The organism is Azospirillum oryzae (genome assembly GCF_900177515.1).
GTDB classification, from domain to species: Bacteria; Pseudomonadota; Alphaproteobacteria; order Azospirillales; family Azospirillaceae; genus Azospirillum; species Azospirillum oryzae_A.
In genome coordinates this window covers 305,172-362,462 of the sequence record NZ_FXAK01000008.1, presented here as the reverse complement: position 1 = coordinate 362,462, position 57,291 = coordinate 305,172, and the positions used below count along the sequence as shown (strand labels likewise).

The window sequence follows — 57,291 nt, the reverse complement described above, 5'->3', positions numbered from 1 at the left end:
AGATCCCGAGCCCCGTCCGCGCCGTCGGCGACGACCCCGCGGTCCTGCCGCTGGAAGAGGTGCAGCCGGGCCATTTCGTCCGCCGGAGCGCATGACCCGGCGCCCTCGTCAACCAACAACAACCATCGATCAAGGAACAGGCGTCATGGCATTGGGTGTGAAGGGGATCAAAACCGCGTTCATGGCGGCGCTGCTGGCGGGGACGGCCTTCATGGCGACGCCCGCGGATGCGGCCGGGAAGCTGACGATCTCGTCGCCTCAGGATCCCGGAAGCTGGGACCCGATCGACACCTTCCTGGTCAACTGGGCCTCGGTCGGCACCAACATCTTCGACGGGCTGACCTACCGCGGCCCGGACCGCAAGCTGGTGCCGGGGCTGGCCGAATCCTGGACCGAGATGGACGGCGGCAAGCGCATCCGCTTCAAGCTGCGCAGCGGCGTCACCTTCCACAACGGCGAGCCGTTCAACGCCGCCGCCGTGAAATTCACCTTCGACCGGCTGCTGGGCGAGGAAGGGGCGAAGGGGCCGCAGCGCTCCAACTACGTCGCCATCGACAGCGTCGAGGTGATCGACGACACCACCGTCGATTTCAAGCTGAAGGCGCCCGACCCTGTCCTGCTGACCAAGCTGGCCGGCTATGGCGCGATGATCGTCCCGCCGAAATACATCCAGGAGAAGGGCGACGCCTTCTTCAACGTCAACCCGGTCGGCACCGGGCCTTTCAAGTTCGTCTCCTATGCCCCCAAGACCGGCATCAAGCTGGAGGCCAACCCCAACTACTGGGGCGGCGCGCCGAAGCTGTCGGAGGTCGAATACCGCTTCATCACCGAACCGGCCACCGCGGTCGCCGAGCTTCAGGCCGGCCGCGTCGACGTCGTCCTGCCGCCGACCATTCCCATCGGCATGGTCCCGGTCATCCAGGCCGACCCGAAGCTGACGGTGCTCAGCATTCCGGGGCCGACGGTGGACGCGCTGCGCTTCAACACCAAGTCCGGCATCACCGCCGATCCGCGGGTGCGCAAGGCGCTGATCATGGCGGTGGACCGCGCCGCCATCGTCAAGTCGATCCTGGCCGGCCAGGCGTCGGAAATCGCCAGCTTCCAGGGCGAGCTGTCCTTCGGCTACGATCCGGCGCTGAAGCCGCTGCCCTTCGATCCCAAAGGCGCGCAGGCCCTGCTGGCCCAGGCCGGGGTGAAGCCGGGCGCCGCGGTGCAGATCGACATCCGCGGCAACGACGCCACGATGAACGAGGTGGCCCAGGCCGTCGCCGCCTATCTGGGCGCGGTCGGCGTCGTCGCGACGATCAAGCCGTACGAGACCAACGTGCTGCTGAACGACATCATCCCGCAGGGCAAGACCGGCGCGATGTTCCAACAGAAATGGGGCGGCTGGACCTTCGACTACGACAACACCGCCTACGCCATGTACCATTCCGGCGAGAAGTGGAACCCGTACGAGCAGGACGCCGATCTGGACAAGCTGCTGGAATCGCAGCGCGCGATCACCGACGTGGCGGAGCGCGAGCGCATCCTGAAGCAGATCGCGCACACCGTCGCCGACAAGGCGCTGGAGATGCCGCTCTACAACTCCAACGCCATCTACGGCGTTGCCAAGCGGGTCAAGAACTTCCCGCCGGCCTCGGACAACCGTCCGAAGCTGACCGAAGTGACGGTGGACTGACCGCCCGTCCGGCGCCGCCCTTTCCCTCGGGGAGCGGCGGCGCCGGATGTGGTTTTGCTCCGTTTTTCCCAGGGTGGCACGTCTTGGCCGGTTTCCTTCTCAAGCGCCTGATCCAGGCGGTCTTCGTCATGGTGGTGGTGACGCTGGTCGTCTCCTTCGCGATCCGCCTGACGGGCGACCCGGCCCTCATGCTCACGCAAGGGGCGGGCAGCATCACCGAACAGGATCTGGAGCGCATCCGCGAGGCGCTGGGGGTCAACCGGCCCTTCCTCGTCCAATATGGCGGCTTCCTGAGCGGGCTGCTGCGGTTCGACTTCGGCAACAGCTTCCTTGGCGGCACCCCGGTGTCGCGGCTGATCGCCGACGCGCTGCCGGCCACGCTGCTGCTGGCGCTGGTGTCGATGGCCGTTTCCATCGCCCTGTCCATCCCGCTCGGCATCCGGGCGGCGACTGCGCGGGGCGGGGTCGCCGATCAGGCGATCCGCATCCTGTCTCTGGTCGGCCTGTCGGTGCCCAATTTCTGGCTGGCGACCATGCTGGTGCTGCTGTTCGCCATCACCTTGGGCTGGCTGCCGCCGAGCGGCATGGAAGGCCCCTCGAACTTCATTCTGCCGGCGGTCACCATGGGCGTCATCCTGACCGCGACCAATGTGCGGCTGGTGCGCAGCGCCATGCTGGAAACCCTGCAGTCGCAGTATGTCATGGTGGCGCGCGCCAAGGGGCTGAGCGAGGGCAAGGTCCTCTACAAGCACGCGCTGCGCAACTGCGCCATCCCGCTGATCACCTATTTCGGCCTGCAGTTCGGCGGCCTCTTGGGCGGCATCGTCGTGGTGGAGCGCGTCTTCAACTGGCCGGGGCTCGGCACGCTGGCCTTCGACGCGGTGGCCGCGCGCGACTACCCGGTGCTCCAGGGCGTCATCACCGTCCTGTCGCTGCTGATCGTCGGCGTCAACCTGCTGGTCGACATTGCCTATGGGCTGGTCGATCCGCGCATCCGGACCTCGTGACCGCCATGGCCGCTGCGCTCTCCTTCCTGCGTTCCCCGCGCTTCCGCAACCTGGAATTCCTGCTCGGCGCCACGCTGACGCTGGTCATCTGCCTCGCCGTGCTCTTCTCCGACCAGCTGTTTCCCGGAGGGGCGGACAAGATGGACCTGATGGCCCGCCTGTCGCCGCCCTTCCGGACTGCGGCGCACCCGCTGGGCACCGATCCGCTCGGGCGCGACGTGCTGGCCCGCGTGGTCGCGGGCGGCAAGATCTCGCTGCTGGTCGGTTTCGTCTCGGTCGCCGGGGCGGCGGTGATCGGCGTGCTGATGGGCCTGATCTCCGGCTATTACCGCGGCATCTGCGACATGGTGGTGATGCGCTTCGCCGACGTGCAGCTGGCGCTGCCCTTCATCCTTCTGGCGATCACCTTCATCGCCATCGTCGGCGGCAGCCTGACCAACACCATCATCCTGCTGATCGTGTCGCAGTGGGTGCAGTACGCCCGCCTCGTCCGCGGCTCCGTCCTGGCACTGCGCGAGCGGGAGTTCATCCAGTCCGCCCGCGCCATCGGGGTCAAGGACTGGCGGATCATCGTCCAGCACCTGCTGCCGAACCTGATCGGCCCGGTGATCGTGCTGCTGACGCTGAACGTCGCCAACAACATCCTGCTGGAAAGCAGCCTGACCTTCCTCGGGCTCGGCATCGATCCGACCATCCCCAGCTGGGGCGGCATGCTGGCCTCGGGGCGCACCTATCTCCAGGTCGCCTGGTGGGTCAGCGTCTTCCCCGGCCTTGCCATTCTTCTGACCGTGCTGGGCCTGAACCTGCTCGGCGACTGGCTGCGCGACAGCCTCGACCCCACCGGGAGAACCTCTCGATGACCGTCCTGTTCGAAGCCTCGTTCGAGCGGACGCTCGATCACCTGTGCGCCCGGCTGAAAGGCGAGATGGCGGAGGCCTGGACCTTCGACGACGCGCAAAGCCGCCGCGCCGCCGAACGGCGCCTCGCGGAGCGTGGCGTGTCCGCCCGAATCCGCAGCGCCTACAAGCCCCTGCTGCATTTCTTCCTGGAAGAGGTGGAGCCCCGCGATCTGGCGGCCGTGACCGTCGCCTATCCGGTCCACCCGCAGGCTCCGGCGAACCGCTTCCTGCTGGAGGCCTACCCGCTGGCCGCCCTGCTGGCGGGGGCGGAGGTGGCGTTCCACCCGCGGACCGATGCCGCGTTCCATTACGACGTGACGCTGACCTTCAAGGACGGCCGGCGGGAGGAGCGGCGGGTGGCCGCGCCCAACCGCGTCCACACCGACATGGCGGGGGAAACCAGCGTCTCGCCGACCGGCTGGCTGCGCCTGGGCGGCGATGGAGAGGGCGAACGGCTGGAAACCGATTACGAGCGGCTGTTCGAGGCCGCCATGTCGGCCATCGCCGGCCACCCCTGGACCGGCGGCGAGCCCTATTTCGAGGAACTGAGCATCCGCGCCGACTATCCGGCGTCGGACGAACCGTTGGGCTTCGCCGACGAGGTCGTGAGCCTGCGCGAGGCCTTGCACGAGGACTTCTACTTCTCCCTGCTGGAGGTGTTCCAGCGCAAGTCCGGCCGCCCGCTCGGCGACCGCGGGCTGAAGCCGGGCCAGATCGCGCCCGACATCAGATTGCCCGACATCCGGCTGAGCGACGGCGCGGTGCGGGTGCGGGTGGAACTGCGCCCCTTGTCGCGCGACGCCGTTACGGCCGCCGACGATCCCCTGGACGCCGCCTCGCTGGACCGGGCCGCCGCTCCGATCGGGGGCGCGGCGATCCGGGCCGGGCTGGAGCGGATCGGCGGCGAGCCGTTCGAGGCGGGGACGCGCAGCGGACGCCGGGTGCTCGCCCGCCATGTGCGGGGCAGCGACGCACCGGTTATGATCAGCGGCGGCCAGCACGCCAACGAGACGACCGGCGTGGTGGGCGCCCTGCGCGCAGCGGACCGGCTGGCGCAGCGTCCGGGCGCGCATTTCACGGTGTCGCCCCTGGAGAACCCGGACGGCTACGCCCTGCATCACCGGCTGCGGGCCGGCAACCCGCGCCACATGCACCATGCGGCGCGCTACACCGCACTCGGCGACGATCTGGAATACCGCAACCCTGTGGAGGCCGGCCCCCATCTCAATGAAAAGGCCATCCGGCTGGAGGCGGAGCGGCGGAGCGGCGCCCGTCTCCACCTGAACCTGCACGGCTACCCATCGCATGAATGGACCCGGCCGCTGTCGGGCTATGTGCCGCGCAACTTCGCCATGTGGACCCTGCCCAAGGGCTTCTTCCTGGTGATGCGCCACCACGCGGGTTGGGAGACGGCGGCGGAGCGCCTGCTCGACCGGGTGACGGCGCATCTTGCCACGATTCCGGGTCTGGCGGCCCGCAACGCCGAACAGATCGCGCTCTACGAGATCCATGCCGGCGAGACCGGGTTCCGCCTCATCAACGGCTTCCCCTGCCTGTCATCGCTGGATGAACGCGGCACGGTGCCGGTGACGTTGATCACCGAATATCCGGACGAAACCATCTATGGCGATTCCTTCATCCAGGGCCACACGGCGCAGATGGAGACGGTGCTTGCCGCCTACGAGGCCTGGCAGGAGCTTATCGTGAGCTGACCGCGCCCTATTTCTTCACCAGCGGGCAGCCGCCCTCCGACAGCGGGCGGAAGGCTTCGGCGCCGGGGATCGTCTTGACCAGCTTGTAGAAGTCCCAGGGTCCCTTCGATTCCTCGGGCTTCTTGACCTCGAAGAACAGCATGTCGTGGACCGCCCGGCCGTCGACGCGGACGCTGCCCTTGCCGAACAGGGGATCGTCGGTCGGCAGGTCCCGCATCTTGGCGGCGACGACGGTGGCGTCGGTGCTGTTCGCCGCCTTGACCGCCTTCAGGTAATGGAGGGCGCCGGCATAGACGCCGGCCTGGTTGCCGGTGGGACGGCGCCCGTCCATCCGGGCGGCGAATCGGTCGGCGAAGGCGCGGGTGCCGGGATTCAGATCCCAATAGAAGGCCTCGGTCAGGTACAGCCCCTGCGCATCCTTCAAGCCGACGGCGGCGACGTCGCTCAGCTGCATCAGCAGGGCGGCCAGCCGCTGGCCGCCGGCGGTGATGCCGAACTCCGTCGCCTGCTTGACCGACCCGATGGTGTCGCCCACCGCGTTGGCAAGCCCGATGACCTGCGCGCCGCTGCCTTGCGCCTGCAACAGGTAGGAGGAGAAGTCGGACGCGTTGGGCGGATGGCGGACGCTGCCGACGACGGTGCCGCCCAGGCTCTTGACCACCGCCGAGGCGTCGCGCTCCAGCGCATGGCCGAAGGCGTAGTCGGCGGTCATGAAGAACCAGCGCTTGCCCCCGCTCTCCGTCACCGCCCGCGCCGTGCCGTTGGCCAGCGCCCAGGTGTCGTAGGTCCACTGGATGGTGTTGGGGGAGCATTTCGGGCCGGTCAGTTCGGTCGTGCCGGGACCGGAGGCGATGAAGACCGCCTTGGAGTTGCGCGTCACCTCGTTCACCGCCAGCGCCACCGACGAGAAGGGCACGTCCAGGATCGCGTCGACATGCTCCTGGTCCAGCCAGCGGCGCGCGGTGGCGGCGCCGATATCGGGCTTGTTCTGGTGGTCGGCGTGGATGACCTCGATGGTGACGCCGGGCAGCTCCTTGGCGAAATCCTCCGCCGCCAGCTCCGCAGCCACCACCGAGCCCTGCCCGGTGCTGTCGGAGGCGAAGCCGCTCATGTCGGTCAGCACCCCCAGCTTCACCCGGTGGTTCGCGATCTCGGCCGATGCCGGGACGGTACCGATCGACAATGCGACGAGGCTGGCCGCGGCCATGCCGGCCAGCGTGTATCCGGTCTTCATCAAGGTCCTCCCCTTTTTCATTTTGATGCTCTACGGCTTTGTCTGCTGCCGTCAGGCGCCGGCGGCCCCGCCGCGCAGGTCCTGCAGGACCGCCTGGGCGATGTCTTGGCGCACGCTGCCACGCTCCACCAGCACGGCGGCGACGCGGTCGATCTCGTCGCCCACCGCGCCGGCCATCATCGCGATGTTCTGGGCATGCAGGGCCATGTGACCCTTCTGGATGCCGGTGGTCGCCAGCGCCTTCAGCGCCGAGAAGTTCTGCGCCAGCCCGACCGCGGCGATGATGCGGGCGAGACGTTCGGCGCTGGTCACGCCGAGGATCTTCAGACAGGCCTGCGCCGTCGGGTGCGCCTTGGTGGCGCCACCGATCAGCCCGACCGCCATCGGCAGTTCGATGGAGCCGCTGAGCTGCCCGTCGGCGGTAACCTCGTAGCGGGTCAGGCTGCCATACTGGCCGCTGCGGGCGGCAAAGGCATGGGCGCCGGCCTCCACCGCGCGGGTGTCGTTGCCGGTCGCCAGCACGACGGCGCTGACGCCGTTCATGATCCCCTTATTGTGGGTCGCGGCGCGATACGGGTCGGCGGCGGCGAAGTGATAGGCGCTGACGATGCCGTCGCGCACCGCCTCGCCGCCGATCTGGTCAAGCGGCCACACCGCATGCGCCCGCGCCAGCCGGCGGTCGGCCAGATTGGACAGGATGCGCAGATACACCCGGCCGCCGGTCCAGGCGGCGATGTGGGGGGCCAGCGCCTCCGCCATGCTGTTGACCGCGTTGGCGCCCATCGCGTCGCGGGTATCGACGATCAGATGGGTCACCAGCATCGGGCCGCCCTGGCTGTCGAGCACGCGCACCTCGACGTCGCGGAAGCCGCCGCCGAAGGACAGCAGCACCGGGTCGCAGCCGTCGCAGATCGCCTTGATCTCCTCGCGCCGCCCGAGGATGCGCAGGCGGGCCGCATGGGGATCGGCCACCTCGACCGCCTGGATCTGCGCGATCATCAGCGTGCCGGACATCGAGGTGGTGAAGCCGCCGGCGTCATAGCATTGCCGGGCGGCATTGCAGACCGCGGCAACGACCGACGACTCCTCCGTCGCCATCGGGATCAGCACGTCCTCGCCGTCGACCCTCATGTTGGTCGCGATCCCCAGCGGGATGTTCATCGACCCGATGACATTCTCGACCAGCCGGTCGGCAAGGCTCAGATCCAGGTTGCCGGTGTCCGACAGCCGCGCGGCGGCAGCGGCATCGAGGCCGGCGAAGTCCGAGACGATGCCCAAGCGCTCCGCAGGCGATTTCTTGTGGAATCCGGAGATGCGGGAACTGCGGGTGGTGTCGGTCATTCCTGAACCCTGTCTTGCGCTTTGCGGATGCATCCCCCTTTGGCGCCGCGCGGCGGCGCACACCGGATGGGACGATTGGGGCGGGATTATTGGTGGTGCCGGAGTGGTGCTGGTCGGGCAGGCGCCGCGGACCGTCCCGCCATCACCATTCGCTCCAATGATGATCAGTGATACAAAGGGACAGCACAAGGGACAGTTTCCCGAAATCTCCGGGACACTGTACCAGCGCATTCATTGGGACACTGCAGCGGTGATGCGATGACAAGGGTGGGCAGCATCGTCGACAGGATCGCCGGCCTGATCGGCGAGGGCCTGTTGAAGCCGGGGGAGCGCCTCCTGTCGGTGCGGGCCGGCGCCGTCGAGCACGGCGTCTCCAAGAACACCATGGCCGAGGCTTACGACCGTCTGGTGGCTCTGGGCCATGTCGAGGCGAAGCAGGGCGCCGGCTATTACGTCGCCCGCGTCCGCCACGCTGTGGCCGGGCAGCAGTCCGCCCATGTCGCCGAAGCGGTAGACTTCGTGTCGCTGCTTCGCGAACAGCTGGTGCAGAGCTATGCCGTGCGGATCGGCGACGGCCGACCGCCGCCCTCCTGGATGGAGCGGTTCGAGGCCAGTGGCAATCCGAGATTCACGGCCGCAAGCCGCGGCCTGACGCCGGACCACGGCTACGGCTCCCCCTGGGGCTTCCTGCCGTTGCGGGAGCGGCTGGCGCTGACGCTCGGCGAACGGTCGATCACGGCGTCGCCGGACCAGATCCTGCTGACCCAGGGCGCCAACCACGCACTCGACCTCGTGGCCCGCCAGATGCTGGAACCGGGGGACACCGTGCTGGTCGACAGCCCCGGCTATTACCCGCTGTTCGGCAAGCTCCGGCTGTCGCGCATCGGCATCGTCGGCGTCCAGCGCCGCCACGACGGCCCCGACCTCGACGACCTCGCCGCCAAGGCCGCCGCCCACAAGCCGAAGCTGTTCTTCACCCAGTCGCTGGCGCACAACCCGACCGGCGGCTCGATCACGCCCGCCGTCGCCCACCGCCTGCTGCGGGTCGCCGAACAGCACGGCCTGTACGTTGTCGAGGACGACCCCTTCGCCGATGTCCTGCCGGCCGCCAGCCCGCGGCTCGCCGCGCTCGACCAGCTGGAGCGGGTCATCTATGTCGGCACCTTCTCGAAAACCCTGTCGGCCAGCCTGCGTGTCGGCTATGTCGCGGCGAAACGCCCGCTGATCGACCGGCTGTGCGACGTCAAGATGCTGACCGTCGTCAGCACCTCCGACTATGTCGAGCGGATGGTCTACGCCTTCATCGCCTCCGGCCAGTATCTCCGGCACCTGCGCCGGCTGAAGACGCTGATCGCCGAGCATACCGAAAAGGCGACGGTCGCCCTGACCCGCATCGGTGTCCGGCTGCCGCCCGCCGCACCCGGCGGATATTACCTGTGGGGCGAGCTTCCCGACCGCATCGACGAGGCGGAACTGGTGCGCCAAGCCGCGGAACAGGGGATTTTCCTGGCGCCCGGCACGTTGTTCCTGCCGACGCGGACGGCGACCACGCCGGCGATGCGGATCAACATCGCCTATGCCGACGATCCCCGCTTCATCGCATTTCTCGGCGACCGCCTGCACGCCGACGGAGCACGGTAACCAGGCGCTCTCAATCGCCGTTCCTGTGGTCGCCATCCCGGCGGCTTTCCTCGACGACCCAGCGGCGGAAGCGGTCGCGGCGCTCATCCGGCTTGCGCCGGCTGGAGACGACGAGGAAATAGCCCCGCTCCGTCTGGACCGGCCGGTCGAGCAGGGCAACCAGATGCCCGTCCCGCATCAACTCGGCGATCAGCGGGCTCCATCCCAGCGCCACCCCCTGGCCCATCAGGGCGGCCTGCAGCACCAGCGGGTAATTGTTGAAGGTCAGGTCCTGGCCGCCGGCCGGCACGGGCAGCCCGTGCAGGGTGAACCAGTCGCTCCACGACAGCCAGGCGGCCGGCCCGACGCATTCCAGATGCAACAGCGGCAGGGTCGCCAGATCGGCGGGGGAAGCGGCGGCCCCGGCCTCGGCGCCGGCGGCGAACGGGGCGCGGCTCGCCCGGAAGGCAGGGCTGCAGACCGGCAGGACCCGTTCGGGAAACAGGAGTTCCGCCTCGCAGCCGGGCCAATGGCCGTGCCCGAAGGTGATGGCGATGTCGGCCGCCTCGCGGCGCAGGTCGATCGCGTTCTGCGTCGTCACGATCCGCACATCCAGCTCGGGCAGAAGCTGGCGCAGGGCGCCGAGACGCGGCAGCAGCCAACCGGAGGCGAAACCGAAATCGGTGGCGACGTTCAGCACGCCCGGCCGTTGCCCGTCACGGATGCGGGTCACCGCATCGCCGATGCCGTCCAGCGCCTCGCGTGTCGCCTCGTAGAGCCGCACGCCGTCCGGCGTCAGCGCGACGCCGCGATGAAGGCGGCGGAACAGCGCCGTCCCCAAATCGGCCTCCAGCCAGCCGATCTGGTGGCTGACGGCCGACTGGGTGCAGGCAAGCTCGCGGGCGGCGGCGCTGAAGCTCAGCAGCCGGCCGGCCGCCTCGAAGAAAAGCAGGGTGCGCAGCGGCGGCAAACGGTCCTTTCCCATGAGCACCCTTCATACCGGCATGATGAGACTGGGGCTTCACGCCCCCTGTTGGCTGCGTCAATCCTATCGTTCTCGAACGATCTGTCCATAAACGGTATGAAGCAGGCGGATATGGCACGGCGCCCCAACATCCTTGTCCTCATGGCCGACCAGATGATCCCGCAGGCGCTCGGCGCCTACGGCAACCCGACGGTGCGGACGCCGCACATCGACCGCCTGGCGGAGGGCGGCGTGGTGTTCGACAGCGCCTACTGCAACAGTCCGCTCTGCGCCCCCTCGCGCTATGTCTTCCTGTCGGGGCGGTTGCCATCGGCCATCGGCGGCTACGACAACGCCGCCGAATTCCCCTCCGCGGTCCCCACTTTCGCCCATTACCTGCGATTGGCCGGCTATAAGACCATTCTGTCCGGCAAGATGCATTTCTGCGGAGCCGACCAGCTTCACGGCTTCGAGGAGCGGCTGACCACCGACATCTATCCGGCCGATTTCGGCTGGACGCCGGACTGGACCCGGCCCGAGGAGCGGCCGAGCTGGTATCACAACATGAGTTCGGTGCGCGACGCCGGTCCCTGCCTGCGCACCAATCAGCTCGACTTCGACGAGGAGGTGGTCTTCACCGCCGAGCGCAAGCTGTACGACATCGCCCGCGGCCGGCGGGAACGGCCCTTCTGCTTCGTGGTGTCGCTGACCCATCCGCACGACCCCTACGCCATCACCGAGCGCTACTGGAACCGCCACACCGACGCGGAGGTGCCGCTGCCGCGCGTCACCCTGGCTCCGGAGGCGATGGACCCGCATTCGCGGCGGCTGCGCCATGTCTGCGCCATGGACGAGATGCCGCTCAGCGAACGCCAAATTCTCAATGCCCGCCGCGCCTATTACGGCTCCGTCGCCTATGTTGACGATCAGATCGGTCGGTTGATGACCGTGCTGGAGGAAACCGGGCTGGCCGAGGACACCGTCGTCGTCCTGCTGTCCGACCATGGCGACATGCTTGGCGAACGCGGGCTGTGGTACAAGATGAGCTTCTTCGAGTCGGCCTGCCGCATCCCGCTGATCATCCGGGCGCCGGGCTGGTTCCAGGCCGGTCGGGTCGCCGCCTCGGTCTCGTCGATGGATCTGCTGCCGACCCTGGTCGATCTCGCCCATGACGGGGCGGCGCCGGGCCTGCCGACGCCCATCGACGGACGCAGCCTGCTGCCGCACCTTCAGCGCAGCGGCGGCCACGACGAGGTGATCGGCGAATATCTGGCCGAAGGCGCCCTGGCCCCGATCGTGATGATCCGGCGCGGCAGCGAAAAATTCATCCATTCGCCGGCCGATCCCGACCAGCTCTACGACCTGTCCGACGACCCGGACGAGCTGGTGAACCGGGCGGAGCAGCCCGCCGCCGGCTCGGCCGAGGCTGACGCCGTACGGCGCTACCGCGCCGAGGTGGAGCAGCGCTGGGACCTGACGCGCCTGCATGAGGAGGTCGTCGCCAGTCAGCAGCGGCGCCTCCTGGTGGCCGACGCGCTGCGCCGGGGGCAGCACCGCTCCTGGGATTTCCAGCCCTTCACCGACGCAGGCACCAGCTATATGCGCAACCATCTGGATCTCGACGATCTGGAAGCCATGGCGCGCTTCCCGCGCCCTGGTACCTCTGTGCAATAGGACGGCGCGACGGCGCGCCGGACGTCGACCATCACCCGACAGGAGGGAAGGCAGCATGCATGTACCCGGGGTTGCAATGGGCGGTTTGTCGGCAGGACGTGCGGCGCTGGCCGGCCTGATGACCGTGATCGGGATCGCCGCCGGCTCGCTGACGGCAGCGGCCGTGTTGTCGGGGGCGGCAGCGGCGGCGGAGCCCGCGAACTGCCAGATGGTGAGGATGGCCGATCCCGGCTGGACCGACATCACCGCGACCAATGCGGTGGCGGGAACGCTGCTGGGCGCGATGGGCTATCAGCAGAAGATCGAGACCGTCGCCGTGCCGATCATTTTCCAGGGGCTGAAGACCGGGCAGATCGATGTCTTCCTCGGCAACTGGATGCCGGCCCAGTCCACCTTCCTCGACAAGCTGATCGCCGAGAAAACGGTCGAGATCGTGCGCCCGAACCTGGAGAACGCCAAATTCACCCTGGCGGTGCCGACCGCGGTGGCCGAAGCCGGCGTGCACAGTTTCGCAGACCTCGCCAAATTCGGCGACCGGTTCGAAAAGAAGATCTACGGGATCGAGCCGGGGGCGCCGGCGAACCAGAACATCCAGCGCATGCTCGACAAGAAGGATTTCGGGCTGGAGGGCTGGACCCTGGTCGAATCGAGCGAGCAGGCCATGCTGGCGCAGGCGATACGCCGGACGCGCAGCAAGGATTGGGTGGTCTTTCTCGGCTGGCAGCCGCACCCGATGAACACCCGGATCGATATGACGTATCTCAGCGGCGGCGACGCCTATTTCGGCCCGAACTATGGCAGCACCACGGTCAACACCCTGTCCCGGCGCGGCTACGGCACCGAATGCCCCAACGTCCACCGCCTGTTCAGCCAGCTCGCCTTCACCGTCGGGATGGAGAACGAGATCATGGCCGCCATCACGGAAGACAAGAAAGCGCCCAAGGACGCGGCGGCCGGCTACCTGAAGGCGCATCCCGACCTGCTCGGCCCCTGGCTGGCCGGCGTGTCGACCCGCGACGGCAAGGACGCCGCCCCGGCCGTGCGCGCGGCGTTGGGCCTGAAGTGACGCAACAGACGACAAGGAGACGAACAGCCATGCTGGCCGCGTTGCGCGCATGGGTCCGGGCCCGCTTCCCATCCTGGTTCCGGCCGGCCTACCGGCCCGAACGCCATTACATGCGTGGTCCCTCCGGCTTGCGATGATCAAGGCTCCGGCGGCCGGCCAAGCAGTTCCGTCAGCTTCAGGAACTGGCCGGCCAACGGGCTTGTCTTGCGCCAGACCATGCCGATGGTCCGGGAGGGTTGCGGATCCTTGAAACGGACGACGGATACCGTGCCTGAACCGGTCTCCACCGCCACCGCCATCTCCGGTATCAGTGTCACGCCCATACCCGCCCTGACCATCTGGACCAGCGTGGAGAACGAATTCGCCTCCAGCGCCTTCCGGGGGGAGGAGGACGGCATGTTGCAGAAGGACAGGGCCTGATTGCGGAAGCAGTGCCCCTCCTCCAGCAAGAGCAGCCGCATCTCCCGCAGCATGTCTCCGGTGGGCACGGGCTTTTCCGCATCCTCGGCCGGGCGGACCAGCAGAAAATCCTCGGTGAACAGCGCCACCTCGGTCAGCGACGGCTCGAACACCGGCAATGCGACGATTGCGGTGTCGAGCCGGCCATCTGCCAGTTCTTCGATCAGTTTGGACGTCTGCGCCTCGCGCACCTCGATCTCGACATGGGGGTGCTCCCGTGTGATCACCCCGATCACGGCCGGCAGCAGATAGGGCGCGATGGTGGGGATCATGCCGATGCGCAACCGGCCGCTGATCCGGTGGCGCGAGATCAGGGCAAGCTCCCCCAGCTGATCGATCGAGCGCAGAATGTCGCGGACGCGCAGCGATGCCTCCTGCCCGAAGGCGGTCAGCCGAATGCTTCTGCCGCCCCTTTCCACGAGCGCCGCACCCAGGGCTTCCTCCAGTTCCTTGATCTGCATCGACAGGGCGGGCTGCGAGACGGCGCAGGCCGCCGCCGCCCGTCCGAAATGGGCGTGGTGTGCCAGCGCATCGAAATAGCGAAGCTGCCTGAGGGTGACGGAGCCGGGAATCATAAGCTCACCTTATCGCAGCAATCATCAAAGACCATTTTACCTGATCGTGCGTTAACCATACAGTTTTATCCACAGAGCATTTGTTGCCGCCACGCGAACCCGTAAGCGATTCAGGAGGAAACGATGGACGCAAGGACCGACGAGAGCGCAGGCAAGTGCCCGTTCAGTGGAGGAAGCCGGGGCCACAGGAACCGCGACTGGTGGCCGAATGCCCTCGATATCGAGATGCTCCATCGGAATTCGGCCTTGTCCGATCCGATGGGCAAGGATTTCGACTATGCCAAGGAATTTCAGTCCCTCGATCTCGATGCGGTCATCAAGGATTTGCATGCCTTGATGACGAATTCGCAGGACTGGTGGCCCGCCGACTTCGGCCATTACGGCGGCCTGATGATCCGCATGGCGTGGCACAGCGCCGGCACCTACCGCATCACCGACGGCCGCGGCGGCGCCGGCACCGGGCAGCAGCGTTTCGCGCCGCTCAATTCCTGGCCGGACAACGCCAACCTCGACAAGGCGCGCCGTCTCCTGTGGCCGATCAAGCAGAAATACGGCCGCAAGCTGTCCTGGGCTGACCTGATGGTCCTGGCCGGCAACGTCGCCCTGGAATCGATGGGCTTCAAGACCTTCGGCTTTGCCGGCGGCCGCGTGGACGCGTGGGAACCGGAGGAGCTTTTCTGGGGTCCGGAAGGAAGCTGGCTCGGCGACGAGCGCTACAGCGGCGAACGCCAGCTCGCGGACCCGCTGGGCGCGGTGCAGATGGGGCTCATCTACGTCAATCCGGAGGGGCCGAACGGCAATCCCGACCCGGTGGCGGCGGCCAAGGACATCCGCGAGACCTTCCGCCGCATGGCCATGAACGACGAGGAGACCGTGGCGCTGATCGCCGGCGGCCACACCTTCGGCAAGACGCATGGGGCGGGCGATCCGTCCTTCCTCGGCCCGGAACCAGAAGCCGGCGCGCTGGAGGACCAGGGACTCGGCTGGAAGAGCAAACACGGCACGGGGTACGGTCCCGACGCCATCACCGGCGGCCCGGAGGTGATCTGGTCCCAGACGCCGACGAAGTGGAGCAATCACTTCTTCGACAACCTGTTCAAGTATGAATGGGAACTGACCAAGAGCCCGGCCGGCGCGTGGCAATGGCAGGCGAAGGACGCCGAGCCTTCGGTTCCGGGGCCCTGCGCGGACTCCGAAATGCGTCGGCCGACGATGCTGACGACCGACCTGTCCCTGCGCTTCGACCCCGCCTATGAAAAGATTTCGCGGCGGTTCTACGAGAATCCGGACCAGTTCGCCGATGCCTTCGCCCGCGCCTGGTTCAAGCTGACCCACCGCGACATGGGGCCGGTCGTCCGCTATCTCGGCCCGCTCGTCCCGAAGGAGACGCTGATCTGGCAGGACCCGGTCCCGCCGGTCGATCATCCGCTGGTGGACGACGCGGACATCGCCGCTCTCAAGTCGCGGATTCTCTCTTCCGGCCTTTCGGTCTCGCAACTGGTTTCGACGGCCTGGGCTTCGGCCTCCACCTTCCGCGGATCCGACAAGCGCGGCGGCGCCAACGGCGCGCGCATCCGCCTCGCCCCGCAAAAGGACTGGGAGGTGAACGAGCCGGCGCAACTGCAGACCGTGCTGCAGACGCTGGAGACCATTCAGAAGGACTTCAACGCGGCGGCCGGCGGCAAGAGGATCTCGCTTGCCGACCTGATCGTTCTTGCCGGCGGTGCGGCCATCGAAAAGGCGGCGCAGGATGCCGGCCTGACCCTGCAGGTGCCGTTCTCGCCGGGGCGCACCGATGCATCGCAGGAGCAGACGGACGTCGACTCCTTCGCCCCGCTCGAACCGCGCGCCGACGGCTTCCGCAACTATGTCAACGGCGCGAAGCAGCAGTTCATGATACCGGAAGAGGCGCTGGTGGACCGGGCGGCATTGCTGCGGCTGACCGGCCCGGAGATGACGGTCCTCCTCGGTGGGCTGCGCGTTCTCGGCGCCAACATAGGCGGCTCCAAGCATGGCGCTCTCACCGACCGGCCCGAGACGCTGACGAACGACTTCTTCGTCAACCTGCTCGACATGGGGACGGAGTGGCAGCCGCCGAACGCCGACGGCATCTATGAGGGGCGCGACCGCAGGACCGGGGAACGCAGATGGACCGCCACCCGCGTCGACCTGATCTTCGGGGCGCATTCGCAGCTCCGCGCATTTGCGGAGGTCTATGCGTGCAGCGACGCGCACGGGAAGTTCGCGAAGGACTTCGTCGCCGCCTGGACGAAGATCATGAACGCCGACCGTTTCGATCTGGCCCGGCCGCTCCATTGACGCGGAAGGACTTCAATAGAGGCGCCCGGCCGGCCGGGCGCCTCGAAAGGCCGGTCAAGGGTATGCCGCCACCAATGAGGGAGAAGGGAGGCTCGATCATGAGCAACCGCCAGATACAGACCGACCGCGAGTGGCTGATCTTCATCGAGAAGGACATCGACACTCTCGATCAGCAAATCTACCACGCGAAATGGACGATCACCCAGTCGCAGTCGGCGCTTGAACGGCTCTGCGCCGCCCGCGACTCCCTGCTTGCCCAGGCACAGGAGATCCTGGATCGCCTCGACGGGAAGTCATCCGTCTAGGCAGCTGCACTATATCGGGCCTGGCGGACAAGCTCAGGCGGCCGACGAGGTTTTCGCGGCGTCGGCATCCGACGGCGCCATCCCGGTCGAATCGGCCATGATGTCGATCTTGCGCTCCAGATGCCGGCGCAGCAGAACCGCGATGGCGGCGCCGTCCCGCCGGACCAGGGCGTCCAGAATTTGTTCATGCTCGCGCACCGCCTGGTCCCACCAGTCGCGCGGCATGTCGGCGACGTAGCGGGCGCGGCGGATGCGCAGCGCCAGACCGGCGTGGGTGGCGATCAGCACCGGATTGTTCGACGCCGTCAGGATCATGTGGTGGATGCGCTCGTTCAACCGGTAATAGGCCTGCAGGTCGCGGCGGGCATGGTGGGCCAGCATCTCGTAATGCAGCGCGCGCAGCTCGGCGATCTGCTCCTCGGTGATGTGGGCGCAGGCCAGTTCGCCGGACAGCGCTTCCAGGCAGGCCATCACCGTGAAGGTGTCCTCGATGTCGGCCCGCGTCAGGGTGGCGACCCGGGCGCCGCGGTTGGGCAGCAGCAGCACCAGCCCCTCGCTGGCCATCACCTTCAGCGCCTCGCGCAGCGGGGTGCGCGACACGCCGAAGCGCTCGCACAGCTCGCGCTCGTTGATGCGCGAGCCGGGCGACAGCTCGCCGTCGACGATGGCGGTGCGCAGCCGGGCGACGACCTCGGCGTGGAGGCTGCTGCGGTCGATCAGCGTCATTCCGGTCCTTCCCCCACAGCAGCCGTCCGCTCCGCCAACGCCTGTTCCAACGCCTGTTCCAACACGAGGGCGACATGCACCGCCCGCCGGCCGGCGCCGTCCTGGATCTGGTGGCGGCAACTCGTCCCGTCGGCCACCAGGATGGTGTCCGCATCGGCGGCGCGCACCGCCGGCAGCAGGTCGAGTTCCCCCATCCTCATCGACACCTCGTGATGCTCCGCCTGATAGCCGAAGGCCCCGGCCATTCCGCAACAGGTGGATTGTAACACCGAAACCTCAAGGTCCGGGATCAGCTTCAGCACTCTTTCCACGGGCGGCAGCGCGCCCATGGCCTTCTGGTGGCAATGGCCGTGCACCAGCGCCCTGCGCGCCGCCAGCGGCTTCAGCGGCAGGGCCAGCCGGCCGGCGGCGTGCTCGCGGTCGAGGAACTCCTCGAACAGCAGGGCGTGGCCAGCGATGCGGGCATATTCCGGTCCGGGCAGCACCGCCGTCATCTCGTCGCGCAGCGTCAGCAGGCAGGACGGCTCCAGCCCGATGATCGGCACCCCGCGCTCGGCATAGGGCATCAGCGCCTCGACCACGCGCCATTGCTCCGCCCGCGCCTGCTCGACCAGACCGGCGGCGAGGAAGGTCCTACCGCAGCACAGCGGCCGGCCGCCGTCGGCCGGCGGCGCGGCGTGGACGGTGTACCCCGCCGCCTCCAGCACGCGGACCGCCGCACGGGCGTTGTCGGACTCGAACCAGCGATTGAAGGTGTCGGCGAACAGGACCACCTCGCCGGCCGCGCCGTGTTTCGGGACATCGGAATGCCGGAACGGCGTCCGGTGCCAGCGCGGCAGCGACCGGTGGCGGCTCAGCCCGAGCAGGCGCTCCGTCAGCGCCGGCAGGCCGGGGATCCGGCCGTGAAGGTTCAGCAGGGGCGCGGCGGCCGACAGCGTTGGGGCGTAGCGCGGCAGCCACGCGACCAGCCGGTCGCGCAAGGACAGGCGGGCGCCGTGCCTGCGGCGCTGGGCCAGCACCTCGATCTTCATCTTCGCCATGTCGACGCCGGTCGGGCATTCGCGCTTGCAGCCCTTGCAGCCGACGCAGAGGTCCAGCGCCTCCATCACCCCGTCGGCGGCCAACCCCTCGGGACCGAGCTGGCCGGTCAGCGCCAGCCTCAGCGTGTTGGCCCGGCCGCGGGTGACATGCTGCTCGTCGCAGGTCGCGCGGTAGGACGGGCACATCACGCCGGGGTCGGACTTCCGGCAGGTGCCGTTGTTGTTGCACATCTCCACCGCGCCGAGGAAGCCGTTCCACTCCGACCAGTCCAGCGCGGTGTCGACCGGCATGGCGCCATAGCCGGGCTTGTAGCGGAACAGGCGGCGGTCGTCCATGCGCGGCGGATCGACGATCTTGCCGGGGTTGAACAGGCCGGCCGGATCGAACAGCGTCTTGACCTCGCGGAAGGCATCGACGATGCGGCGGCCGTACATCGGCTCGTGGAATTCGGAGCGGACCAGCCCGTCGCCGTGCTCGCCGGAATGGGACCCCTTGTATTCGCGCACCAGGGCGAAGGCCTCCTCGGCGATGGCGCGCATCTTCCGCACCTCCAGCTCCTGCTTGAGGTTCAGGACCGGACGGACGTGCAGGCAGCCTTCGGAGGCGTGGGCGTACCAGGTGCCGGTGGTGCCGTGGCGGTGGAAGACCTCGGTCAGCCGCTCGGTGTAGTCGGCCAGATGCTCCAGCGGGACGGCGCAATCCTCGATGAAGGAGACCGGCTTTCCCTCCGTCCGCATCGACATCATGATGTTCAGCCCGGCCTTGCGCACCTCCCAGATCGCCGCCTGGAAGGCCGGGTCGACCGCCTCCACCACCGCGCCGGGCAGGCCGAGATCGCCCATCAGCTCGCCCAGCCGGCGGAGATTGACGATCTCCTCGTCGCGGTCCTCGCCGGCGAATTCCACCAGCAGCAGGGCGTCGGGCTCGCCGACGATGAAGCGGTCCATGGTGGCGCGGAACAGCGGGATGTCCCGGCCCAGCGCGATCATGTTGCGGTCGACCAGTTCCACCGCCGCCGGCTTCAGCCCGACGATGGCCTGCGCCGATTCCATTGCCTTGCGGAAGGTCGGGAAATGGCAGACGCCCAGCACCTTGTGCCGGGGCAGCGGCGCCAGCGCCAGCTCGATGCGCTGGAAGAAGGCCAGCGTCCCTTCCGACCCGACCAGCAGCTTGGCGAGGTTGGGGTGGTCGCCGCCCAGCCGTTCGATGTTGTAGCCGCCGACCTTGCGGCGGACGGCAGGAATGCGGGCGGCGATCTCGTCGGCTTCGCGGGCGTGCAGCGCTTTCAGCGCCGCTTCGAGTTGCCGATGACGCCCGGTCGACGGGGCGGAACCGTCGAAGCGCACCGGGGTGCCGTCAGCCAGCACGGCGTCGATGGCGCGGACATTGTGCACCATGTTGCCGTAGCGCAGCGACCGGGTGCCGCAGCTGTTGTTGCCGGTCATGCCGCCGATGGTCGCCTGCGCCGCGGTCGAGACGTCGACCGGGAACCACAGCCCCAGCGGTTTCAGCGCCTTGTTCAGATGGTCCAGCACGATGCCCGGCTGCACCGTCGCCGTCCGCGCCTCGGCGTTCACGTCCAGGATGCGGTTCAGGTGCCGGGAGCAGTCGAGGACCAGCGCCTCGTTCACCGTCTGCCCGCACTGCGAGGTGCCGCCGCCCCGCGGCAGGATCGGCACCCCTTCCTCCACCGCCACGGCGACCGCCGCCGCCACATCCTCCGCATCGCGCGGCACGACGACGCCGACCGGCTCCATCTGGTAGATCGAGGCGTCGGTGCTGTAGCGGCCGCGCACGAAACGGTCGAACAGCACCTCCCCCTTCACGGCGCCGCGCAGGCGGGCGGCCAGGGCGCCGTCACCGATCCGGGAGCCGCGGCGCGGCGCGGCGGTCGGGGCGTTGCGGTCGTCGAGCGGCATGGCGTGGGCTCCCCTGAAACGGATGGCGACGGCGGACGGCACGGATGGATCGCGCCGGCAGATCGTCGATTTTGAATTCAAAATTCACCTTGCGGTGAATCGTCCCTGCGGCCCGATGGGTCGCAACGCCGACCTCAATCGTTCGTCAGACGAACAAAATCCTTATGGGAACGTGAGATTTCTGTCGAGACCCGGCGACAGCATAGGCGCTATTGCCGATGCACCCTTTCGGAAATGGGTAGGTCATGGCCGCAAATGACTGTTTGCAGCGCCGGCGATTTGAATGCAAAATTTGTTTGGTAGGCAAACCAACAGTTCGTGCTCGCCGTCGCCGCTCTGCGCCCGGATCTCAAGCGCCCGAATCTCGAATGCCGGGATCCTGCGCACCGACCGGGCGCATCGATATTGCCCCCGAGTCACCGACACCACGGCATCATCGACATAAGGGAGGAGAAGCCTTCATGGCCCATCGCAGCGGACGCCATTTCCTGCAAATCCCGGGTCCGACCAACGTGCCCGACCGCATCCTGCGGGCGATGGACCGGCCGACCATCGACCATCGCGGCCCGGACTTCGCCGCGCTCGGCCGTGAAGCGCTGGACGGAATCAAGACGATCTTCAAGACCCAGCAGCCGGTGGTGATCTACCCGGCGTCGGGCACCGGGGCGTGGGAGGCGGCGATCGTCAACACGCTGTCTCCCGGCGACCGGGTGCTGATGTTCGAGACCGGCCACTTCGCCACGCTGTGGCGCAATCTCGCCGAGCGCTTCGGCATCCACTGCGATTTCGTGCCGGGCGACTGGCGCCACGGCGTCGACCCGGCCGCAGTGGAAGCCCGGCTGGCCGAGGACCGCGGCCACACCATCAAGGCGGTGATGGCGGTCCACAACGAAACCTCGACCGGCGTCGCCAGCCGCATTCCGCTGATCCGCAACGCCATCGACGCCGCCGGCCACCCGGCGCTGCTGCTGGTCGACACCATCTCGTCGCTGGGGTCCATCGACTACCGCCACGACGAATGGGGCGTCGACGTGACGGTCAGCGGCTCGCAGAAGGGCCTGATGCTGCCGCCGGGGCTGAGCTTCAACGCCATTTCCGAAAAGGCGATGGCGGCCAGCCGCAGCAACCGGATGCCGCGGTCCTACTGGGATTGGGCCGACATGGCCGGTCCGAACCGGGCCGGCTTCTTCCCCTACACGCCGGCGACCAACCTGCTCTACGGTCTGGTCGAGGCCATCGACATGCTGCACGAGGAAGGGCTGGACGCCGTCTTCGCCCGCCACGACCGCCACGCCGAGGCGACGCGCCGCGCCGTGACCGGCTGGGGGCTGGAGGTCCTGGCGCTCGACCCCGCCGAATATTCCAGTTCGCTGACCGCGGTGCTGCTGCCGGACGGCCATGACGCCGACCGGCTGCGCCGCATCATCCTCGACCGCTTCGACATGTCGCTGGGCGCCGGGCTCGGCAAGCTGGCCGGCCGGGTGTTCCGCATCGGCCATCTCGGCGACTTCAACGATCTGACGCTGGCCGGCACGCTGAGCGGGGTGGAGATGGGGCTGGAACTGGCCGGCATCCCCCACCGCAAGGGCGGCGCCCGGGCGGCGATGGATGCCCTGCAGGGTGGAGCCGCCGCGCAGGCGGAAAGGACGGCCGCCACCGTCGCCTGAGGACGCAACGAGACACCAAACAAAAAGGGAGGGACAGTCATGGGCTACACCAAGGCGCTGGTCGCGTCGATCCTGTTCGCCGGTTCGCTGATGGCGGGCGCGGTGCAGGCGCAGACCGAGATCAAGCTTGGCCATGTCGGGGAGCCGGGATCGCTGTTCGACCGCTCCAGCCAGGAATTCGCCCGCATCGCCAACGAGAAGCTGGGCGGCAAGGCCAAGGTGGTGGTCTTCGGCTCCAGCCAGCTCGGCGGCGATTCGGAGATGCTGAAGAAGCTGAAGCTCGGCACCATCGACCTGTCCCTGCCCTCCACCGTCATGTCGTCGGAGGTGCCGGTCTTCGGCCTGTTCGAGCTGCCCTACTTGGTCAAGGACCGCGACCACATGGCGCGCATCCGCGACGAGATCGTGACGCCCACCCTGGTGCCGGCGGCCGAAAAGGACGGCTTCCACATCCTCGGCGTGTGGGAGAACGGCTTCCGCCAGATCACCAACAGCAAGCGCCCGATCACCAAGCCGGAGGATCTCCAGGGCATCAAGCTGCGCGTGCCCCAGGGGGTGTGGCGGGTCAAGATGTTCAAGACCTATGGCGCCGACCCCAGCCCGCTCGCCTTCTCCGAGATCTTCGTGGCGCTCCAGACCGGGGTGATGGACGGCCAGGAAAACCCGCTGGCCCAGATCTACCCGGCCCGCTTCTACGAGGTGCAGAAGTACCTGTCGATGAGCGACCACGTCTACACCCCGGCCTATCTGACCGCCGGCCGCAGCTGGAAGAAATTCTCGCCCGAAATCCAGAAGGCGCTGACCGAGGCCGCGCGGGAAGTCCAGCCGACCGTCTACAAGATCGCCGCCGAAATGGACGAGGATCTGCTGAAGAAGCTGAAGGAGGCCGGGATGGAGGTCAATCAGGTGGACAGGGCCGCCTTCGTCAAGGCCAGCGCCGGCATCTACAAGAGCTTCGAGGACGAGGTTCCGCAGGGCGGCGAGCTGATCAAGAAGGCGCAGGCGCTGGCCAGCAAGTCCTAGAGTGTGATCGGTTCAAGCGGAAACGCTTGAAGCGTGAATCACACGGCAAACCAAAAGCTTAGAGCCTATCCGGTGCTTCAATAGGCACCAGATGGCCTCTAGGGCCGGCAATCCGCGGGGGCGGCCATCGGCTGCCTCCGCCCCAGCCCGCCGCCCCGTTTCAGCCACCCCCCTCCGGAGGGAACCCGTCGTGATGCTCGACCGTCTGCGCACCGGCTTCGAGTGGGTGCTCGAAACCATCGTCATCCTGCTCGTCTCCGCTCTGACCCTGCTCATCATCGCCGGCTTCGTCTGCCGCTATTTCGGAAGCTCGCTGACCTGGTACGACGAAGTGGCGTCGATCGGGCTGGCGTGGCTGACCTATTACGGCTCGGCGCTGGCCGCGCTGAAGGGCGCGCACATCGGCTTCCCCGGGCTGGTCAACGCGATGCCGCCGTCCTTCCGCCTGCTGGCGACTCTGTTCGCCGAGGCCTGCGTCTTCCTGTTCTTCGGCGTGCTCGCCTGGACCGGGTGGGAGGTGCTGATGGTGCTGGAAGGCGACACGCTGGTCAGCCTGCCGTCGGTGCCGCTGCAGCTGACCCAGTCGGTCATCCCGGTGGGCGCCGTGCTGTTCATGATCGCGGAAGCGCTGCGCCTCCCCAAGGTGCTGGCCGACGCCCGCGGCCACGGCTTCGTCGACCACGAGCTGGAGGACGCGCTGGGCGCCGATCTGGCCCGGCCGCAGCCGCCGCGGTCCACCACCAACGCCGCCCCGATCGCCCGCGCCACCGCCTATCCGGAAGGACCGCGCCCATGACCATCGGCTTCATGCTCAGCGGGCTGTTCGCCCTGGTCCTGCTCAACGTTCCGGTCGCCATCGCGCTCGGCCTCGTCGCCATGGCCGCCATCGTGGCGATCCAGGGGTCGGACAATCTGGTCAACGCGGCGCTGGTGATGTTCGACGGCGCCACCAACTTCCCGCTTCTGGCGATCCCGCTGTTCATCCTGGCCGGCGCCATCATGAACGCGTCGAGCATCTCGCGCCGGCTGGTCGCCTTCGCCTCCGCCCTGTTCGGCTTCGTCCGCGGCGGGCTGGCGATGGTGGTCATCGGCTCGTCGATGTTCTTCGCCGAGATCTCCGGCTCGGCGGTGGCCGGGGTGGCGGCGCTCGGCACCATCCTGATCCCGGCGATGAAGACGCGCGGCTATTCCAGGGAGTTCTCCGCCGCCATCTGCTCGTCGGCGTCGAGCCTCGCCATCATCATCCCGCCGTCGATCCCGATGATCCTCTACGCGGTGATGGCCGAGACGTCGGTGGTCAAGATGTTCGTCGCCGGCATCATCCCCGGCGTGATCGGCGCGGTCGGGCTGGCGGTCGCCGCCTACATCCAGGCGGTGCGCTACGATTTCCCGGTGGAAGAGCAGTTCCGCATCTCCCGCCTGCGCGAAACGGCGCGGGAGGCCGCCTGGGCCTTCCTGCTGCCGGTCATCATCCTGGGCGGCATCTTCGGCGGCTTCGTCACCGCGACGGAGGGCGCCGGGCTGGCGGTGGCGGCGGCGCTGTTCATCAGCATCGTCATCTACCGTGAACTCGACCTGCGCGAGCTGCGCAAGGCCTGCCTGGACGGCGGCGTGCAGACCGCGGTGGTGATGCTGCTGGTCGCGGCGTCGGCGCTGATCGGCACCTTCCTGACCGAGGCGCAGCTGCCCCAGGCGCTCGCCCGCAGCATCAGCGGGATCACCACCAACAAATACGCCGTGCTGGCGCTGCTGAACGTCGCCTTCCTGATCCTGGGCATGTTCCTGCATTCGGCGGCGGCGATCATCCTGGTGGTCCCGATCGTCATGCCGCTGATCCACGCGGTCGGCATCGACCCGGTGCATTTCGGGCTGGTGGTGACGCTGAACCTCGCCATCGGGCAGCAGACCCCGCCGGTGGCCAGCGTCCTGATCGCCGCCTGCTCCATCGCCCGCACCGACATCTGGGAAACCACCAAGGTCAACCTGCCCTTCATCGGCGTCCTGCTGCTGGTGCTGGCGATCTGCACCTATGTGCCCGGCCTCTCGCTGGGACTGGTCGACCTGTTCTACTGAAACACACCAACGCCGAGGACGATTGAGCGATGGCCGATACGGAACAACGGCGCACGGGCGGACCGCTCGCCGGCATCAAGGTGGTGGAGCTGGCCCACATCATGGCCGGCCCGGTCTGCGGCCTGATGCTGGCCGACATGGGGGCCGACGTGGTGAAGGTGGAGAAGATCCCCGGCGGCGACGACAGCCGCCGCATGGTGCCGCCGACCATCAACGACGAATCCGCCGCCTACATGGCGATGAACCGCAACAAGCGCGGCATCGCGCTGGACCTGAAGACCGACGACGGCAAGCAGGTGCTGCGCCGCCTCATCGCCGGCGCCGACGTGGTGATCGAGAACTACCGCCGCGGCACCATGGAGAAGCTGGGCTTCGGCTACGAGGCGATGCGCGCCATCAACCCCGGCATCGTCTTCTGCGAGATCTCCGGCTTCGGGCGCAGCGGACCGCTGGCCGACCGCGGCGGCTTCGACCTGATCGCCCAGGGCATGAGCGGGCTGATGAGCATCACCGGCGAAGGCCCCGGCCGGCCGCCGGTGAAGGTCGGCGCCCCGGTGACCGACATCACCGCCGGGCTGCTGGGCGCCATGGGCGTCATGGCGGCGCTGGTCGAACGCCAGCGCACCGGCGAGGGGCAGCGGGTCGACACCTCGCTGTTCGAGGCGGGGATCATCCACACCTACTGGCAGTCGGCGATCCGCTTCGCCACCGGGGTCAGCCCGGGTCCGATGGGCTCGGCCCACCCGCTGAACGGCCCCTATCAGGCCTTCCCCACCGCCGACGGCTGGATCAACATCGGCGCCGCCAACCAGACCAACTGGCTGCGCCTGACCGAGGCGCTGGACGCGCGTTCCCTGCAGGACGATCCGCGCTTCGCCGACAACCCCGGCCGCATGCGCCATCTGGCGGAACTGGACGAGCTGCTGTCCGCCATCCTGCGCCGCCGCACCACGGCCGAGTGGCTGGCGGTCCTGGAGGCGGCCGGCGTCCCGGCCGGGCCGGTGCTGAGCATCGCCGACATGCACGAACACCCGCACACGCTGGCCCGCGCCATGGTGGTGGAGGTGGAGCACAGCCGGGCCGGGCCGGTGAAGACGCTCGGCCTGCCGATCAAGTTCTCCCGCACCCCCGGCGGCGTGCGCGGCCCGGCCCCGGCCTTCGGCGAACACAGCCGGGCGGTGCTGGCCGAACTCGGCTACGATCAGGACGCCGTCGAGGCGATGGAGCGGGCACGGGTGGTGGCATGACCGGAACCGATGGAACGATGACGGACGAACTGCTCTACGAGGTGCGCGACGGCATCGCCCGCGTCACCTTCAACCGGCCCCATGCGCGCAACGCCCTGACCTTCGCCATGTACGAAAGGCTGGCGTCGGTCTGCGCCGAGGTCGACGACACCCCGGACATCCGCGCGATGCTGCTGACCGGCGCCGGCGACAAGGCCTTCGCCGCCGGCACCGACATCTCCCAGTTCCGCAGCTTCAGGACGGCGGAGGACGCCCTGGCCTACGAAGCGCGGATCGACCGCGTGCTTGGAACCCTGGAGCGCTGCCGGGTGCCGACCATCGCCGCGGTCGCCGGGGCCTGCACCGGCGGCGGGGCCGGCATCGCCGCCGCCTGCGACCTGCGGATCGGCGCGGCGAACGCAAAATTCGGCTTCCCCATCGCACGCACCCTGGGCAATTGCCTGTCGATGAACAACTACGCCCGACTGTCGGCGCTGATCGGTCCCGCCCGCGTCACCGAGATGATCTTCACCGCCCGCCTGATCGAGGCCGACGAGGCGAAGGCCATCGGCCTGCTGTCGGAGGTCGTCGCCGACGCGGCGGCGCTGGCGGAGCGCGCCGAGACGCTCGCCCGCATCGTGGCCTCCCACGCGCCCCTGACCCTGCGCGCGACCAAGGAGGCGCTGCGCCGGCTCCGGCAGGGTGGCGATCCGGGGACCGGGGAGGATCTGGTCGTGATGTGCTACACGAGCGCGGACTTCCGCGAGGGGATGGACGCCTTCCTGAACAAGCGCCCACCCCGCTGGCGGGGCGAATAGATCCGCTCACGAAGCGGGGCTTCAGGGGCACCGGTGCGGTTCGCTCAGCGTCGGATCATTGGCTTGAGCCAGGGCGAGATGGCGAAGACGTCGGTGAAATATCCCTGCTTGATGACCGCGCATCCCGCCTTGTGGATGTTGGCGGGCAGCGAGCCCAGCTCCCCCTTCCGGGTCACCACATGGATCGAGCGGCGGAACCCGGAGGTCGGCAACGGCAGCACGCGCATATGGTTCAGGTGCTGACGGCTTTTCACCAGCGCGGTCGGCGGAAGCAGGCTCCATCCCATCTCTTCCGCCACCATCGCCATCACGGTGTCGGTGGCGTCGAAGGCGAAGCTGCGCGGCACCTCCATGCCCAAGCGCCGCAGATGCTGATCCACCAGCCGGCCGAGCGCGCTGTCCGTCGTGCTGCGGATCAGCGGCAGCGTCCGGGACAGCGCCCGCAGGGCGGCTTCATCGACGACCTCGGGACAGCTGCGCGGCAGCAGCAACACGAAGGGTTCGGTGAGCAGGCACAGGCTGTCCACCTGGTCCATGTCGTCGAAGCTGTCGTTGGTGAACAGCACGTCCAGCCGGCGGGCGAGGAACTGTTCGCGCAGCTGCCCGCACAGGCCCGACGCGATGCTGAAGGACGGAACATTGTCGCGCAGCCGCTGAAGCAGCCGGGGAATGAAGGGTGCCGCCAGCGTATCGATGCAGCCGATGCGCAGTTCCGGCATGAAGGGCGCGTCCGTTCCGCCGATCGCCGCCGGCAATTGCCGCGCATCGGTCAGGATGCGGTTGCTCCAGTGCCAAAGCCGCTGCCCGGCGGCCGTCAGCGCCATGGGCCTGATGCTGCGGTCGAGCAGTTGGGTGGCGAAGGCGGTTTCCAGCTGCCGCACCACATGCGACACCGCCGATTGCGTCAGTCCGAGCCGGCCGGCGGCGCGGGTCATGCTTCCCAGCTCGGCAACGGCGACGAACACTTCCAGGGATCCCAGGTCGAAGTCGCGGTGATGCATGGGGCTCCCATCTTCGGGGTCGGTGGCGGCTGCTTCCTGCATACTATCTTATGCCCGATCTTATGCCCGATGCTCTCATGAATGCCGCTCATGCCGACCATGAAATAATTTTCTCCGGCTGACGGTAACCGTGACTTTCGCGGCAGCCTTGGGACCCTGCCTGCCAGTCCCGCCGGAGACCCTGCCATGACGCTGCTGCCCCCTGACGATCTCCCCTCCCCCACCGCCGCCGCCCGGCAGATCGGCGATTGGGTGGCGGGGTTGCGACGATGCGATGTGCCGGAAGCGGCCTCTGCCGTCGCGCTGGACTGCATCGTCGACACGCTGGGAGTGGCGCTCGCCGGGACCGGGGAGGCGGCCGCCCGGCTGGCGGCGGACGACGCGCTGGAAAGCTATGCCGCGGGACCATCGCGGCTGCTGACCGGTGGCCGCCTGTGCGCGGAGGGTGCCGCCTTCGCCAATGTCGCAGCCGCCCATGCGCTGGATTTCGACGACAACAGCTATGCCGGCTTCGTCCACGGCTCCGCCGTCGTGGTGCCGACGGCGCTGGCGATGGTCGAGGCGGCCGGCGGTACGGGGAGCGATCTGCTCACCGCCGTCGTGGCCGGCGCGGAGGCGCAATATGCCTTGGCGGAGGCGGTCGGCAACGGTGTCTATCATGCCGGCTGGTGGACCACCGCGCTGTTCGGCACCGTCGGCGCCACCGCCGCCGCCGCAAGGGCCCTCGGTCTGGACGGACGGACGGCGGCCGATGCCATCGCCTTTGCACTGTGCGGGACCGGGGGTTTGCGCGCCTGCTTCGGCACAGGTGCCAAGCCGCTGCTCGCCGCACAGGCCGCGGCGAACGGCGTGCGGGCCGCCCGGCTGGCTGCGCGGGGCCTGACCGTGCCCCATGCGGTGGTGGAGGATCCGCGCGGTTTCGCCCGCCTGATTGCGGCCGGCCGCTTCGATCCGACCGCCCTGGAGGCGCTCGGCCAACGCTGGCGCCTGCTCGACCCCGGCATCGACACCAAGCTCTATCCGGTTTGCCTGTCCGCCCATGCCGCCATCGACGCGGTGCGCGACCTGATGGCGGAGCGGGGGCTCACACCCGGCGACATCCGGATCGTCAACTGCCGGGTCCCGCCGGTGGTCGCCGCCAACCTGACCTACGACCGTCCGATGACTGCGGGAGAAGCCCGCTTCAGCCTGCCTTTCGCGGTGGCCTGCGCGATGCTGCACGGAACGCTGGCGCTGGACCATCTCGATGAGACGGCACTCGCCGACCCGGAGCTGCGCCAAGCCATCGGGCGTGTCCATATGACGGCCGATCCGGAATGGAACGCCGATCCCGACCGCGCCCGCAGCGCGCCGGAGGGCGCCGAGGTGAGCATCGAGACGACCTCTGGGGAGCGCTTCGTCCGCTTCTGCGCCTCTGCGCGCGGCACGGTGGCCCGCCCGCTGTCGGCGGCGGAGCATTCGGCCAAGTTCCTGATCTGCGCCGCCCGCGCGGTCGGGCCGGGCGGCGCGGAACGCCTCCACCGGAAATTGCGCCGGCTGGAGGCGGAGTCCGACCTGTCCAGCCTGTTCGACCTTGCCCACCATGGCGGCTGTTCATGATGTCGATGAAAATCGGTCATGATGGGTATGCCGGTCGGTCGGCGGCGGCCTGCTTTTTCGGCAAGCGGGGCCATCGAACCATTCGCGAAAAGCACAGGAAAACCAGGGGTTTCATCGAGAGTGCGCTGCACAAAATCTATGCGCATCGACTGCCTGCCTAAGTTTTAGCCCGTCCGCCGCCCGGTTTGTCGTCGTCCCGCCGCCCTTTCCTCCGGCTGCGGCCCTGTGAGACCGTTTCGATCAAGCGGAAACCAAGGTCCGCCGTAAGGACCGGCAAACAGAGGGGCTTTCATGATGATGCGACGTTTGGTGGCACGGGCCGTGCTCTCGGCCATCCTCCTGTCCGGGACGGCCATGTCGGTCCAGGCCGCGGGCACGCTCAAGGTTTCGGTGGATTCGAACCTGAACACGCTCGACCCCGCCAAGATGAAGGGCGGCCAGGAGTATGTCGCCGCCTATCTGATCTTCAACGGCCTGACCGTCATCGGCCACGACATGACGGTGAAGCCCGATCTGGCCGAACGCTGGGAGCACAGCGACGACCTGAAGACCTGGACCTTCCACCTGCGCAAGGGCGTGAAGTTCCACAACGGCAAGGACCTGGAGGCCGAGGACGTCGTCGCCACCATCGCCCGCATCCAGGACAAGGCGACCGGCTCCACCGCCCGCGTCAATTTCGAGATCGTGGAGTCGATGAAGGCGCTGGACCCGCTGACCGTCCAGTTCCAGTTGAAGACCCCCTATGCCGGCTTCGCCGAACTGTTCGGCGAACGGCAGGCGCGCATCGTGCCGCGCGACGCCATCGACACGCTGGCTTCCAAGCCGGTCGGCACCGGCCCGTTCGAATTCGTCTCCTTCGCCCCCGGCGACCGCGTCGTCCTGAAGCGCAACCCCAACTATTTCGAACCCGGCCTGCCGAAGCTGGACGAGGTGGTGGTGCGCATCCTGCCGGAACCGGCGGCCCAGGTGGCGGCGCTCACCACCGGCGAGCTTGATCTGGTGTGGAACCTGCCGCTGGAGGCCATCGACAAGGTCAAGGCCGACCCGAACCTCAAGATCGATTCCGTCCCGACCTCGACCTGGGACGGCGTCATCATGAACAACAAGGTGAAGCCCTTCGACGATCCGCGCGTGCGCAAGGCGGTGGCGATGGCGCTCGACAAGCAGGCGATCACCCAGATCGCGCTGTTCGGCAACGGCACCCCGACCCATTCGCCGATCCCGCCGAGCCACCCCTACTACAACAAGGACCTGAAGATCGCCAAGGGCGACCCGGCCGGGGCCAAGAAGCTGCTGGCCGAGGCCGGCTATCCCAACGGCTTCGAGATCACGCTGCACACGCCGGCCGGCCGCGCCACCCGCGAACGTCTCGGCCTCGCCGTGCGCGAACTGCTGAAGCCGGCGGGCATCACCGTCAACGTCCAGCGCGTGCCCTTCGACGTCTTTCTGAAGGACATCGAAGGCAAGGCCGGCTTCTACATCGACGGCTTCTTCAGCCGCCCGACCATCGATACCTCGGTCTATCCCTGGTACCACTCGCAGGGGTCGTGGAACACAGCGCTGTGGAACTACTCCAATCCCAAGATGGACACGCTGCTCGACAGCGCCCGTCAGGCGAAAAGCGATGAGGAGGCCAAGTCGCTCTACGGCCAGGTCCAGGCGCTGGCGGTGGAGGATTCGCCCGGCGTCATCCCCTACGTCATCAACCACATCAACGGCCTCAGCACCAAGGTGCACGGGTTCCATTCGCACCCGATGATGTTCCTCGACCTGCGCGACGTGTCGGTCGACTGAGGCCGACCGGAGACCGGCCGCGTCCATGGCGGCCGGTTTCCCTCCTCCTTCCGGGGATGCTGCCCATGCTTGCCTACACTTTGACCCGTCTCGTCTATCTGGCGCTGGTCCTGGCCGTGATGTCGGTCCTGATCTTCCTGGTGACGCAGGCGATGCCCGGCGACGTCGCCTCGATGATCGCCGGCCAGTTCGCCTCGAAGGAGGTGGTGGACGCCATCGCGGTCAAGCTCGGGCTGGACCAGCCGCTGATCGTTCAGTACGGGCAGTGGGCGGCCGGCATCCTGCGCGGCGACCTCGGCCGCTCGCTGGTGCTGGAACAGCCCATCGCTCCCATCCTGATGGAGGCGCTGGCCCGCTCGCTGGTGCTGGCCGTCGTGGCCCTGGCGGTGGTGGCGGTGGTCGGCATCGGGCTCGGCGTCCTGGCGGCGGTGCGGCGCGGCAAGCTGACCGACCAGCTGGTTTCCGGCGTCTCCTACCTCGGCATTGCCGTCCCCGACTTCTTCTGGGCCATCGTGCTGGTGCTGATCTTCGGCAGCTACATGAAGCTGCTGCCGACCGGCGGCTATGCCCCGCTCTCCGACGGTTTCCTGCCCTGGGCCTCGCATCTGGTGCTGCCGGTCGTCACGCTGGTGCTGATGCTGCTGGCCCGCATCGCCCGGCTGACGCGCTCCAGCATGATCGACGTGCTGCAGACCAACTACGTGAAGTTCGCCCGCGCCAAGGGCATGCCGGAATCGGTGGTCATCCTGCGCCATGCGCTGAAGAACGCGCTGCTGCCGACCATCACCGTGCTCGCCATCGACTTCGGCCTGATCCTGGGCGGCGTGGTGGTGATCGAGACGATCTTCTCCTATCCGGGGATGGGCCGGCTGCTGCTGTTCGCCATCCAGCGCCACGACCTGCCGCTGATCCAGGCGACGATCCTGGTGGTCTCCGCCGCCTACTGCCTCGCCAACCTGACCGCCGATTTGCTCTACGCCTATGTGAACCCGAAGATCCGCCACGGCATGAAGGCCGCCTGACATGACCGATGCGACTCCCGTCCGACCGGCCCCCGTCCAACTGGCTCCGCGCCGGCGCCTGCCGTCCCTGCCCGTCTCGCTGATCGTCGGACTGGTCCTGCTCGCTCCGCTGTTGGTGGCCGCCGTCGCCGGTTCCTGGATCGCCCCCTATCCCTATGACGAGATGAACATCATGAGCCGGCTGCAGCCGCCGGGGGCCGAGTTCTGGTTCGGCACCGACGAGTTCGGCCGCGACGTGTTCAGCCGCACCCTGGTCGGCACCGGCAGTTCCCTGGTGATGGGCGTCGCCGCCACGGCGCTCAGCCTGCTGGCCGGCGTGCCGCTGGGGCTGATCGCCGGCTACAAGGGCGGGCGCATCGGCGAGGCGATCATGCGGGCCATGGACGTGCTGATGTCCTTCCCGCCGATCCTGCTGGGCATCCTGGTTCTGGCCGTCACCCAGCCGGCGCAATGGAAGGCCATCGTCGCCATCGGCATCGTCTATGTGCCGCAGGTGGTCCGCCTGACCCGGGCCATCACGCTGGAGCTGATGCAGGAGGAGTTCATCACCGCCGCCCGCCTGCGCGGAGAGAACGCCGCCTACATCCTCTTCCATGAAATCCTGCCGAACATCTGGCCGCCGCTGGCGGTGGAAGCCAGCCTGCGCGTGGTCTTCGCCATCCTGCTCGGCGCCTCGCTCAGCTTCATCGGCATGGGGGCGCAGCCGCCCTCCTCCGACTGGGGCCTGATGATCAGCGAGGCGCGGCCCTTCGTGGAACAGGCGCCCTGGATCGCGCTGTGCCCCGGCTTCGCGCTCGCCACCGCGGTGATCGGCATCAACCTGCTGGGCGACGGGCTGCGCGCCCTGCTCGACCCGCGCAACACGGGAGCGCACTGAAATGATGACCGCTCCGCAAGCCCGCCCGGCCGTCCCCCCGGTGACCGCTGCGGCGTCCGCGCCAGAGCCGGCGCCGCTGCTCGACGTCCGCGGCCTGACCATCAGCTACGGCAACGCCCGCGGCACGCTGCGCGCTGCCAGCGACGTCGGCTTCGCCATCCGTCCCGGCGAGGTGATGGGTCTGGTCGGTGAATCCGGATCGGGCAAGAGCACCATCGCCATGGCCATCCTCGACCTGCTGGGCGGGGGCGGCCGGGTGGAGTCCGGCGAGATCCTGTTCGACGGCACCGACCTGCGCCGGCTGTCCGCGCCGGAGCGCCGGGCCCTGCGCGGCGACCGCATCGCCGCCGTCTTCCAGGACCCCTTCACCTCGCTGAACCCGGCATTGACCGTCGGCCGCCAGATCGCCGAGCCGCTGATCCAGCACAAGGGCTTCTCCCCCCGGCAGGCGGCGGCGCGGGTGCAGGATCTGCTGTCGGAGGTCGGCATCCGCGATCCCCGCCGCGTCGCCGCCGCCTACCCGCACGAACTGTCGGGCGGCATGCAGCAGCGGGCGCTGATCGCCACCGCGCTGGGCTGCGAGCCGAAGCTGCTGATCCTCGACGAGCCGACCACCGCGCTCGACGTGACGGTGGAGGCCCGCATCATCGACCTGCTGGCCAAGCTGTGCGACAGCCATCGGCTCAGCGCGCTGTTCGTCTCCCACAATCTCGGCATCGTCAACCGCATCTGCCAGACCGTCACCGTCCTCTATGGCGGGCTGGTGGTGGAGACGGGGCCGACCGGCCGCGTGCTGTCCCGCCCGGCCCATCCCTACAGCAAAGGACTGGTCGCCGCCCTGCCGCGCATCACCGCCGGCCGGCGCCACCGCCTGCCGTCGATCCCCGGCACGGTCGCCAAGCTTTCCGGGCCGCCCGCCGCCTGCGTCTTCGCCCCGCGCTGCCCCTTCGCCGAGGAGGCCTGCCGCAGCCGGCCGCAGGCGATGCTGACGGACGCGGCCGGCGACGGCGTGCGCTGCTGGAAGGCCGACGCGCTGGCCGGCATCCCCTGGCCGGATGAGGATGCCGGCATTGCCCGCGATCCGAAGAAGGCGCAGCCGCGCTCTGCCCCGCTGGTGGAGGTCGACCATCTGCGCAAGATCTACGGCGCCAACCGTTCCATCCTGCCCTGGCTGCGCCGGGCCGGCACCGTGGCGGTGGAGGATGTCTCCTTCACCGTCGGCCGCGGCGAGGTGGTGGGCGTGGTCGGCGAAAGCGGCAGCGGCAAGAGCACCATCGGCCGCGCCCTGCTGGCGCTGACCGAGCCCAGCGCCGGCACCGTGCTGTTCGACGGGGCCGACCTGACCCGGCGGGTGCGGCAAGGCGACCAGGATCTGCGCCGGCGCGCCCAGCTGGTCTTCCAGAATTCCGCCGCCTCGCTGAACCCGCGCAAGACGGTGGGGGATGCCATGGACCGGCCGCTGGTGCTGGCCGGCCGGGCGGACGCGGAGGAGCGGCGCAAGACCGTCGCCGGCCTGCTGACCCGTGTCGGGCTGCCGTCCGCCTACGCCGACCGCTATCCGCACGAGCTGAGCGGCGGCGAACGCCAGCGCGTCAACATCGCCCGTGCGCTCGCCACCGATCCGGACTTCGTCGTCTGCGATGAGGCGGTGTCGGCGCTCGACGTCTCGGTCCAGGCCAACATCCTGAACCTGCTGGCCGAACTGCGCGACGAGATGGGGCTGTCCTACCTCTTCATCACCCACGACATCGCCGTGGTGTCGCACATCGCCGACCGCGTGCTGGTCGTCTATGGCGGCACCATCTGCGAGGAGGGTCCGACCGGCCGCGTGCTCCGCCCGCCCTACCATCCCTATACCGAGGCGCTGCTGTCCGCGGTGCCGCGGCTGGCCGAGGATGGGCAGGAGACGCCGCGGATCCTGCTGGAGGACGCGGCCCCCACCCCCGGCGGGCAGGGTTGCGCCTTCGCCGCCCGCTGCCCGCGCAAGCTGGGTGCGGTCTGCGACGAGCAGGCTCCGCCGGTTCACCGGACGGACGACGGCCACCGCATCGCCTGCCACATCCCGCTGGCGACGCTGGCCGAACGCGCCGCGGTCTTCCCGGAACTGGCCGGCGACGCGCCGCACTGACCGGGCCGTTTCCGAAGATTTTTCCAGCCGGCGCACCCGAACGGGACCGCCGCACGCCACCCCCTTGCCTGCTTACCCAACCCCGAACCTGACCAGGGCTTCCGCCATGACCGTCCACACCCGCATCCGCCAGTTCAACACCAAGAAGACCTATCCCGAGCAGTCGATCGACAACGACCTGTGCCAGACCGTCGTCGCGCGCGGCACCATGGTCTTCGTCCGCGGCCAGATCGGCCAGAATCTCGACACCAGCGAAAGCGTCGCCGTCGGCGATGCCGCCGGCCAGACCGAGCAGGCGATGTCCAACATCAAGATGCTGCTGGAGGAGGCCGGGTCGTCGCTGGAGCACATCTGCAAGATCACCGTCTACATCACCGATCCGCGCTACCGCGAGCCGGTCTACCGCACCATCGGCAAGTGGCTGAAGGGCGTCTATCCGGTGTCCACCGGCATCGTGGTCAGCGCGCTCGCCCGCCCGGAATGGGTGGTGGAGGTCGATGCGACCGCGGTGATCCCCGACGCCTGAGGCTCCGGTCCTGCCGCCAACCGTCCCGCCAACCGAAAAGAAGAACCGCCGCCATGAGCACCAGCCTGACCAACCCGCCGCGCCGCGAACTGCAGAGCTTCCTCGACTTCCCGATCTGCACCGACATCGACCAGCTCGACGGCCATATCGGCATCCTCGGCATTCCCTACGGCGATCCCTATTCGATCGACGAGGTGACCAACGACCAGACCAACGCCCCGACCTGGGTGCGCCGCTACACCGAGCGGGCGCTGCGCAAGCTGGAGCGCTGGGACTTCGACATCGGCGGTCCGCTGCTGGGCGGCAAGGACATCAAGGTGGTGGATTGCGGCGACGTGAAGGCCGACGCCCGCGACCTCGACCTGCATTACCGCAATGCCGAGGCGGTGGTGCGCCGGATGCTGGCCAAGGGCATGCTGCCCATCGTCATCGGCGGCGACCACGGCATCCCGATCCCGGTGCTGCGCGCCTATGACGACCAGGGGCCGATCACCCTGGTCCACATCGATGCGCATCTCGATTGGCGCGACGACGTGAACGGCGCCCGCAACGGCTATTCCAGCCCGATCCGCCGCGCCGCCGAGATGGACCATATCGGCCAGATCTTCCAGATCGGCCTGCGCTCCGCCGGTAGCGCCCGGCCGGAAGAGGTCGAAGCGGCGATTTCCTACGGCGCGGTGCTGGTCCCCGACGTCGAGTTGCAGGAGATCGGCATGAAGGCGGTGCTCGACCGCATTCCCGACGGCGGCCGCTATTACCTGACCATCGACGCCGACGGCATGGACCCGACCATCATGCCGGCGGTCAACGGCCCGGCGCCGGGCGGCGTCACCTATCCGCAGATCCGCACGCTGATCCACGGGCTGGTGGCCAAGGGCCGCGTCGTCGGCATGGACATCGTGGAGATCACGCCGAAGAAGGACCTCAACGGCATCACCGCGATCACCGCCGGCCGCATCATCTGCAACCTGATCGGCAAGACCATCCAGGCCGGATATTTCGACGCCAAGTGACGGGAATGGGGAGCATGGAACGATGACCGCCGCGCGCCGGCTCGACCGGCTGTTCTGCGACCGGGCGCTGCTGGCCGACGGCTGGGCGTCGGGCGTGCTTCTGCGCTTCGATGAACGGGGGGTGATCGCCGCCGTCGAAGCGGGGTTGGACAAGCCGCCCGCCGGGGTGGAGCGGGCCGGCGGGCCGGTCATCCCCGGCATGCCCAACCTGCACAGCCACGCCTTCCAGCGGGCGATGGCCGGTCTGACCGAGCGCGCCGGGCCGGCCGAGGACAGCTTCTGGACATGGCGGGAGGTGATGTACGGCTTCGTCCGCCGCATCGACCCCGACGGGCTCCAGGCGGTGGCGGCGATGGCCTATGCCGAGATGCTGGAGCGGGGCTATACCTCGGTGGCGGAGTTCCACTACCTCCACCACGCGCCAGACGGCCGGCCCTATGCCGATCCGGCCGAGATGTCGATGCGCATCCTGGCCGCGGCGGACGCCACCGGCATCGGGCTGACCCATCTGCCGGTGCTCTACGCTCAGGGCGGCTTCGGCGGACAGCCGGCGGGCGAGGGGCAGCGGCGCTTCCTCAACACGCCCGACCGGCTGCTGGACATCGCCGCCGCCTGCCGCGCGGCACCCGGCGACCATCGCGTCGGTCTGGCTTTGCATTCCCTGCGCGCGGTTTCGCCGGAGGCCGCCGAGGCGGCGCTGGACGGACTGTCGGCGCTCGATCCCACGGCCCCGGTCCACATCCATGTCGCCGAGCAGACGGCGGAGGTCGATGCCTGCCTCTCCTGGTCGGGACGGCGGCCGGTGGAATGGCTGCTCGACCGCGGCTGGCCGGGGCCGTCCTGGTGCCTCGTCCACGCCACCCACGTCACCCCGGCGGAGGTGGCGGGCATCGCGGCCTCGGGCGCCGTCGCGGGACTCTGTCCGACGACGGAAGCCGACCTCGGCGACGGGCTGTTCCCGGCGCGCGACTTCCTGGCGCAGGGCGGCCGGTTCGGCATCGGGTCCGACAGCCAGATCGTCATTGACGTGGCGGAGGAGCTGCGCCTGCTGGAATTCGGACAGCGGCTGTCCGCAAGACGGCGCAACCTGCTGGGACCAGGGCCGGGGGCCTCGACCGGGGCGGCGCTCTACCGGGCGGCGGCGGCCGGGGGTGCGCAAGCGCTCGGCCTGCCGGAACCGGCGGGCGGTCTCAAGGCCGGACAGCGCGCCGACCTCGTCGCGTTGAACCCGGACGATCCACGCCTTTACGGCCGCAGCGACGACACGCTTCTCGACACCTATGTCTTCGCCGGCTCCCGCAATCCCGTGCGCGACGTCTTCGCGGGCGGACGGCGGGTGGTTCGAGATAGCCGGCATGTCGATGCCGATGCGATCCGCGACGGCTGGCGCCGCGCCGTCGACCGGCTGCAGGCCGCCTGATTGAAATTTCGAACGAACAGGGACGATCCGGATGACGGCGACCATCGACATCCTCGACCGGCTGGTGGCCTTCAACACCGTCAGCCGCGACAGCAACCTCGACCTGATCCGCTGGGTGCAGGAGCGGCTGGAAGCCGCCGACGCGACGACATGGCTGGTGCCGAGCGAGGACGGGCGCAAGGCCAACCTGTTCGCGACGCTGGGGCCGGCGGACCGTCCCGGCGTCCTGCTGTCCGGGCACAGCGACGTGGTGCCGGTCGAAGGGCAGGCCTGGACGAGCGACCCCTTCCGGCTGACCCGCCGCGACGGCAAGCTGTACGGCCGGGGCACCGCCGACATGAAGGGCTTCATCGCCGCCGCACTCGCCCTGTTCGACCGCGCCGCCGCCCAGCATGCCACCGGCCGGACCCTGTCCCAGCCGCTGCATCTGGCCCTGTCCTATGACGAGGAGGTCGGCTGCCTCGGCGTTCGCCGCTTGATCGAGATGATGGCAGCATTGCCCGTCCGTCCGCGCTTCTGCATCGTCGGCGAGCCGACCGGCATGCAGGTGGTCACCGCCCACAAGGGCAAGACCGCCCTGCGCGCCGAGTGCCACGGCGTCGAATGCCATTCGAGCCTGGCGCCGCAGGGCCTGAACGCCATCCACATGGCAAGCGACCTGCTGACCGGCCTGCGCCGCATCCAGAATCGATTGAGTGACGAAGGCGCCCATGACAACGCCTATGACGTGCCCTGGACCACCATCCATGCCGGGGTCATCCAAGGGGGCGAGGCGCTGAACATCGTGCCGCACCGCTGCCGTCTCGACTTCGAGATCCGCCATCTGCCGCAGGATCCGGTGGAACCGCTGCTGGACGGCATCAGGGCGGAGGCCGACGCCATCGTCCGGCGCCTGCGTCCCGATTTCCCGACCGCCGGGCTGACCATCGCCGAGTTGTCCAGTTATCCGGCGCTCGACACCGACGGCACCGCCGAGGTTGTCGCCTTCGTCAAGTCGCTGACCGGCGGCAACAGCACCGGCAAGATCTCCTTCGGCACGGAAGGCGGACTGTTCCAGCAACGGCTGTCGATGCCCACCGTGGTGTGCGGCCCCGGCAGCATCGGCGAGGCCCACAAGCCCGACGAGTTCATCGCCGAGGACCAGTTGGCCGCCTGCGACCGGATGCTGGACGCACTGCTCGCCCAGCTCGCCTGACGGCGGGCGGCGGCGCTCCGCATCCCTAACCGATCAGTGGGGCGCCTGACTGACGAACTTCACCTGTTCGAAGGCCTGGAACCCTTCGGTGCCGCCCTCCAGCCCGATTCCGCTGTCCTTGATGCCGCCGAAAGGCGTTTCCGGGTGCGAGACCACCCAGTGGTTCACCACGACATTGCCGCATTCGATGTCCGCCACCAACCGGTCGGCAAGCGCCAGATCACGGGTGAAGACGTAGGAGGCCAGCCCGAGCGACAGGCGGTTCGCCAGCGCCACCGCCTCGTCCGCATCGCGGAAGGAGGCAATCAGCGCCAGCGGTCCGAACGGCTCTTCGCCGGCGGCCCGGCAGGCGGCGGTGACACCGGTCAGCACCGTCGGCCGATAGAAGAAGCCCGGGCCGTCGATGCGGCCGCCGCCGGCCGCCACCGTCGCGCCGTTGCGCCGGGCATCCTCCACCAGCGCGTCGATCGCCGCCAGCCGGCGGGCATTCTGCACCGGGCCCATCTGCGTTGCGGGATCGAACGGGTCGCCCACGCGGATCGCGGACGCGGCCTCGGCGAAAGCGGCGGCGAAGCGGTCATGGATGGACTCATGCACATAGAAGCGGGTCGGCGACGTGCAAATCTGCCCGGAACTCCGGAACTTGGCGGCGGCGGCGCTGCGGGCCACCGCCTCGACATCCACGTCGGGAAAGACCAGCACCGGGGCGTGGCCGCCCAGTTCGAACACGGCGCGCTTCATGGTCCGCGTCGCCAGCGCGGCCAGATGCTTGCCGACGGGGATCGAGCCGGTGAAGGACACCATGCGGATGGCCTCGGCCTCCAGCAGCCGCTCGGCCACCGTGCCGGGGTTGCCGAACAGCATGTTGGCGACCCCGTCCGGCAGACCGGCCTCGGCCAGCGCGCGGGCGATGAACAGGGCGGCGGCCGGCGTTCCTTCCGACGGCTTGATGACGATGGAGCAGCCCGCCCCCAGCGCGCCGGCGATCTTGCGCGCCGGCGTGATGGCCGGGGCGTTCCAGCCGCTGAAGGCCGCCACCGGCCCGACCGGCTCGCGCAGCGCCATCAGCCGGTGGCCCGGAATGCGGGGCGGAATGATGCGGCCATAGGACCGGCGGCATTCCTCGGCCGCCCAGTCGAACATGCCGGCCGCCGTCTCGACCTCGCGCGCGGCCTCGAGGATCGGTTTGCCCAGTTCCAGCGCGATCAGCGCGGCGAGGCCCCCCGCGTCCGCCCGCATCAGATCGGCGGTGCGGCGCAGCAGCGCCGAACGCTCGACGGCGCTGGTCCGCCGCCAGACCCGGAAGCCCTCGGCCGCCGCGGCGACCGCCGCATCAACATCGTCGGTGCCGGCATTGGGCAGCAGCCCCAGCGTCGCACCGGTCGCCGGGTTGATCACCGGCTCGCAGGACCGATCCCCGGCCTCGATCCAGCGCCCACCGATCCACAGGCGAAGGTCAGGATAGGTGGCGTTCGTCATCATCGCCTCTTCACAGCCAGGTTTGATGGGCCAGGACGGCGCCGTCCCGCTCACTTCGCCACCAGCGGACAGCCCCCCTGGTCCATCGGGCGGAAGGCCTTGTCGCCGGGCACCGTCTCCAGAACCTTGTAATAGTCCCACGGGCCCTTCGATTCCGACGGCTTCTTCACCTGCATCAGATACATGTCGCGGATCACCCGGCCGTCCGGACGGATGGAGCCGTTCTTGGTGTAGAAGTCGTTGATCGGCATCTTGCGCATCTGTTCGGCGACCTTGGTGGCGTCGTCGCTGTCGATCGCCTGGATCGCCTTCAGGTAATGGGTGACGGCGCCATAGACCGCCGCCTGCAGGCCGCCGGGCGCCCGGCCGTTGAATCGCTCCATGAAGCGCTTGCTCCAGGCCCGCGTCTCGTCGTTCATGTCCCAATAGAAGCTTTCGGCGAAGGTCAGACCCTGCGCGCTCTCCAGCCCCAGGGCATGGATGTCGGGCAGGTTGACCAGCAGCGCCGCCATCGTCTTGCCGCTGGCGGTGATGCCGAACTCGTTCGCCTGCTTGACCGCGTTGATCATGTCGGCCCCGGCATTCGCCAGCCCGATCACGGTGGCCGGCGACGCCTGCGCCTGCAACAGATAGGACGAGAAGTCCGCGGTGTTGAGCGGCGCCCGCACCGCACCGACGACGGTGCCGCCGTTGGCCTTGACCACACGGGTCGCCTCGCCTTCCAGCGCGTGGCCGAAGCTGTAGTCGGCGGTCAGGAAATACCAGTCCTTCAGGCCGCGCTTGACCAGGGCGGTGGTGGCGACGGTCGGCAGGGCATAATTGTCATAGGCCCAATGCACGCCGACCGGCGAACAGGCTTTGCCAGTCAGCTCCGGCGTACCGGGACCGGTTGCCAGGAACATGCGGTTCTTGTCGCGCGAAATGCCCTGGACGGAGAGCGCCACGGCGGACGACACCACCTCGGTGATCGCATCGACGCCCTCGACGTCGTACCAGCGCCGCGCGATGCCCGATCCGACGTCCGCCTTGTTCTGATGGTCGGCCGAGACGATCTCGATCGCCGCACCATTGACCTTGCCGCCGAAATCCTCGGCGGCCATCTGGGCGGCCAGCACGGCTCCGGCGCCGACATTGTCGGAATAGGGACCGGACATGTCGGTGAGCACGCCGATCTTCACCGTCTTGCCTGAGATCTCGGCGGCCGCGCCGCCGGCCAAGCCGATGGTCAGCGCAGCGACGGCCGTGGCGGTCAGCGCCCGCAGACCGGGCACCTGAAGAGCGATGGCACGCATGAATGGTCCCTCCCCGGGATATTGATGGCCGCCGCCCTTGTGGCGGGCGGCGGATGGTTATTGTCGAAGCGACGACGGCCGGAACGCCCGCTGCCGGACCGGCACTCAGCGGTGGGCGATCTCGCTCAGGACCGGCAGCAGGTGGGCGATGAAGCCGTCCGGATCCTCGCTCATCGGGAAATGGCCCAGTCCCGGCATGATCGAAACGGTGGCGCCGGGAATGCAGGCGGCGGTTTCCAACGTGTCGGCCGGAGAACAGGAATAGTCGTACTCGCCGGTCAGCAGATAGAGCGGGCAGCGGCTGGTGTCGATCTCGCTCAGCCGATGGCGGATGTCGCCGTCCACCTTGTAGAAATAGAGGTCTCCCTTGAAGATGCCCGGACCGCCCTGCATGTAGTGCCAGACCGTTTCCCAGCGGTGGGCGTCGGGCGCGTTCGGCCCGACCAGCCCGGCGGCGATGGCGGCGCAGACCTCCCCGCCGTTCACGTCCGGATGGTGCAGCCAGGTCGTGTCGTAATAGGGATGGACGTGGGCGGAGGATTGCAGCCCGATGATGGCGCGGAATTCCCCGGCATGCTCCATCGCCAGATGCAGCGCGATGCGCCCGCCGATGGAGCAGCCCATCGCCACCGGCCGGTCCAGTTCCAGCGCCCGGCAGACCGTCAGGATGATGTCGGTGTAGTCGGCGCTGGTCAGCTGATAGTCGCCGTCCTGCCAGCCGGCGGGCGGCGAGGATTTGCCGTGCCAGGGCAGATCGAAGGCGATGACGCGGAAATCGCGGGTGACGCGCGGGTCGTTCAGGATGCCGCGGAACTGGCGCCCGTCCGATCCGGCGGTGTGCAGGCAGACCAGCGGGATTCCCTGCCCCGCCTCCTCGAAATAGATCCGGTGCTCACGGCCCTTGTGGTCCAGCCGCATGTAACGTCCGGTGATGGGTTCGATCGTCGCACGCATCATGCGGTTTCCTTCGGGCTGCGCAGGCTTGCCATCACGTCCTTGATGTAGAGGAGGTTGGCCATGAAGGGCTGCAGGTTGCCGGACAGCGTCAGTTCCCCACGCCGCAGCAGGGCGAACAGGTCGTGGAAACCCGGCGGCGGCAACGGCTTCCAGAACTGGTCCAGCGCATCGGCCCGGCAGGACAGGCCGAAGGTCCAGGACGGCATGACGAACGGCCCCTTGCGCACCTCGGCGATCCGCCCGCGGTCGATCGAGATCAGATAGGCGTCGGCGCCGATGTCCAGCCGCATCACCGCGGTCAGGAAACGGCCGCGATGGACGAGCCGCTCATTGGCGTTCACAAGCTCCGGCAGCGAGAGCACATCCGGCCTGGGCATTATCGGTTCCTCCCGGAACGGTTTTCAGTGTCGTCTTCCTGGGCTTCGATGTCCGCGTCCGCCGTGACCAGCCGGACCAGCGCGTCGACCGCCACGGCCCCCTGCCCGTCGGCCATCACCATCAGCGGATTGATCTCCGCCTCCAGCACGGTCGCGTCGTCCAGCAGGGCAAGGCGGGAAACGGCGACCAGCGCATCGGCGACGGCGCCGAGGTCGCCGGCCGTCCGGCCGCGATAGCCGGCCAGGGCCTGGAGCGCCTTCACCTCGCCGATCATCTCCAGCGCGGTGGCCCGGTCCACCGGAGCCAGCCTCAGGGCGCGGTCGCGGTAGATCTCGGTCAGCACGCCGCCGGCAGCCAGCATCACCACCGGCCCTACCTGCGGATCGCGGCGCAGTCCGACCAGAACCTCACCCACGCCGCGGGTCATCGGCTGGACCAGAATTTCCCGGACGCTGACGCCCGGCCGCGCGGCTTCGACCCGGTCACGGATCGCGGCCATGGCGGCGGACAGCGCATCGGCGTCGGCGATGTTCAGCGCCACGCCGCCGACGTCGGTCTTGTGGGCGATGTCCGGGTGCAGGACCTTGGCGACCACCGGATAGGCGAAGGGAAGCTCCGGCACCGGCTCGCCGGCCGTCAGCACCGCGACCGGCGCGTGAGGAACGCCGACGCGGGCGAACAGACGATAGGCCTCGGCCTCGTCGATGGTCCGCCCGGCACCCTGCCTGACCGGCGACGACGCCATCGCCGGTTCGGATCGCGGGGTGCGGCGGCCGAGCGCGGCGGCGATCACGTCGCCGCAGGATTCCGGCGCGCGGAAGCAGGGGACCCCGGCGGCGTTCAGGCGCAGCAGCGCTTCCTGGGCTTCCGGCACGATGAAGGCGGCCAGCGGCTTGTCATGCTCGCGCGCGCTGTCGATCACCGGCGCCACCGCCAGATCGGGCTGGAAGCGGGCGGAGGATCCGACGGTCGCCAGCACCAGATCGAATTCCGGCGCGGTCTGCATCACCCCCAGCGCGGCCTTCATCACGTCGTAGCGGGTGCCGGCCAGCGTCAGGTCGACCAGACGCCCCTCCCCCGCCACGATCCCGACCTCGGCAAGGCGGCGCACGGTTTCCGGGCTGGGGGCCGCGACCCGCACGCCGCGGATGGCAAGCTGGTCGATGGCCATGGCTGCGCCGCCGCCGGTGGTGGTGACCACGCCGACGGCCGGTTGCCGCACGGATTTCGCCGGCATCCGGTTGAGCAGCGGCAGGATTTCCAGAAGCCCGTCGAAGGATTCCACGCGGGCGATCCCGCAGTCGCGCAGGAAGGTGTCGGCGACGTCGTCCTCCCCGGCAAGGGCGCCGGTGTGGGAGACCGCCAGTTCCGCCGCCTCCGCCGAGCGGCCGAGCTTGTAGGCCGCCACCGGCTTGCCGCGCTCCGCCGCCGCCAGCGCGAAGCGGCGCAACGCGTCGGCGTTGCGCATCGATTCCAGGAACAGCAGATAGCCGCCGACCTTGGGATCGTCGAGCGTCGCCTCGCAGATTTCGCCGACCGACAGGTCGACCTCGCCGCCGACCGACACCAGCCCGGCAAAGCCGACGCCGCGCGCCTTGCCGCGCGACAACAGGGCGCCGATCAGGCTTCCGCTGTGCGAGGCGACGAACACGCCGCCTTCCGGCAGGTCGGGTTCGGCGAAGGCGGCGTTGGCGGTCAGCACCAGCCGCTCATGCACATTGACGACCCCGATGCTGGAGGGGCCCAGCACGCGCACGCCGTAGGACCGCCCGATCTCCGCCAGCCGCTTTTCGCGCTCGGCGCCGGCGCCGCCCGCCTCGGAGAAACCGCCGGCCAGGATGGTCGCGACCGGAACGCCCAGCCGCCCGCACTCCTCCAGCGCGGCGATGGCCGCGTCGGTGCCGGTCAGGATGAAGGCATGGTCCGGCCGTTCCGGCAGGGCCGACAGCGACGCGAAGGCCGGCTCGCCCTGCACGGTGGCCCGGGTGGGATTGACGCCGTAGACCTCGCCGCCAAAACCGGCACGGCGCAGGAAGCGCAGCGGACGGGCGGCGGTCTTGGCGATGTCGTCCGAAACCCCGACCAGGGCGACGGAGCGCGGCCTCAGCAGGGCCTCGGCAAGAGCCGGGCCGGTACAGCCCTTGATGGCTTTGCCGGTCACGACCGGCTCTCCCGCGGCGGGCGCTGGTCGAAGCGGCGCTCGAACAGTTCTTCGGCGATGCGGTTCTTCAGGATCTCGATGGAGCCGCCGGCGATCATCCAGCCGCGCGTCCGCTTCACGCAATATTCGACCAGCGCCTCCTGGCTGTAACCGGTGCCACCCATGACCTGCAGGGCCTCGTTGGCGACCTCGAAGCCGGCAAGGTTGCAGGCCAGCTTGGCGATCGAGGTCTCATAGGCCGACGGCAGGCCGTTGTCCGCATTGGTGGCGGCCCGGTAGAGCAGCAGCTGCGCGCCTTCCAGCTTCAGCGCCATGTCGGCGAACTTCCATTGCAGGCCCTGAAACTCGCACAGCGGGCGGCCGAACTGGGTCCGCGTCTCCGCATGCTCCTTGGCGAGGTTGAAGGCATGGCGGCCCAGCGCCAGCGCCCGCGAGGCATTGCCGATGCGCTCCACGTTGAAGCCGGCGATCTGCTTCTTGAAACCGCCCGGCCCCAACAGAACGTTGGCCTTGGGGATCCGGCAGTCCTCGAAATAGAGCTGGCACCATTCCTCGCCGCTCATGAAGGCGGAAGGCTGGCCGACGGTGAAGCCGGGGGTGCCGCGCTCGATCAGAACCGACCCGATGCCGCCGACGCCGGGGCCGAAGCGGACATAGATCAGGAACAGCGTCGCTTCCGGGCTGTGGGTGGAGAAGACCTTCGACCCGTTGATGACGTAGTGGTCGCCATCCTCGCGGGCGCTGGTCTTCAGGTCGGTGACGGCCGATCCGGCGTCCGGCTCGCTCATGCCCAGCGCCAGCAGCTTGCGTCCGCCGAGCAGGTCGCCCAGCCAGCGCTCCTTCTGCTCCGGGCTTGCATATTCGGCGAAGGTGCGGATCGGTCCGAAATTGCCCGCCTGCACGACGTCGGCGCTCTTGGGACAGACCAGCGCCAGTTCCTGGATGGCGATCACCGCGTCCATCAGCGTGCCGCCGATCCCGCCGTCCTCCTCGCGGATGGTGATGCCCAGCAGCCCCATCTCCGACAGTTTCGCGGCCACGTCCCAGGGAAAGGCCGGGGAGTGGGCGCGCTTCAGCGCGTCGGCAGCCAGCTCGGCGCGGGCAAAGCGGCGCACGGAGTCGGCGAAGGCGCGCTGTTCCTGGTTGAGTTGAAAGTCCATGGCTCCGACGGGGCTATCGATTTGCGTTACGGACAATCAATCGCATTGACGAAAATGCGACAACTTCCTAGTTGTTAGCCTTCCATAACCTTTTGTAATGGAGCCGAGACGGTGCGCCCGATCCCCCCGCTCAATCCGCTCCATGTCTTCGAATGCGCTGCCCGGCATGGCAGCTTCACCAAGGCGGCGGATGAGTTGAGCGTCACCCAGCCGGCGGTCAGCCGGCAGGTCGCCCTGCTGGAGGATTACCTGGGGGTGCGGCTGTTCCACCGCGAGGCCCGCGGCCTGACCCTGACCGCCGAGGGCAAGCGATACGCCGCGCAGATCGCCCCGGCCTTCCGCTGCATCGCCGAGGCCACCGACGAACTGGTATCGGCCCGCGCCGCCGCGCCGCTGAAGCTGCAGGTCTATGCGACCTTCATGGCGAAATGGCTGATGCGCCGCCTGCCGCACCTGCAGACCAACCATCCCGAACTGCGGCTGCGCACCCGGACGGCGGTGACGCCGGTCGATTTCGCCCGAGACAATGTCGATGCGGCGATCCAGCTGGGCACCGGCGATTGGCAGGGCATGGAGTCGGTTTTCCTGTTCGCCGACGAAATCCTGCCGGTGTGCAGCCCGGCGCTGCTGGACGGCGGTCCGCCGGTGAGGACTCCGGCCGATCTGCTGCACTACCCGCTGCTGCATTCCCATTACCGGCGGCGCGACTGGCCCGACTGGCTGGAGGCGGCCGGCGTCACGATGGCCGAGACGCAGGAGCCGCTGATGTTCCCCAGCTCGCTCCTGACCTATCAGGCCGCCCTTGACGGGCTCGGCATCGCGATGGGCCAGCCCGCCATGCTGGAGACGGAACTGCGCAGCGGCACCCTGGTCTGTCCGGTCGACCGGCCGCTCGACCGGCCGCTACGCCGCGATCTCGGCTATTACTTCGTGGTGCCGCCCAACCACCAGGACCGCGCCCGCATCGCAAAGGTGCGCAACTGGCTTCTGGAGCAGGTGGCGATCGGCTGAGGCCGGATCACAGCGCCTGCTGCAGCTCCGGCAGCGCCTTGAACAGGTCGGCGACGAGGCTGTAGTCGGCGACCTGGAAGATCGGCGCCTCCTCGTCCTTGTTGATGGCGACGATCACCTTGCTGTCCTTCATACCGGCCAGATGCTGGATCGCACCCGAGATGCCGACGGCGACATAGAGATCCGGCGCCACGATCTTGCCGGTCTGGCCGACCTGATAATCGTTCGGCACGAAGCCGGCATCGACGGCGGCCCGGCTGGCGCCCACCGCGGCACCCAGCTTGTCGGCGATCGCCTCCAGCAGGGGAAAGTTGTCGCCCGACTGCATGCCGCGCCCGCCGGAAATCACGATGCGGGCGGAGGTCAGTTCCGGCCGCTCCGACTTCGACAGCTCGGCCGAGACGAAGCTCGACAGAGCGGGATCGGCGGCGGCGGCGACGCTCTCGACCGGCGCGCCGTTGGTGGCGGCAGCAGCCTCGAAGGCGGTGGTGCGGACGGTGACCACCTTCACCGCATCGGCCGATTGCACGGTGGCGATGGCGTTGCCGGCGTAGATCGGCCGCTCGAACATGTCGGCGGAGACCACGGCGGTGATCTCGGAGATCATCGCCACGTCGAGCAGCGCCGCGACGCGCGGCAGCACATTCTTGCCCACCGAGGTGGCGGCGGCCAGTACATGGCTGTAGCCGGAGGCGAGCGACACCAGCAGCGCCGCCACGGGCTCGGCCAGGGCATGCTCGTAGGCGGCATCGTCGGCGAGCAGCACCTTGGCGACGCCGGCCAGCTTGGCGGCCTGCTCCGCCGCCGGCGCGGCGTTGCGGCCGGCGACCAGAAGGTGGATGTCGGCGCCGAGCTTGCTCGCGGCGGTCACCGCATGGGCGGTGGCGGGCTTGAGGGTGGCGTTGTCGTGGTCGGCGAGGATCAGGATGGGCATGGCGAATTCCTCTATCAGGCGGGCGGGGGTGCTGACACTTGCCCCCACCCCGACCCTCCCCCGCTCTCAGCGGACCTATGGTCCGCCTGCCGCGTCAGCACAAAGCGGAGCTTTGTGCGAGAGCTGGGCGGGGGAGGGAGAAAGTGCTGATGTGGGAGAGCGGCGGCAGTTCCCTCCCCTGCGAAGCGGGGGAGGGTTAGGGTGGGGGCACCGGACAGGCGCTCAGATCACCCGCGCCTCGTTCTTCAACTTGTCGACCAGCGTGGCGACGTCCGGCACCTTGATGCCGGCCTGACGCTTGGCCGGCTCGGCCACCTTCACCGTCTTCAGACGCGGCGTGACATCGACGCCGAGCGCGTCCGGCGTGACGGTCTCCAGCGGCTTCTTCTTCGCCTTCATGATGTTGGGCAGCGAGGCATAGCGCGGCTCGTTGAGGCGCAGGTCGGCCGTCACCACCGCCGGCAGCTTCAGCTCGACCGTCTCCAACCCGCCGTCGATCTCGCGCGTCACCGCGACCTTGCCGTCGCCGGCGACGACCTTCGAGGCGAAGGTGCCCTGGCCCCAGCCCAGCAGCGCCGCCAGCATCTGGCCGGTCTGGTTGCAGTCGTCGTCGATCGCCTGCTTGCCGAGGATCACCATCCCCGGCGCTTCCTTTTCGACCAGCGCCTTCAGCAGCTTGGCAACGGCCAGCGGCTGGGTCTCGACATCGGTCTGCACCAGGATGGCGCGGTCCGCCCCCATCGCCAGCGCCGTGCGCAGCGTCTCCTGGGCCTGGGACGGGCCGATGGAGACCACGACGATCTCGGTCGCCGTGCCGGCCTCCTTCAGACGGACGGCCTCCTCGACGGCGATCTCGTCGAAGGGGTTCATGCTCATCTTCACGTTGGCGGTCTCGACGCCGCTGCCGTCCGCCTTGACGCGGATCTTCACGTTGTAGTCGACGACCCGCTTCACGGGGACGAGGATCTTCATGGCTTGCATCCTTATGCGGCTCTGATGTCGGCAAGGAAGCGGTTGATCTCCCGGTGGAGGTCCCCCGCCTGCCGCGCGAGATCGTTGGAGGCGCTCAGCACGTCCCCCGCCGCGGTCTTGGTGGTGTCGGCCGACCGCGCGACGCTGTCGATGATGGTGGTGACGGATTGGGTGGCTTTGGCAACTTGGGCGGCATTGCTGGCGATCTCCGCGGTCGCCGTTTCCTGCTCCCCCACCGCTTCGGCGACGATGCCGGAGATGCGGCCCATGTCCTGGATCACCGTGACGATCTGGCCGATGGCGGCGGCGGCGCCGTCGGTCACCGACTGCATGGTCGCGATCTGGCTGCCGATCTCGTCGGTCGCCCTGGCGGTCTGCGCCGCCAGATGCTTGACCTCGCCGGCAACGACGGCAAAGCCCTTGCCTGCCTCTCCCGCCCGCGCCGCCTCGATGGTGGCGTTCAGCGCCAGCAGGTTGGTCTGGGCCGCGATGTCGTGGATCAACTGGACCACCGCGCCGATGCGGCCGGCCGTCTCCACCACCATCCGCATGGTCTCCCCGGCTTCGGCCGTCGCCCCGACCGCCGCCTGGGTGATGCGGCCGGATTCATCGATGTAGCGGCTGATGTCGGTGATGGAGGCGCTCAGCTGGTTGGCCGCCGACGCCACCGTGCCGACGCTGGCCGCCGTCTCGTCGGCTGCCGCGGTGACGCCGGTCGCCTCGCTCAGCGTGCGGTCGGCACCGATGCTCATCGAGCGTGCCGTCGCCTCCAGCCCCTCGGCCGCCGCGGTGACGGTGCGGACGATGCCGCCGACGCGTTGGTCGAAATCCTGCGTCATCCGTTCCAGTTCCTGCGCCCGCTGATCGCGCAGTGCACGGACACGCTCCTGTTCGGCATGGAGCGCGTCGGCACGGATCAGCGCCTCCTTGAACACCTGCATGGCCCCGGCCATCCGCCCGATCTCGTCGCCCCGTTCGGTGGCGGGGATCGCCAACCGGCGGTCGCCTTCGGCAAGGCGCTGCATCGCCGCGCACATTGCCGTCAGCGGCCGGACGATGCCGCGGGCCAGCAGGATTCCGGCCACGCTGACGATCAGAAGCAGGGCCGCCCCCACCCCGATCATCTGGTTGCGCATCGCGCGGACGGGGGCCAGGATTTCGTCGACCGACGCCTCGGCCAGCACCAGCCAGTGCAGCCCGCCGTGGTTCACCGGCCGATAGGCGGCCAGCGCCGGAGAGCTGCCGCCGAAGCGGGTGGCCTCCATGACCCCGATATGATCGGGATCGGCCTTCGCCGCCGCGACGACGGGGCTGTCGTAAGGTGCCAATATGCCCTGCCCACCGGAAAAACGCGGCGTGCTGCGCAGACGCCCGTCCTCGCCGACCAGGAAGGTGTCCCCGGTTTCGCCCATGCCGTCACTCGCCAGCATGATGCGGTCGAGCCCGCCCGCCTCGATCCGGAACACCAGCATCGCCAGAAGCTGCCGGCGGCCGTCCGGGAAGCGCAGGGCGACCGGCGCCGCCAGGAAGGCGGAGGCGGCTTTGCCGGCGGCATAGGGCGAGAAGTCGGCAATCTTCGCCTCTTCGCTCAGGTCGCCCGCCTTGATACCGTCCACCAGACGGCGCAGCGCGCCGTCGGCAACCGGCCGGGCGAAATCATCGCCCTTGGCGGCGCTGTAGAGGACGGTGCCGTCCGGCGCCACCAGCAGCACATCGGCCAGCCCGCGCCGCTGCATCAGGTCGCTCATCCAGCCATGCAGGCGCAGGTGCGCCGTGTCGTACATGGCGTTGTCGGCCGACTTCTCCAGCTTGTAGCGCTCGGCGGCCGGATGGGGGTTGTCGTCGACATACCGCTTGCGCAGCAGGGCGGTGGGATCGCCGCGGTCGGCTTCGATCCGCCATCCATTGACGAAGGCCACCGCCGCGTCGCGCATCGACCGGGTGTTGGCGGTCAGCACGACGTCGCCCTCCAGCCCGTCGATGTAGGACCGCACGCTGGCGGCGCGCGCATCGGCCAGCGCCACCAGCTTTTCACCGGCCGCCGCGCGCAGGCGGCTCGACGCTGCGAAATAGGCGAAGCCGCCGAGCAGGATCGCCGTGACCACCGCCGCGCCCACCAGCGCACCGGGAATCCTGTGGCGCAGCAGCAGGCGCCGTCCGTCGAGACGGGACATCAGCGGTTCCCCTTTCCTGTCAGCCGGTGCATCAGCTCGCCGACGATACCCCTGCGGAAGACCAGCACGCAGACGACGAAGATGCAGCCGATCACCACCGGCACCGGCAGGCTGGTGGAGGCGAGGTAGCTTTCCAGCGTCACCACCAGCCCGGCACCGACCACCGGCCCGAACAGCGTGCCCATGCCACCCAGCAGCGTCATCAGCACCACCTCGCCCGACATCTGCCACGTCACGTCGGTCAGGCTGGCGAGCTGGAACACAATCGCCTTTGTCCCGCCGGCGAGCCCGGCCAGCGAGGCCGACAGCACGAAGGCGACCAGCTTGTAGCGGTCGGTGCGGTAGCCGAGCGACACCGCGCGCGGCTCGTTCTCGCGGATCGCCTTCAGCACCTGTCCGAAGGGCGAATGCACCGTGCGCCAGATCAGGGCGAAGCCGGCGAGGAAGATCGCCAACACGGTGTAGTACATGGTCAGCGGCTGGCTGAGGTCGAACAGCCCGAACAGCAGGCCGCGCGGCACGCCCTGGATGCCGTCCTCGCCATGGGTGAAGGGCAGCTGCAGCGCCAGGAAGAACACCATCTGCGACAGCGCCAGGGTGATCATGGCGAAATAGATGCCCTGGCGGCGGATGGCGATCAGGCCGAAGACCAGCCCCATCAGCCCGGCCACCACGGTGGCGGCGAGCAGCCCTGCCTCCGGCGCCCAGCCCCATTCCTTCACGGTGTGGGCGGCGATGTAGGCCGCCGATCCGAAGAAGGCGGCATGGCCGAAGCTGAGCAGGCCGGCGAAGCCGATCAGCAGGTTGAAGGCGCAGGCGAACAGCGCGAAGCACAGCACCTTCATCAGGAAGACAGGATAAAGGACATAGGGCGCCAGGACCGCCAGCAGCAGCCCGGCTCCGACCATCAGGATTTTCGGCGAGCCGCCATACATGACGATACCTTCATGCACTGTGTCGCGGGTTTGCATGGTCATGGCTATCTCTCCCGTCCGAACAGGCCGGCCGGCTTCATCATCAGCACCACCGCCATGATCACGAACACCACGATGTTGGAGGCTTCCGGGTAGACCACCTTGGTCAGCCCTTCCAGCAGCCCCAGCCCCAGGCCGGTGACGATGGCGCCCAGGATCGAGCCCATGCCGCCGATCACCACCACCGCGAACACCACGATGATCAGGTTCGACCCCATCAGCGGCGACACCTGATAGATCGGCGCCGCCAGAACCCCGGCCAGCCCGGCCAGCGCCACGCCGAAGCCGTAGGTCAGCGACACCATCACCGGCACGTTGATGCCGAAGGCCTGCACCAGCGTCGGGTTCTCCGTCGCCGCCCGCAGATACGCCCCCAGCTTGGTCCGCTCGATGGCGAACCAGGTGCCCAGGCACACCAGCAGCGAGGCCGCGACCACCCAGCCCCGGTAGGTCGGCAGATACATGAAACCCAGGTTGGTGCCGCCCTTCAGCAGGTCGGGGATGGGATAGGGCTGGCCCGACACGCCGTACCAATGGCGGAAGGCGCCCTCGAAGATCAGTGCCAGCCCGAAGGTCAGCAGCAGCCCATAGAGATGGTCGACCTTGTAGAGCCGGCGCAGCATGGTGCGCTCCAGCACCAGCCCAATGAGGCCGACCACCAGCGGCGCCAGCACCAGCGCCCCCCAGTAACCGACGCCGGCATAGCTCAGCAGCAGCCACGCCACGAAGGCGCCGACCATGTAGAGCGCGCCATGCGCCATGTTGACGACATTGAGCATGCCGAAGATCACCGCCAGCCCAAGGCTGAGCAGCGCATAGAAGGAGCCGTTGATCAGGCCGAGCAGAAGCTGGCCGAACAGGGCCTGCGGCGGAATGCCGAGCAGTTGGGACATCGGACGTCTCTCCCGCTCACACGCCGAGATAGGTGTGGAGCTTGTCCATGTTGGCGTCGAGCTGGTCGTTGGGGATCATGTCCACCACATGGCCCTCCTCCATCACGTAATGGCGGTCGGCGATGGTGGCGGCGAAGCGGAAGTTCTGCTCCACCAGCACGATGGTGAAGCCGCGCGCCTTCAGCGCCCGCACCGCCACGCCGATCTGCTCGATGATGACGGGGGCCAGACCCTCCGTCGGCTCGTCCAGCAGGATCAGGGTGGCGCCGGTGCGCAGGATGCGGGCGATCGCCAGCATCTGCTGCTCGCCGCCCGACAGGCGGGTGCCCTGCGTCGAGCCGCGGCCCTTCAGGTTGGGGAACAGGTCGTAGATCTGCGGAACCGTCATCCCGCCGTCCTTCACCACCGGCGGCAGCGTCAGGTTCTCGTCCACGCTGAGGCTGGAGAAGATGCCGCGCTCCTCCGGCACATAGCCGATGCCCAGCCGCGGGATCCTGTGCTGGGCCATGCCGATCAGCTCCTGGCCCTGGAAGCGGATGGAGCCGGTGCGCTTGCCCATGATCCCCATGATGGCGCGCATGGTGGAGGTCTTGCCGGCGCCGTTGCGGCCCAGCAGCGTCACCACCTCGCCCTGCCGCACCTCCAGGCTGACGCCGTGCAGCACATGGCTTTCGCCGTAATAGCCGTGCAGGTCGGCGATCTCCAGCATCGCAGTCTTGGTGTGCATCCCGTCAGGCATGTCCGGTCCCCATATAAGCTTCCATCACCTGCGGGTTCTTGGAGACGACCTCGTACGGTCCCTCCGCCAGGATTTCGCCGCGGCGCAGCACGGTGATGGTGTCCGACAGGTGGGCGACGACCGACAAATTGTGCTCCACCATCAGCACGGTGCGGTCGGCGGCGACGCGCTTGATCAGCGCCGCGGTGCCCTCGATGTCCTCATGGCCCATGCCGGCCAGCGGCTCGTCCAGCAGCATCACCTCCGGGTCGAGCGCCAGGGTGGTGGCGATCTCCAGGGCGCGCTTGCGGCCATAGGGCAGCTCGGCGGCGGTGTGGCCGGCCCAGGGGGTGAGGTTCACCGCCTCGATCAGTTCCAGCGCCCGGTCGTGCAGGTCGTAGAGCGACGACTCGGACTTCCAGAAATGGAAGCTGGTGCCGAGCGGGCGTTGCAGCGCGACTCGGACATTCTCCAGCACGCTGAGGTGCGGGAAGACGGCCGAGATCTGGAAGGAGCGCACCAGCCCCATCAGCGCGATGTCGGCCGGCTTGGTGCGGGTGATGTCGCGGCCCTTGTAGAGGATCTGGCCACGCGTGGGCGTCAGGAACTTGGTCAGCAGGTTGAACACCGTGCTCTTGCCGGCGCCATTCGGGCCGATCAGCGCGTGGATGGTGCCGCGGCGAACCTGAAGGTTCACACCCCGAACCGCCACGAAGCCCTTGAACTCCTTCGTCAGGTCGCGCGCTTCCAGGATGATGTCGTCGGTGGGTCCGGTGGTCATTCCTGTCCTCTCCCGGTCTTGGGCCGGCCGGCCGGCGGCGGGCCGACATAGCGTGATGTCGGCCGCAGCATGCGTCCGGTTCGTTCCTGTTCACGCACATGCGCCGCCCATCCGGCCGCGCGGCTGGCGGCGAAGAGCGGTGTGAAGCCGGCACGCGGCACGCCCAGCGCTTCCAGCAGCAGGGCGGCGTAGAATTCCACATTGGTGTGCAGGGGCCGGTCGGGACGGCGCGATGCCGTCACCGACAGGACCGTTCGCTCCACCGCTTCGGCAAAGGCGAGCCTACCCTCCGGCATCCGGCTCGCGCCGGACCGCTGCAGAGCCAGGAGGCTGTCCTTCATGATGTCCGCGCGAGGATCGCGGATGCGGTAGGCCCGCGACCCGAAGCCCATCAGGCGCTCCCCGCGGTCGAGCGCCGCCGCCACCCAGTCTTCCGCACGGTCCGCCTCGCCGATGGCGTCCAGCATGTCGAGGACCAGCCCCGGCGCACCGCCATGCAGCGGCCCTTCCAGCGCGCCCAGCGCCGCCACCGCGGCGGCCGACAGGCCGCCCCCGGTCGAGGCGACCACACGGGCGGTGAAGGTCGAGGCGTTCACGCCATGATCGGCCATCGCAACCAGATAGCGGCCCAGCGCCCGCGTTTCCGCCTCGCCGGCGGCGGCACCATGGATCATGCGCAGCAGATCGGCCGCATGCGGCAGGGAGCGGTCGGGCGCCGTCGGGGTTTGGCCGTGAACCAGCCGGATCGCCGAAGCGGCGGCGACGGCGGTCCCCGCCACCAGCAGCAGCGGCGTCATCGCGGCCCCCGGCAGCGAGGCCAGCAGGCAGCGCTGAATCTCGATCACCGTGAGATCGGACGGCATCGCCGCGAAACGGGGAGAGAGCCGCGCAAAGGCGTCGCATCTCGCCGCCCCCAGAGCATCCGGGCCCATCTGCGCCGGGATCTCCGCATCCCACAGGATCGCCACGACCTCTTCATAGGAGCGGTCGATCAGATCGGGCAGTCGATGCCCGCGCATCACCATCTCACCCGTCGCCGGGTCGCCCCCGCTCAGGCTGGTTTCGGCGGCCGATATCCGCTCCATCATCATGCTGTCCGGTAAGGGGGAAGGGGCGCCGCCGGGAGGGCCGCGGCGGATTCCGTGCGCATCCTAAACAATCGGCCCTCCGTCTCAACTTCGTATATGTAAGCGGCGCATTACAATCGGTTATGCGTCAATGGCTGCCGGAACTCTGCCGGGTGCCGCTCACATCTTCTTGACCAGAGGGCACTCGCTTTCCGACAGCGGCCGGAAGGCGCGGTCGGCGGGAATGCTGCGGACCAGCTTGTAATAGTCCCAGGGCGCCTTGGATTCGGCCGGGGTCTTGACCTGGAACAGGTACATGTCGCGCAGCGCCCGGCCGTCCTCGCGCACCGTGCCGTTCTTCGTCATGAAGTCGTTCACCGGCGTTTCCTTCATCGTCTTCATGACGGTGGGGGCGG

At 68.7% G+C, this 57,291-nt stretch carries 48 protein-coding genes (2 of these 48 running past the window's edge); 26 read left to right on the top strand and 22 right to left on the bottom strand.

Annotated elements, in window-relative coordinates; genetic code table 11:
• The 5 genes from B9N97_RS27660 to B9N97_RS27640 form a co-directional block, all read left to right on the top strand.
• A protein-coding gene (locus B9N97_RS27660) for an ABC transporter ATP-binding protein (protein WP_085091037.1) crosses the window boundary here: on the top strand, positions 1-95 show its 3' portion. The gene continues 1,771 nt to the left of window position 1, outside the view; 95 of the gene's 1,866 nt are visible here — the last part of the coding sequence; its start codon lies off the left edge, out of view; the stop codon is at positions 93-95.
• A 50-nt stretch (positions 96-145) separates the two neighbouring features.
• A complete protein-coding gene (locus B9N97_RS27655; protein ID WP_085091036.1) occupies positions 146-1,681 on the top strand; it encodes an ABC transporter substrate-binding protein in 1,536 nt (511 codons plus the stop codon).
• A gap of 83 nt (positions 1,682-1,764) precedes the next feature.
• On the top strand, positions 1,765-2,688 hold the full coding sequence (locus B9N97_RS27650) for an ABC transporter permease (protein WP_085091035.1): 924 nt from the start codon (positions 1,765-1,767) through the stop codon (positions 2,686-2,688).
• Between the two features lie 5 nt (positions 2,689-2,693).
• On the top strand, positions 2,694-3,548 hold the full coding sequence (locus tag B9N97_RS27645; protein WP_085091197.1) for an ABC transporter permease: 855 nt from the start codon (positions 2,694-2,696) through the stop codon (positions 3,546-3,548).
• A complete protein-coding gene (locus tag B9N97_RS27640; protein WP_085091034.1) occupies positions 3,545-5,299 on the top strand; it encodes a M14 family metallopeptidase in 1,755 nt (584 codons plus the stop codon). Before B9N97_RS27645 ends, B9N97_RS27640 begins: the two co-directional genes overlap by 4 nt.
• 7 nt (positions 5,300-5,306) lie before the next feature.
• On the opposite strand, the gene B9N97_RS27635 is transcribed toward B9N97_RS27640, so the two are convergent.
• Together B9N97_RS27635 and B9N97_RS27630 are read right to left on the bottom strand one after the other, a co-directional pair.
• A complete protein-coding gene (locus tag B9N97_RS27635; RefSeq protein WP_143266892.1) occupies positions 5,307-6,533 on the bottom strand; it encodes an ABC transporter substrate-binding protein in 1,227 nt (408 codons plus the stop codon).
• A 51-nt stretch (positions 6,534-6,584) separates the two neighbouring features.
• Positions 6,585-7,874, bottom strand: a complete 1,290-nt coding sequence (locus B9N97_RS27630) for a hydroxymethylglutaryl-CoA reductase, degradative (protein ID WP_085091032.1) — start codon at positions 7,872-7,874, stop codon at positions 6,585-6,587.
• Between the two features lie 258 nt (positions 7,875-8,132).
• Between B9N97_RS27630 and B9N97_RS27625 the strand changes: the two genes are divergently transcribed.
• Positions 8,133-9,515 (top strand): aminotransferase-like domain-containing protein, encoded by a 1,383-nt coding sequence (locus tag B9N97_RS27625; RefSeq protein ID WP_085091031.1) that lies wholly within the window; start codon positions 8,133-8,135, stop codon positions 9,513-9,515.
• A 10-nt stretch (positions 9,516-9,525) separates the two neighbouring features.
• On the opposite strand, the gene B9N97_RS27620 is transcribed toward B9N97_RS27625, so the two are convergent.
• Positions 9,526-10,479: a choline sulfate utilization transcriptional regulator gene (locus B9N97_RS27620; RefSeq protein WP_085091030.1), complete on the bottom strand. Its 954-nt coding sequence runs from the start codon at positions 10,477-10,479 to the stop codon at positions 9,526-9,528.
• A 111-nt stretch (positions 10,480-10,590) separates the two neighbouring features.
• Here B9N97_RS27620 and betC point away from each other — a divergent pair, with 111 nt between their 5' ends.
• Together betC and B9N97_RS27610 are read left to right on the top strand one after the other, a co-directional pair.
• Positions 10,591-12,132 (top strand): choline-sulfatase, encoded by a 1,542-nt coding sequence (gene betC / locus B9N97_RS27615; RefSeq protein WP_085091196.1) that lies wholly within the window; start codon positions 10,591-10,593, stop codon positions 12,130-12,132.
• Between the two features lie 55 nt (positions 12,133-12,187).
• Complete coding sequence (locus B9N97_RS27610) at positions 12,188-13,198, top strand: choline ABC transporter substrate-binding protein (protein ID WP_244560962.1); 1,011 nt, start codon at positions 12,188-12,190, stop codon at positions 13,196-13,198.
• 137 nt (positions 13,199-13,335) lie between these two features.
• Here the strand turns inward: B9N97_RS27610 and B9N97_RS27605 are convergent, their stop codons facing one another.
• Complete coding sequence (locus B9N97_RS27605) at positions 13,336-14,232, bottom strand: hydrogen peroxide-inducible genes activator (protein ID WP_085091029.1); 897 nt, start codon at positions 14,230-14,232, stop codon at positions 13,336-13,338.
• A 123-nt stretch (positions 14,233-14,355) separates the two neighbouring features.
• On the opposite strand from B9N97_RS27605, the gene katG reads away from it, so the two are divergent.
• Together katG and B9N97_RS27595 are read left to right on the top strand one after the other, a co-directional pair.
• Positions 14,356-16,551: a catalase/peroxidase HPI gene (katG, locus tag B9N97_RS27600; RefSeq protein WP_085091028.1), complete on the top strand. Its 2,196-nt coding sequence runs from the start codon at positions 14,356-14,358 to the stop codon at positions 16,549-16,551.
• Between the two features lie 98 nt (positions 16,552-16,649).
• Positions 16,650-16,856, top strand: coding sequence for a hypothetical protein (locus B9N97_RS27595; protein WP_085091194.1), 207 nt, complete (start codon positions 16,650-16,652; stop codon positions 16,854-16,856).
• Positions 16,857-16,889: 33 nt separating this feature from the next.
• Here the strand turns inward: B9N97_RS27595 and B9N97_RS27590 are convergent, their stop codons facing one another.
• Together B9N97_RS27590 and B9N97_RS27585 are read right to left on the bottom strand one after the other, a co-directional pair.
• The gene (locus B9N97_RS27590) at positions 16,890-17,582 is read right to left on the bottom strand and encodes a GntR family transcriptional regulator (RefSeq protein WP_085091027.1); all 693 of its coding nucleotides are present in this window, start codon (positions 17,580-17,582) and stop codon (positions 16,890-16,892) included.
• On the bottom strand, positions 17,579-20,542 hold the full coding sequence (locus tag B9N97_RS27585; protein ID WP_085091026.1) for an FAD-binding and (Fe-S)-binding domain-containing protein: 2,964 nt from the start codon (positions 20,540-20,542) through the stop codon (positions 17,579-17,581). Before B9N97_RS27585 ends, B9N97_RS27590 begins: the two co-directional genes overlap by 4 nt.
• Positions 20,543-21,003: 461 nt before the next feature.
• Here B9N97_RS27585 and B9N97_RS27580 point away from each other — a divergent pair, with 461 nt between their 5' ends.
• The 6 genes from B9N97_RS27580 to B9N97_RS27555 all read left to right on the top strand — a co-directional run bounded on the left by B9N97_RS27580 (position 21,004) and on the right by B9N97_RS27555 (position 27,349).
• On the top strand, positions 21,004-22,209 hold the full coding sequence (locus B9N97_RS27580) for a pyridoxal-phosphate-dependent aminotransferase family protein (RefSeq protein ID WP_085091025.1): 1,206 nt from the start codon (positions 21,004-21,006) through the stop codon (positions 22,207-22,209).
• Between the two features lie 39 nt (positions 22,210-22,248).
• Positions 22,249-23,232 carry a TRAP transporter substrate-binding protein gene (locus tag B9N97_RS27575; RefSeq protein ID WP_085091024.1) on the top strand — a complete coding sequence of 328 codons (984 nt, stop codon included), beginning with the start codon at positions 22,249-22,251 and terminating at the stop codon, positions 23,230-23,232.
• Positions 23,233-23,425: 193 nt separating this feature from the next.
• A complete protein-coding gene (locus B9N97_RS27570; RefSeq protein ID WP_085091023.1) occupies positions 23,426-24,028 on the top strand; it encodes a TRAP transporter small permease in 603 nt (200 codons plus the stop codon).
• Positions 24,025-25,305, top strand: a complete 1,281-nt coding sequence (locus tag B9N97_RS27565; RefSeq protein WP_208621275.1) for a TRAP transporter large permease — start codon at positions 24,025-24,027, stop codon at positions 25,303-25,305. Before B9N97_RS27570 ends, B9N97_RS27565 begins: the two co-directional genes overlap by 4 nt.
• Before the next feature lie 29 nt (positions 25,306-25,334).
• Positions 25,335-26,552, top strand: a complete 1,218-nt coding sequence (locus B9N97_RS27560) for a CaiB/BaiF CoA transferase family protein (RefSeq protein WP_085091022.1) — start codon at positions 25,335-25,337, stop codon at positions 26,550-26,552.
• Positions 26,549-27,349, top strand: coding sequence for an enoyl-CoA hydratase/isomerase family protein (locus B9N97_RS27555; protein ID WP_085091021.1), 801 nt, complete (start codon positions 26,549-26,551; stop codon positions 27,347-27,349). Before B9N97_RS27560 ends, B9N97_RS27555 begins: the two co-directional genes overlap by 4 nt.
• A 44-nt stretch (positions 27,350-27,393) precedes the next feature.
• Here B9N97_RS27555 and B9N97_RS27550 read toward each other — a convergent pair whose 3' ends face one another.
• Positions 27,394-28,350, bottom strand: coding sequence for a LysR family transcriptional regulator (locus tag B9N97_RS27550; protein WP_244560961.1), 957 nt, complete (start codon positions 28,348-28,350; stop codon positions 27,394-27,396).
• A gap of 186 nt (positions 28,351-28,536) precedes the next feature.
• Here B9N97_RS27550 and B9N97_RS27545 point away from each other — a divergent pair, with 186 nt between their 5' ends.
• The 9 genes from B9N97_RS27545 to argE all read left to right on the top strand — a co-directional run bounded on the left by B9N97_RS27545 (position 28,537) and on the right by argE (position 39,924).
• Entirely contained in the window at positions 28,537-29,949 is a 1,413-nt protein-coding gene (locus B9N97_RS27545; protein WP_085091019.1) for an MmgE/PrpD family protein, read from the top strand.
• 291 nt (positions 29,950-30,240) lie between these two features.
• On the top strand, positions 30,241-31,743 hold the full coding sequence (locus B9N97_RS27540) for an ABC transporter substrate-binding protein (protein ID WP_244560960.1): 1,503 nt from the start codon (positions 30,241-30,243) through the stop codon (positions 31,741-31,743).
• 65 nt (positions 31,744-31,808) lie between these two features.
• On the top strand, positions 31,809-32,765 hold the full coding sequence (locus B9N97_RS27535; protein ID WP_085091018.1) for an ABC transporter permease: 957 nt from the start codon (positions 31,809-31,811) through the stop codon (positions 32,763-32,765).
• Between the two features lies 1 nt (position 32,766).
• Entirely contained in the window at positions 32,767-33,642 is an 876-nt protein-coding gene (locus B9N97_RS27530; RefSeq protein ID WP_085091017.1) for an ABC transporter permease, read from the top strand.
• Position 33,643: 1 nt separating this feature from the next.
• Complete coding sequence (locus tag B9N97_RS27525; protein WP_085091016.1) at positions 33,644-35,770, top strand: dipeptide ABC transporter ATP-binding protein; 2,127 nt, start codon at positions 33,644-33,646, stop codon at positions 35,768-35,770.
• Positions 35,771-35,876: 106 nt separating this feature from the next.
• Positions 35,877-36,296, top strand: a complete 420-nt coding sequence (locus tag B9N97_RS27520; protein WP_085091015.1) for a RidA family protein — start codon at positions 35,877-35,879, stop codon at positions 36,294-36,296.
• Positions 36,297-36,349: 53 nt separating this feature from the next.
• Entirely contained in the window at positions 36,350-37,309 is a 960-nt protein-coding gene (locus tag B9N97_RS27515) for an agmatinase (RefSeq protein WP_085091014.1), read from the top strand.
• Positions 37,310-37,331: 22 nt separating this feature from the next.
• Entirely contained in the window at positions 37,332-38,729 is a 1,398-nt protein-coding gene (locus B9N97_RS27510) for a formimidoylglutamate deiminase (RefSeq protein WP_085091013.1), read from the top strand.
• A gap of 31 nt (positions 38,730-38,760) precedes the next feature.
• Complete coding sequence (argE, locus tag B9N97_RS27505) at positions 38,761-39,924, top strand: acetylornithine deacetylase (protein WP_085091012.1); 1,164 nt, start codon at positions 38,761-38,763, stop codon at positions 39,922-39,924.
• A 33-nt stretch (positions 39,925-39,957) separates the two neighbouring features.
• Here the strand turns inward: argE and B9N97_RS27500 are convergent, their stop codons facing one another.
• The 6 genes from B9N97_RS27500 to B9N97_RS27475 form a co-directional block, all read right to left on the bottom strand.
• Positions 39,958-41,406, bottom strand: a complete 1,449-nt coding sequence (locus B9N97_RS27500) for an NAD-dependent succinate-semialdehyde dehydrogenase (protein ID WP_085091011.1) — start codon at positions 41,404-41,406, stop codon at positions 39,958-39,960.
• A 47-nt stretch (positions 41,407-41,453) separates the two neighbouring features.
• Entirely contained in the window at positions 41,454-42,695 is a 1,242-nt protein-coding gene (locus B9N97_RS27495; RefSeq protein ID WP_085091010.1) for an ABC transporter substrate-binding protein, read from the bottom strand.
• A gap of 105 nt (positions 42,696-42,800) precedes the next feature.
• Positions 42,801-43,652 (bottom strand): alpha/beta fold hydrolase, encoded by an 852-nt coding sequence (locus B9N97_RS27490; RefSeq protein WP_208621274.1) that lies wholly within the window; start codon positions 43,650-43,652, stop codon positions 42,801-42,803.
• Complete coding sequence (locus tag B9N97_RS27485; RefSeq protein WP_085091008.1) at positions 43,649-44,029, bottom strand: hypothetical protein; 381 nt, start codon at positions 44,027-44,029, stop codon at positions 43,649-43,651. Before B9N97_RS27485 ends, B9N97_RS27490 begins: the two co-directional genes overlap by 4 nt.
• The gene (locus tag B9N97_RS27480; protein WP_085091007.1) at positions 44,029-46,191 is read right to left on the bottom strand and encodes an acetate--CoA ligase family protein; all 2,163 of its coding nucleotides are present in this window, start codon (positions 46,189-46,191) and stop codon (positions 44,029-44,031) included. The genes B9N97_RS27485 and B9N97_RS27480 overlap by 1 nt, the downstream gene beginning before the upstream one ends.
• Entirely contained in the window at positions 46,188-47,351 is a 1,164-nt protein-coding gene (locus tag B9N97_RS27475; protein ID WP_085091006.1) for an acyl-CoA dehydrogenase family protein, read from the bottom strand. The genes B9N97_RS27480 and B9N97_RS27475 overlap by 4 nt, the downstream gene beginning before the upstream one ends.
• Positions 47,352-47,462: 111 nt before the next feature.
• Between B9N97_RS27475 and gcvA the strand changes: the two genes are divergently transcribed.
• Positions 47,463-48,362 (top strand): transcriptional regulator GcvA, encoded by a 900-nt coding sequence (gene gcvA / locus B9N97_RS27470; protein ID WP_167393391.1) that lies wholly within the window; start codon positions 47,463-47,465, stop codon positions 48,360-48,362.
• 7 nt (positions 48,363-48,369) lie between these two features.
• Here gcvA and B9N97_RS27465 read toward each other — a convergent pair whose 3' ends face one another.
• From B9N97_RS27465 to B9N97_RS27425, 9 genes are all read right to left on the bottom strand, one after another.
• Complete coding sequence (locus B9N97_RS27465) at positions 48,370-49,296, bottom strand: electron transfer flavoprotein subunit alpha/FixB family protein (protein WP_085091004.1); 927 nt, start codon at positions 49,294-49,296, stop codon at positions 48,370-48,372.
• Positions 49,297-49,518: 222 nt separating this feature from the next.
• Entirely contained in the window at positions 49,519-50,268 is a 750-nt protein-coding gene (locus B9N97_RS27460) for an electron transfer flavoprotein subunit beta/FixA family protein (RefSeq protein WP_085091191.1), read from the bottom strand.
• An 11-nt stretch (positions 50,269-50,279) separates the two neighbouring features.
• Positions 50,280-52,442: a methyl-accepting chemotaxis protein gene (locus B9N97_RS27455; RefSeq protein ID WP_085091003.1), complete on the bottom strand. Its 2,163-nt coding sequence runs from the start codon at positions 52,440-52,442 to the stop codon at positions 50,280-50,282.
• Positions 52,442-53,350: a branched-chain amino acid ABC transporter permease gene (locus tag B9N97_RS27450; RefSeq protein ID WP_244560977.1), complete on the bottom strand. Its 909-nt coding sequence runs from the start codon at positions 53,348-53,350 to the stop codon at positions 52,442-52,444. Before B9N97_RS27450 ends, B9N97_RS27455 begins: the two co-directional genes overlap by 1 nt.
• A gap of 71 nt (positions 53,351-53,421) precedes the next feature.
• Positions 53,422-54,309: a branched-chain amino acid ABC transporter permease gene (locus tag B9N97_RS27445; RefSeq protein WP_085091001.1), complete on the bottom strand. Its 888-nt coding sequence runs from the start codon at positions 54,307-54,309 to the stop codon at positions 53,422-53,424.
• Positions 54,310-54,325: 16 nt separating this feature from the next.
• Positions 54,326-55,048 carry an ABC transporter ATP-binding protein gene (locus tag B9N97_RS27440; protein WP_085091000.1) on the bottom strand — a complete coding sequence of 241 codons (723 nt, stop codon included), beginning with the start codon at positions 55,046-55,048 and terminating at the stop codon, positions 54,326-54,328.
• Positions 55,041-55,808, bottom strand: a complete 768-nt coding sequence (locus B9N97_RS27435) for an ABC transporter ATP-binding protein (protein WP_085090999.1) — start codon at positions 55,806-55,808, stop codon at positions 55,041-55,043. Before B9N97_RS27435 ends, B9N97_RS27440 begins: the two co-directional genes overlap by 8 nt.
• Positions 55,805-56,893 (bottom strand): citrate synthase, encoded by a 1,089-nt coding sequence (locus B9N97_RS27430; RefSeq protein ID WP_280174802.1) that lies wholly within the window; start codon positions 56,891-56,893, stop codon positions 55,805-55,807. The genes B9N97_RS27435 and B9N97_RS27430 overlap by 4 nt, the downstream gene beginning before the upstream one ends.
• A gap of 162 nt (positions 56,894-57,055) precedes the next feature.
• A protein-coding gene (locus B9N97_RS27425) for an ABC transporter substrate-binding protein (RefSeq protein ID WP_085090997.1) crosses the window boundary here: on the bottom strand, positions 57,056-57,291 show its 3' portion. 994 nt of this gene lie beyond the right edge of the window; only the last 236 of its 1,230 coding nucleotides appear in the window; its start codon lies off the right edge, out of view — the gene reads right to left on this strand; the stop codon is at positions 57,056-57,058.

Excerpts from the sequence above, each read along its gene's own strand:
- B9N97_RS27475 (WP_085091006.1), bottom strand. The coding sequence starts at position 47,351 with ATGGACTTTCAACTCAACCAGGAACAGCGCGCCTTCGCCGACTCCGTG.
- B9N97_RS27655 (WP_085091036.1), top strand. The coding sequence starts at position 146 with ATGGCATTGGGTGTGAAGGGGATCAAAACCGCGTTCATGGCGGCGCTG.
- B9N97_RS27485 (WP_085091008.1), bottom strand. The coding sequence starts at position 44,029 with ATGCCCAGGCCGGATGTGCTCTCGCTGCCGGAGCTTGTGAACGCCAAT.
- B9N97_RS27580 (WP_085091025.1), top strand. The coding sequence starts at position 21,004 with ATGGCCCATCGCAGCGGACGCCATTTCCTGCAAATCCCGGGTCCGACC.
- B9N97_RS27430 (WP_280174802.1), bottom strand. The coding sequence starts at position 56,893 with ATGGAGCGGATATCGGCCGCCGAAACCAGCCTGAGCGGGGGCGACCCG.
- B9N97_RS27590 (WP_085091027.1), bottom strand. The coding sequence starts at position 17,582 with ATGACGCTGATCGACCGCAGCAGCCTCCACGCCGAGGTCGTCGCCCGG.
- B9N97_RS27630 (WP_085091032.1), bottom strand. The coding sequence starts at position 7,874 with ATGACCGACACCACCCGCAGTTCCCGCATCTCCGGATTCCACAAGAAA.
- B9N97_RS27530 (WP_085091017.1), top strand. The coding sequence starts at position 32,767 with ATGACCGATGCGACTCCCGTCCGACCGGCCCCCGTCCAACTGGCTCCG.
- B9N97_RS27525 (WP_085091016.1), top strand. The coding sequence starts at position 33,644 with ATGATGACCGCTCCGCAAGCCCGCCCGGCCGTCCCCCCGGTGACCGCT.
- B9N97_RS27610 (WP_244560962.1), top strand. The coding sequence starts at position 12,188 with ATGCATGTACCCGGGGTTGCAATGGGCGGTTTGTCGGCAGGACGTGCG.
- B9N97_RS27550 (WP_244560961.1), bottom strand. The coding sequence starts at position 28,350 with ATGCATCACCGCGACTTCGACCTGGGATCCCTGGAAGTGTTCGTCGCC.
- B9N97_RS27640 (WP_085091034.1), top strand. The coding sequence starts at position 3,545 with ATGACCGTCCTGTTCGAAGCCTCGTTCGAGCGGACGCTCGATCACCTG.
- B9N97_RS27625 (WP_085091031.1), top strand. The coding sequence starts at position 8,133 with ATGACAAGGGTGGGCAGCATCGTCGACAGGATCGCCGGCCTGATCGGC.
- B9N97_RS27570 (WP_085091023.1), top strand. The coding sequence starts at position 23,426 with ATGCTCGACCGTCTGCGCACCGGCTTCGAGTGGGTGCTCGAAACCATC.
- B9N97_RS27645 (WP_085091197.1), top strand. The coding sequence starts at position 2,694 with ATGGCCGCTGCGCTCTCCTTCCTGCGTTCCCCGCGCTTCCGCAACCTG.
- B9N97_RS27520 (WP_085091015.1), top strand. The coding sequence starts at position 35,877 with ATGACCGTCCACACCCGCATCCGCCAGTTCAACACCAAGAAGACCTAT.
- B9N97_RS27455 (WP_085091003.1), bottom strand. The coding sequence starts at position 52,442 with ATGTCCCGTCTCGACGGACGGCGCCTGCTGCTGCGCCACAGGATTCCC.
- B9N97_RS27605 (WP_085091029.1), bottom strand. The coding sequence starts at position 14,232 with ATGATTCCCGGCTCCGTCACCCTCAGGCAGCTTCGCTATTTCGATGCG.
- B9N97_RS27635 (WP_143266892.1), bottom strand. The coding sequence starts at position 6,533 with ATGAAGACCGGATACACGCTGGCCGGCATGGCCGCGGCCAGCCTCGTC.
- betC (WP_085091196.1), top strand. The coding sequence starts at position 10,591 with ATGGCACGGCGCCCCAACATCCTTGTCCTCATGGCCGACCAGATGATC.
- B9N97_RS27620 (WP_085091030.1), bottom strand. The coding sequence starts at position 10,479 with ATGGGAAAGGACCGTTTGCCGCCGCTGCGCACCCTGCTTTTCTTCGAG.
- B9N97_RS27445 (WP_085091001.1), bottom strand. The coding sequence starts at position 54,309 with ATGTCCCAACTGCTCGGCATTCCGCCGCAGGCCCTGTTCGGCCAGCTT.
- B9N97_RS27575 (WP_085091024.1), top strand. The coding sequence starts at position 22,249 with ATGGGCTACACCAAGGCGCTGGTCGCGTCGATCCTGTTCGCCGGTTCG.
- B9N97_RS27440 (WP_085091000.1), bottom strand. The coding sequence starts at position 55,048 with ATGCCTGACGGGATGCACACCAAGACTGCGATGCTGGAGATCGCCGAC.
- B9N97_RS27510 (WP_085091013.1), top strand. The coding sequence starts at position 37,332 with ATGACCGCCGCGCGCCGGCTCGACCGGCTGTTCTGCGACCGGGCGCTG.
- B9N97_RS27585 (WP_085091026.1), bottom strand. The coding sequence starts at position 20,542 with ATGCCGCTCGACGACCGCAACGCCCCGACCGCCGCGCCGCGCCGCGGC.
- B9N97_RS27490 (WP_208621274.1), bottom strand. The coding sequence starts at position 43,652 with ATGATGCGTGCGACGATCGAACCCATCACCGGACGTTACATGCGGCTG.
- B9N97_RS27565 (WP_208621275.1), top strand. The coding sequence starts at position 24,025 with ATGACCATCGGCTTCATGCTCAGCGGGCTGTTCGCCCTGGTCCTGCTC.
- B9N97_RS27595 (WP_085091194.1), top strand. The coding sequence starts at position 16,650 with ATGAGCAACCGCCAGATACAGACCGACCGCGAGTGGCTGATCTTCATC.
- B9N97_RS27545 (WP_085091019.1), top strand. The coding sequence starts at position 28,537 with ATGACGCTGCTGCCCCCTGACGATCTCCCCTCCCCCACCGCCGCCGCC.
- B9N97_RS27465 (WP_085091004.1), bottom strand. The coding sequence starts at position 49,296 with ATGCCCATCCTGATCCTCGCCGACCACGACAACGCCACCCTCAAGCCC.
- B9N97_RS27515 (WP_085091014.1), top strand. The coding sequence starts at position 36,350 with ATGAGCACCAGCCTGACCAACCCGCCGCGCCGCGAACTGCAGAGCTTC.
- B9N97_RS27450 (WP_244560977.1), bottom strand. The coding sequence starts at position 53,350 with ATGGTCGGAGCCGGGCTGCTGCTGGCGGTCCTGGCGCCCTATGTCCTT.
- B9N97_RS27460 (WP_085091191.1), bottom strand. The coding sequence starts at position 50,268 with ATGAAGATCCTCGTCCCCGTGAAGCGGGTCGTCGACTACAACGTGAAG.
- B9N97_RS27535 (WP_085091018.1), top strand. The coding sequence starts at position 31,809 with ATGCTTGCCTACACTTTGACCCGTCTCGTCTATCTGGCGCTGGTCCTG.
- B9N97_RS27555 (WP_085091021.1), top strand. The coding sequence starts at position 26,549 with ATGACCGGAACCGATGGAACGATGACGGACGAACTGCTCTACGAGGTG.
- argE (WP_085091012.1), top strand. The coding sequence starts at position 38,761 with ATGACGGCGACCATCGACATCCTCGACCGGCTGGTGGCCTTCAACACC.
- B9N97_RS27435 (WP_085090999.1), bottom strand. The coding sequence starts at position 55,808 with ATGACCACCGGACCCACCGACGACATCATCCTGGAAGCGCGCGACCTG.
- B9N97_RS27500 (WP_085091011.1), bottom strand. The coding sequence starts at position 41,406 with ATGATGACGAACGCCACCTATCCTGACCTTCGCCTGTGGATCGGTGGG.
- B9N97_RS27560 (WP_085091022.1), top strand. The coding sequence starts at position 25,335 with ATGGCCGATACGGAACAACGGCGCACGGGCGGACCGCTCGCCGGCATC.
- katG (WP_085091028.1), top strand. The coding sequence starts at position 14,356 with ATGGACGCAAGGACCGACGAGAGCGCAGGCAAGTGCCCGTTCAGTGGA.
- B9N97_RS27495 (WP_085091010.1), bottom strand. The coding sequence starts at position 42,695 with ATGCGTGCCATCGCTCTTCAGGTGCCCGGTCTGCGGGCGCTGACCGCC.
- B9N97_RS27540 (WP_244560960.1), top strand. The coding sequence starts at position 30,241 with ATGATGATGCGACGTTTGGTGGCACGGGCCGTGCTCTCGGCCATCCTC.